This is a genomic window from Pseudotabrizicola alkalilacus (assembly GCF_003443995.1).
GTDB lineage: Bacteria > Pseudomonadota > Alphaproteobacteria > Rhodobacterales > Rhodobacteraceae > Pseudotabrizicola > Pseudotabrizicola alkalilacus.
Genome location: NZ_QWEY01000009.1, coordinates 1 through 57,671 on the forward strand (window position 1 = coordinate 1; position 57,671 = coordinate 57,671).

Here is a 57,671-nt window from a genome sequence, read left to right on the forward strand (position 1 = left end):
GATCCTGCGCATCATGCAGACCGAAGGTCAGGCGCTGTTGAAAGAAGGCATCGCAGAAAGCGCAGGTGATATTGATGTTGTCATGGTCACCGGCTTTGGGTTTCCACGTCACAAAGGTGGGCCGATGCACATGGCGGCAAAGGGTCAGACCGACCGGCAGGCCTGACCTGATACACGCGGCGATATCCCGTCATGACACCCTTTCGTGGTCATATCCGGCATCTTGTCAGATGCCCGTATCTGGCATGGTGTTGTCTCAGAACGGACATTTGAGCGTCGCCGCGCTTGGTATTGAATCGCATGGACCGGCGAACGGACATTCTGCCTGCGGAACATGGCCGCCGCGCTCAGCGCTGCGCGGATCGACCATCCCGTTCGGTCAGATGTCGTTGCGGGTCGCGAGCCGGATCGGCGTGCCGTTCAACCAGCTATCCAGATTTTCCACGGTTTCGCGGTAAAAGGTTTCAAAGGTCTCGGCGACCGCATAGCCAAGATGCGGCGTCAGCAGCGCATTGGGCAGACCACGCAAGGGATGGTCGCCCGGCAAAGGCTCGTGGTCATAAACGTCGATCCCTGCGCCGCGCAGGCGCCCCGTGCGCAGGGCGTCGATTAGAGCTGCCTCGTCGACCAGAGGGCCACGGGCGGTATTGATCAGAACCGCATCCTGCCGCATCAGCGACAAGGCGTGGCCGTCGATCACTCCGCGTGTTGTCGGCCCCAGTACCAGATGCAGGCTCACCACATCCGATTGGCGCAACAGTGTTTCTTTGTCTGCAAACACGGCTCCGCCCGCCGCCGCCCGCTCAGGGGTCAGGTTCGGGCTCCAGGCGATCACCTTCATCCCAAAGGCTTGCGCCACCGTTGCCATCCGGCTGCCCAGCCTGCCCAGACCGACCAGACCCAGTGTCCGGCCGTAAAGGGCGGTTCCCAGCCGGGTCTGCCATAGCCCTTGCCGCATCGCGGCGGATTCCTCGGGGAGATGTCGCATCAGCGACACGATCAGTCCCCAGGCCAGTTCGACCGTGGCATAGAGTCCATTGCCGCCGCCCGAGGTGGTCATTACCGCAATACCCAGATCAGCTGCGGCACGGTCATCCAGAGTCCGGTTCACCCTTCCGGTGGCGACAATCGCCGCCAGATCGGGTAGCGCAGACAGCAAGGTGGCAGATATCGGGGTGCGCTCACGCAGCAGGCAGATCGCGTCATAGCCTGCGAGTCGTTTGGCCAGATCTGCTTCGGGTATGGCTTCGGACAGAAATGTCACCTCGGCCCGATCCGCCAGACGATCCCAGTCGGCAAGACCATGGGCCACGCCCATGTAATCATCCAGTACCGCGATGCGGGCCCGTCGGGTCTTTGGCAGCGGTCGGTAGTCCGTCGTCATCGTGGCCCTCTCTTCGTGTCGGTACAGCGTTCATAGCGCACAAGAGGGGCGACGATCCACGGAATGTTGGGCATGAACAAAGATCCGGACAAGGGGAGAGGCGATGACGATCGCCGCAGTGAACGTGAAGGGGTAGTGAATACGCTACTTCTCAGAATCATTTTTTTCACGGAAAGTTGCGTGAATAGGAAAGACCAAGGGGCTTTGGCCCTGACTTTTTGAAGATTGATTGGAAGAAGCGCTTTGATTGGCAAGGTATCCCTCTTTGTGTTGGGCGTCCTGATGCCCGTGATGTTGGCTTATGCGGCAGCAGGCCACCTTCCGGGTAAGACATGGCCCGTGATCGCCTTGGGCGCGGTGGCCTTCACCCTGATGGGGATGAATCTGGTTCTGGCGGCGCGACTGCCCGGCCTTGACGCGGTTTTTGGCGGACTGGACCAGATCTATTGGGTTCACAAATGGACCGGCATGATCATCCTGACCGCCGCCTTTCTGCACCAGCAGATCAAGATTTCCAACGACGGGCTGGAGGTGACTGCGGCATTGAGCCAGCTGGCGGTGGAGGTGGCCGAGGTGGCGTTCATCGGGCTGGTCGTGCTGATCCTGATCAGTTTCTTCAAGCGCGTGCCGAAGATGCCAAAGATTACCTGGGAAATTCCCTATGGGCTGTGGCGCTGGTCGCATCGTTTGCTGGGCGTGGTTTTCATCGCGCTGGCCTTTCACCAGTCCTTTGTCAAAGCGCCGTTTGATGGCAATGCCTTGCTGTCGGTCTGGCTGAACATCGTGGCGCTGGCGGGGACAGCGGCGTTCCTGTGGTCGCAGTTCGGGTTCCTGTTGCGCCGCCGCAGCTATCGCGTGGTGGCGGTCGACAAGCACGCCGCTGCAACGATCGTCGATCTGGAGCCGGTGGGCAGAGCCGTGAACGTGCGGCCCGGCAGTTTTGCCTTCGTGCATTTTTCGTCAAAGGGATTGCGCGAGCCGCATCCCTTTACCGTGTCGCAGGTGCGGCCCGGTGGCGGTATCCAGTTCTCGATCCGGGGGTTGGGGGATTACACCCGCCGTCTGCGCGATGTTATTGCGGTGGGCGATACCGCACGGGTGGAGGGGGGCTATGGCCGGTTTCATCATCATCGTGGCGGGGCAAAACAGGTCTGGGTCGCAGCTGGCATCGGCATCACCCCGTTTCTGGCCTGGGCCGATCATCTGAAACCCGGCGATGCCGAACAGATCGTGCTGATCTACTGCGTCAGGAACGAGGCCGAAGGTGTCGCGCTGGACCGCCTGCGCGCGGCGGCGGACCGGGTGCCCGGTTTTACGCTGAAACTGCACATGTCGGATACGGATGGCCGCTTTGATGCGGCCAAACTGGTCAGTTACCTGCCGTTCGAAATCGGGCAGGCCAGCCTGTGGTTCTGCGGACCGGCCCCGATGCGCGACGGGTTGATCAAGGATCTGAAGGCCGCCGGGAAAGCGCCCCGGTCGGTGCACTTTGAACGCTTCGAATTCCGGTGAATTTCTCAGGGAGGCAATCATGGCCCGCATGACGACCCAGACCACTGCCCTTGCCGCGATGACACTGATTTTGCTGACGACAGGGGGGGCGCTGGCCGGTCTGCCTGAGTTCAAGGACGGCGACTTTGCCAGTCACACCCCCGATGCCACGCGCGGGAAAGAGCTGTATAATGCTGCCGGTTGCGCCACGTGTCATTCAATCGAGGGCGATATGATGACCCTTGCCGGGGGCCGCGCGTTTGAAAACCGGCTGGGTACGGTTTACGCGCCCAACATCACCCATGACCCGACTGCAGGCATCGGCAGCTGGACGGATGCGCAATTCCTGAATGCCTTGCTGCGCGGTGTCGCGCCCGATGGGCGGCAGTATTACGGCGTGTTTTTTCCCTATGCCGCCTATGCGCGGATGAAGCCCGAGGATGCGCTGGATATCCGTGCCTATCTGGGCACGATGGAGGCCAGTGATCTGCCCTCGAAACCGCATGCGGTGAACCTGCTGTCAGACAAGGCGCTGCAACTGATGAACAGCGACCGAGCGCCCCTGAGCGCTCCCGCCGATCCGCAGCTGGCACGCGGCGAGTATCTGGTCGAGGCATTGGGCCATTGCGGCGAATGCCACAGCCCGCGCGATGGATTTTCGGTTGATACGACCAAAGCGTATAGCGGTTTCCTTGGGTTCTTTGGCGATTACTCCCCCGATATCACTGGCGCACGTTTGGAAAAGACCGGGCCAGAGGCGTTTGTAAACGGTGTGCTGGCCGAGGGCAAAAAGCTCAACGGGAGGCCGTTGGCGGCGGGGTCGATGCGGCGGGTGGCGGAACAGACTGCCAAGCTGAGTCTTGAGGACCGCGCCGCGATCTATGCTTTTTTGACCGGCAAGCCGCTGGATGTCTCGACCCTGCCGCAAGCCGCACCCGAGTTGGTGCAAGTGGCAGAGGTGGCGGGCATGGGCAGCGCGACGGTAACCGACGCCACAGCCGCAGCCCCGCCAATGGATATGACGGCTTTGGCGAATGAAACCGGATCGCAGGGGCTGATGCAGGTGGTGCAGGCGGCCTGTGAGATGCCGGTCGACGCGCCAGTGCTGGAGGCGACTCCGGTTGCAGCAATCACCCCGGTTGCAGTCGTGGCCGGGGTGCCGGTGGAGATTGAACAGGCGGCAGACAGAGTGGTGGATCAGCATTGCCGCACCTGCCACGGTCCGGGGCAGCGCAACGACCGTACGTTCCCGATGCACGATATTGCCGATATGGCGATGGACACTGCGGCGGTGACGCCGGGCGATCCCGATAAATCGCCGGTCTATGCCTCGATCGCGCTGAACCGGATGCCGCTGGGTACCAAGCTGACCCCGGCGGAGCTGGACGCGATCAAGGCGTGGATCGTGGCCCTGGGCGAGGTCACGCCTGCGGCGCCTGCTCCGGTGGCACAGGCCCCGGTGGCATCAGCGGAACCGGCAGCGGTGAATCCGGCGCGGCCCAACCCTGATGTTGTCGTGCCACGCTTTGTCGGCGGGGATTTCACCCAGCTGATGATGGCCGGGGTCGCCGATCTGCAAAAGATGAACGACCGCGACCGGCAATTTGCCCGGTACTTCAGCTTTGCCGATACCGAACTGCCGGAACTGGATTGCACCGCCGATGGGATGAAGCGTAACCCGATGGCGTTTCTGCATGCCGGTCTGAACAAGTTCATCAACTCGATCAGCCGTGCGGCCCGTCTGGCCAAGGTGACGCCGGTGGAGGGCACCGATGGTGCGCTGGTACGGATTGATATCCGCGATTATGGCTGGACCGAAGACGACTGGGCCGCGATTTCCACCGGGGCCTTTACCCAAGGCGCGGTCGAGGCGGGGTTCAGCGCGGAAAGCTGGGCCGATCTGGCGCGGGTCTACCCCTATGCGATGGACCCGACCTCGGACAGCCTTTTGCGCGTGCTGGCCGATGGCACCGGCGCGCCGGTGCCGCTGCTCGGCGCCAGCTGGTTCACCCATGTCGCGTCAGAGGCGCCCTATTACGACATGTTCCTGCGCCTGCCCGAAGACATCCGCATTCTGGAACAGCGGATGGGCGTGGACGTGGACCGCAACATCCAGTCAGGTGAGGTGATCCGCGCGGGTATGCTGGAGGGGGCTTCGGGCGTGTCCGATCACAACCGCATGCTGGAACGCCATGATCTGCCGCGCGGCGGGTATTACTGGAAATCCTATGACTTCGCGGGCAGCTCGGGCGAGCAATCCTTGCTCCAGCATCCTGATGGCCCGCGTGAGATGTCACATACGCCCTCTGGCACGGCCGCATTCGAGCATGATGGCGGCGAGATGATCTTCAGCCTCGCCAACGGGTTGCAGGGGTACTACCTGTCCACCAACCTGGGCCAGCGGCTGCTTGTCGGGCCCACCTCGATCGTTTCGTTCCGCAACAAGCCGATCGGCAAGGGGGTAGAGATTGAAAACGCACGCTCCTGCTTTGACTGCCACGAAAACGGGATGATCCGCAAAGCCGATCAGGTGCGCCAGTTCATCGAATCCAGTAACAGCTATACCCGCGACCAGCGCGAGATCTTGTTGGAAATGTATGTGCCGAATGGCGAGTTGGACCAATGGTATCAGCAGGACACAAAGGCGTTTCTGGCCGCGCTGGAAGAGTTGGGCGTGACCGAGAAATCGGCAGCCGGGATCAATGTGTCGATGCGCGCACCGGAGCGGGCGGGCGGTGGCGAGATTGTCACCTATCTGTCGGACATTCAGTTCAACAACCTTGATCTGGCGCAGGTGGCGCGGGCTTTCTTCCTGACCGAGGAGGAATTCCGCGCCCGTATCCGCGAGGTGGGCGACCCCAATATCATGCAGATCGTGCAGCAATGGGTGCAGCGGGTGGATGACGGGCTGCACGTGCGCCGCGCTGAGCTGGAGGCGGTCTATGCCGACCTGTTGCCACGCCTGACAGACCTGCGCCCCTATGACTATGGCGGCGCGGTTGCCTACACGCCGCAGCCGGTGGCAGATTATGTTGCCGTGGCCAGCACCGCCTATGAGGTGGCGGCGCAAAAGGAACAGGCCCCGTATCAGCCGCAGGCAGAAAGCACGCTGCAACCCTATGTGCCTGTGGTGGCCCCCGACGATCCGCTGATCCTGCAACTGTCGGTGCCCTATGTCGAGGTCAAGGTGAATGACCTGCTGGAATTCGACGTGACGGCAAACCGGCGCTGCGAATTGCAGATCCTCTATGTCGAAGAGACCAAGACCGTCGAGGAGCTGCCGCCCGAAGTGCTTGGCCCGGCCTTCCTTGAGGCGGGAGAGACACGCCGCATTCCCTATCCGGGGTCAGGCATGCAGCTGCGCTTTGACACACCGGGCAAGGGCGAAACCATGGTGGCGTTCTGCCGTGAGGGCGGCTTGGGCGACAAGCGGATCACCGGGCAGGGCGCGGTGGCCTATGCCAACGAACGGTTCCAGCCCCTGTCACGCGGTCTGGTGATCGAACGGACCGAGACGGTGGCGCGCGACAATGGCCAGAGCGCGACCAATGTTGTCACCTTTAACGTGCGGCCCTGAGCGGAGGATGATGATCATGACCCAGACACAGACCCATCGCACCCCGTGGCGGAACAGCCTTACAGGGGTGGTCTTTGCCCTTGCCCTGCCGGGCGCCGCACATGCTGCGGCTTGTGAGGACGCGCTGACGGCCTTGCAGGTGGCCGCATCGGCCCCCGATGTCGCGCAGGTGATTGCGGCATGGAACGCTGTGCAACCCGCCGGCTGTGACGACGCGCGCTTCCGCGCAGCGCGTTCGCAGACCTCGGCTCTTGTGGCGCGGGCGGCGCAGAGCGCGCTTGCGGCTGGCAGTACGGATGATGCCGAAGAGATCGTGTTGCAGGCCCCCGGTGTGCATTGGGCGGTACAGGCCGTGCGGGGTGACATCGCCGCCAAACGCGGCAACCGGGCCGAGGCGGCGCGGATGTACAACGCCGCGCTGGATACCTTGGGCGACCCCGGCCAGACGACGCAGAGCGAACAGCTGGTGCCGGTGGCCGAACGGCTGGTGGCGCTGGCGCAGGAAAACATGATGCTGGCAGGCAGCATGGAAAGCACGGTCACCCGTGGCGGCGGTGCGTCGGGGGTCATGACCGTGATGCAGCGCGGGCTGGCGGTGGAGGCGGTGGCGGCAAAGCCCGAAGCCGCGCCTGCGGCTGCGGCAGAGTACGTTGCCCCCCCTCCAGTCGCCCCTGTGGCGGACTATGTGGCCCCTCCCGCAGAGTATGTTGCCCCCCCGGCCGACTACGTCGCTCCATCAGCCGAGTATGTCGCCCCGGCGCAGGACTACGCGGCAGCCGCCCCCGCCTATACGCCGCCACCGGGCCAGCTGAACGTGCTGACCGAAGCGGCGAAAAAGGTGGAATCGGTGTTCCTGCCGATCCGCTTTGGCTTTGACAGTGACCGGCTGGATGCCTCGGGCGTCAAAGAAGCACTGCGGCTGTCCGAATTCCTCAAGGCGCAAAAGGTGCCGCGCCTGTTCATCACCGGCCACACCGATGATGTGGGCGACGCCGCTTACAACCTTGATCTGTCCCTGCGGCGCGCTGCTGGCCTGCGTGACTTTTTGCTCAGCGATGGCGTCTATGCGGCCATCGAGATCATCGGCAAGGGCGAGAGCCAGCCACCGCTTTATACCGATGCGGCGATCTATTCTGTGGAAGAGCTGCGCACCATCGCCCGTCGGGTGGAGATCGCCTTTGGCCATTAAGCGCATCATCGCGTTGGTGCTGGCCGGTCTGGCTCTGGCAGGACCGGCTGTTGCCCGCGACTGGGCGATTGTCGTCGGCATTGACGACTACATCAACTTTGAGCCGTTCGATCCCGACCGGCCAGGTGGCGGGCATTTCGATCTGCAAGGGGCGACCAATGATGCCAGGGTCGTCGCTGCCGCGTTGCGCAAGGTGGGGGTGGATCTGCCCGACAACCGGCTGTTGCTGGATCAGGCGGCAACCGTGGCCGCGTTCGAGGCGGCATGGCGCGAGGTGACGACACAGGCCGCAGCCGGGGACCGGGTATTTGTGACCTTTGCCGGGCATGGCGGGCAGGAGCGCGAGGTGTCAGAACCCTTCGACGAGGCGGATGGTCTGGACGAGACGCTGATGTTTGCCGATTTCGATCCGGCCAACCCGCGCATTGGCCGTCTGACCGATGACCAGCTTCACACCATGCTGCAATCGGTGCCGCATCTGCAGGTGGTCTGGGTGATGGACAGTTGCCACTCGGGCGGGCTGGAGCGCAGCGTCAATCCGCGCGCCGGTGGGCTGACCCGGTCGGGCGGGATCTGGGATATCCCGGTCGAGCCGCTTCCCAATGAACTGCCGGGTGGGCAGGGCGAAAGCGGCGCGCCGGATCTGGCGCATGTGACGCAGATCCTTGCGACCGCAACCGATGACCGTCTGGTGCAGGAAACCGCCTTTGACGGGGTGCCGCATGGGGCGCTGTCGTGGTTCTTTGCCAAGGCGATCGAGGGCGAGGCCGATATGAACGGCGACGGGGTGATCACCCGGCTGGAAATGGCGGCCTATGTCGGCGACCGGGTGTTCACCCATATGGACCAGAACCAGCAGCCAAGGTTTCTGCCGCGCGGCGATCCGTCGGTGATGCTGAGCCTGCAGGCAGAGGTGCCGCCGCCACCCGCGCCTGTGCCGCCCGGCCTGCCGGTCCGGGTGGTTGGCGCGCCACCGCCGGGGCTGGAGGGCGGGCAATGCCCCGGCTGCCGTCTGGTCGATGTCGGCCATGCCGTGATGTTCGAACAGGTGCCGGGCGGCTGGGCTGTCTACAACGGGCAGGGCGATCAGGTGACGGTGATCACCGGCGATGCCCGCGCCCAGATCGAACGCGCCCGCTTTTTGCTCGATCTGAACGAGGCCAAGCAACCCAACCTGCCACCCGTGGCGCTGCGCCCGCATCAGTCGGCAGCGCGGCAACCGATCGGGGCGGTCGTGGGCTTTGATTTTCCGCCCCCGGCATCGGATCTGAACTTTCTGACGCTGTTCAATGTCGCCTCGGATGGCACGGTGCAATACGGTCTTTATCCCCCCGGTTTCCGCGAGGATGCGCCTGCGGATGCCGGGTTGCAGTTGCGGTTTTCGGTCTCGCCTCCCACGGGCGAGGATCAGCTGGTGGTGATCTGGTGCCGTCGCCCGCCCTTGAGCTTGCATGCGCTGTTGCGGGCGGTGAATGGTGGCCCGGTGCCGCCGATGGCGGAGGTACAAGCCGCCAGTGCCGATACCGCCTGCCAGTTCGGGCGCATCGGGTTGTTTACCGAAGGTTAGGCTGTGGCTTGCGCGATTGGGCACTGACGGGCAGGATGATGCAAATACTGGGGCGGAGAGGGTCGGATATGCGCAGTCTTGTTGCACTCAGGCATTTCTGCGCTGCCTTTGCGCTGCTGCTGTTTGGCCTGTCCCCGGCCCTTGCCGAAAAGCGCATCGCGCTGGTGATCGGAAACTCGGCCTATAGCAACGCCACTGCGCTGGCCAATCCGCGCAATGATGCCCGTGCGCTGGCCGACAAGCTGACCTCGATGCAGTTTACCGTGATGCTGCACGAGGATCTGGATGGCCAGTCGTTCCGCATCGCCTTGGGGGAATTTTCCGAAGCCGCCTTGAATGCCGATATCGCAATGGTGTTCTATGCGGGGCATGGCATCGAGATGGCGGGGCAGAACTATCTGATCCCGGTTGATGCCAGAATGCGGTCGGAATCGACGGCGCAGTTTGAAACCATCCCGTTGGAGCAGGTACTGGAATCGGTCCGGGGTGCGAAAAAGCTGGGCATGGTGCTGCTGGATGCCTGCCGCGACAATCCCTTTGCCAATACGATGCAGCGCAAGGATGGCACCCGCGCGGTCAAGCGCGGCCTCAGCCCGGTGCCGGTGGATGGTGAACGCGGGCTGATCATTTCCTTTGCCGCCGAGGCGGGGCGCACAGCGGACGATGGCGACACAAGGCACAGCCCCTATACCGAGGCATTGCTGGAAACCATCGACCAGCCGGGGATCGAGGTGAATCGCCTGTTCCGTGCGGTGCGGGCCAAGGTGCGGGAAAAGTCGGGTGGCAAACAGGTGCCGATCGAATATGCGCAACTGCCGGATGAAGATATCTATCTGGTCTCAGGCGCGGCCCCCGCACCCGACCCGGTGCCGCCGCCGGCCCCGGTCGTGCAGCCTGCCCCCCCGGTCGAAGACCCGTTGCTGATCTATATTCAGGCCTCATCCCGACGCGATCTGGCGAAGCTGGAAGATTTCCTGCGCCGCTATCCCGACCATATCCGCGCACCCGATGCGCAGCGGCTGGTGAGCCAATTACAGGAAGACAAGATCTGGGCCGCCGCTCAAACCGCGGACACGGCGGATGGGTATGAGGCCTTTCTGTCTGCCTATCCAGAGGGGGCCAATGCCGATCGTGCAAAGGAAAGGCTGGCCGCCCTGCGCCCGCCGCCCGCGCCGCAATACACCGGCAGTTGCTCGCCGTTGAACGGCGCGCTTGCGGTGTCGGGCATCCCGCCCGATGACACTCTGTTCCTGCGGCAGGGACCGGGCACCAGTTTCAGCGAGGTGGGCGAGCTGGCCTTTAACACGGTAGGCGTGCATGAGGTTGGCTGCAACAATGGCTGGTGCGAGGTGGTCCATGGCTGCACCCGGGGCTATGGGTCGCAGAAATATCTGCGCGCGGGTGTCGCCAGTCCGGCGTTTTCCACCGATCAGGGCAATTACAGCGCCACCGGCCTTGCTGCGGGCGGGCGTATTCCGGTGCTGTCGGGGCCGGGCGCGCAATATGCCACTGTGTCGGAATTGACTGCCGATGCAACCGGCATCTGGGTCAATGCCTGTGATACCAACCCCGGCGATCCCTATGCCTGGTGCAGCGTCAGCTGGCGCAATGTGGCAGGCTGGGTCTATGGGGCCTATCTGCTGGATGGCATGGGTCGCCAACCCTTTGCCGCGTCTCAACCAGCACCGCCGCCGCAACCCGCCCCTGTGGCGACCACCGGGCAAAGCTGCTTTGATCTGTGGTACGCACGTAATGCGATCTTTGCCGCGCGCGGCTATTGCTTCAGCTCGGCTGAGGGCAAGAAGTGGTTCGACAATTCGCAATGCACAACCTCTTCCCCCAGCCTGAGCGCGGCCGAGAAATCCACCGTCGATGCGATCAAGGCGCGGGAAAAGGCGCAAGGGTGCTGAGGCGTCTGCGCCACGCGTTGTTTCTGGCCAGCATGATGGCCGCCCCGGTCTGGGCCGCAGACTGCGCGCCGGTCGATTTTCTGACGCTGCCGCTGCCGCAGGGCGATGATCCGGTCGTCACGGCCCTGCGCGGGGCCTATCCGGGGCTGAGCGTCGATGCGGCAGGAGTGCGGCTGGCGGACGGCAGCCTGATTCCGCTGGGCGAAGACCCGGGCCGTCCTCCCGGCGCCCGGCTGGCAGAGCCGTCGCTGCGCGAACAATTTCACGATATCTACCCGCTGGCGTTTGATCTGACCGCGCGTGAAGCGCGCTGGCATGATCCGGGCCGCGCGCGGGTCGAGGCTTTGTTTGCCGCGCTTTATGGCGGCAGCGAACAGGCGGTGCGCGCGGGTCTGAAAAAGGTTGCGATCAGTGGTAAGGCCAGTTTTCTGATCTCGGAGCGGCAGGGCGCGGCTTGTCAGATGCGCGCGGCGCTGGCGGAGGTGGCGGCTTTGCCGACAGACTGGGCCCCGGCGTTCCGCAATGTGGGCGGCAGTTTCAACTGGCGCAAGATCGCGGGCACCGCGCGCATGTCGACGCACAGCTACGGCATCGCCTTTGACCTCAACGCCGATCTGGGCGGCTATTGGCGCTGGTCCAACCGGCCCGAAGGGGACGCCGGGCCCTATGACAACCGCATCCCGGCCGATGTGGTGCAGGTGTTTGAGCGGTTCGGTTTTATCTGGGGCGGCAAGTGGCATCATTTCGACGGGATGCACTTTGAATACCGGCCCGAGATCATTCTGTATGCGCGGCTGATGGGCCAATCCGCTCCGCTGCGCTGAGCCGCGACTCGTCAAAGCAAAACTCCCGCCGTTTCGGGCGGGAGCATTGATGGTGCTCAGAATTCCAGCAGCCGGTCGCCCGCGGCCTCCTTGATCCGCGTCGGCAGGCCGATGTCGTTCAGCAGGTTGATGAACGGGGCCGGGTCCATGTCTTCGACATTGGCCATCGTGCCCACATCCCAGATGCCATCGGCGATCAGCAGCGCGGCAGCGACCGGCGGCACGCCAGCGGTATAGCTGATGCCCTGCGCGCCCACTTCGGTATAGGCGTCCTTGTGGTCGGCGACGTTGTAGATCAGCACTTCCACCGGCTTGCCGTCCTTGGTGCCTTTGACAAAATCACCGATGCAGGTCTTGCCAGTATAATCCGGCGCAAGGCTGGCCGGGTCGGGCAGCACCGCCTTGACCACCTTCAGCGGAATGACCTCCAGCCCTTCGGCGGTGGTCACCGGCTGTTCGGACAGCAATCCAAGGTTTTTCAGCACGGTAAAGACGTTGATGTAATGGTCGCCAAAACCCATCCAGAACCGCACATCGGCCTGCGGATAGCGCGCTGACAGTGAATGCACTTCGTCATGGCCGGTGAGGTAGGCCTTTTGTGCGCCGACAACCGGCATGTCAAAGGTCTGACCGACCTCGAACATGGTGTTCGACTGCCAGGCCCCGTTCTGCCAGGAATAGACCGTGCCGGTGAATTCGCGAAAGTTGATCTCGGGGTCAAAGTTGGTGGAGAACCATTTGCCATGCGAGCCAGCGTTGATGTCAACAATGTCGATCGACTCGATGCTGTCCATCAGGCCTTCGGCGACGCGGGCATAGGCGTTGACCACACCGGGGTCGAAGCCGACGCCCAGAATGGCGGTCACGCCCGCCGCTTTGCAAGCCTCGCGCCGTTTCCATTCGTAATTGCCATACCATGGCGGCGCTTCGCAGATCTTGCCTGCGTCTTCGTGAATGGCGGTGTCCATATAGGCCACACCGGTCTGAATGCAGGCATCGAGCACGGTCATGTTCACAAAGGGCGAGCCGACGTTGATCACGATCTGACAGCCCGTCGCCTTGATCAGCGCAACCACCGCAGCCGTATCCATCGCATCCAGCGCATGGGCCTGAAACACGCCCGGCACCTTCATCGCGTCTTTGGCGTGCACGCTTTCGATGATCGCTTCGGCCTTGGCCACGGTGCGGCTTGCGATGTGCAGATCGCCCAGCCGGTCATTATGCTGCGCCGCCTTATGCGCCACCACCTGAGCGACGCCACCAGCGCCAATGATCAGAACATTCCGTTTCACTTCGAACCGTCTCCTTTAAGGACAGAGGGAAGGGGCAACCCGGATTACCCGAGGTTGCCTTCAAAATCGGCATAGCCGAATTCACGCGCAACGGTCATCGAGCCGTCCAACTCCTTGATGACGATGCCCGGCATCTTCACCCCGTTGAACCAGTTCTTCTTGACCATCGTGTAGCCCGCCGCATCGGCGATGCTCAGCCGGTCGCCGACCTGCAACGGCGCGGGGAAATTGAATTCACCGAAGACATCACCCGCAAGGCAGGACTTGCCGCAGATCTGGAACGGGTGGTCGCCATCGGTCTCGATCTTGGCACCGATGCGGTAGATCAGCAGATCCAGCATATGCGCTTCGACCGAGGAGTCGACCACGGCCAGATCCTTGCCGTTGTTCAGCACGTCCAGCACCGTCACCTCAAGACTGGCCGCCCCGGTGATCGCGGCCTCACCCGGCTCAAGGTAAACCTGCACGCCAAAGCGTTCGGAAAACGCTTTCAGCCGCGCGGCCAGCTTTGCCACCGGATAGCCTTCACCCGTGAAATGGATGCCGCCGCCAAGGCTGACCCATTTCAGCCGCGACAGAAGCGGGCCGAATTCATCCTCAATCCGGGTCAACTGGCTGTCGAACAGGTCAAAATCGTCATTCTCGCAGTTGTAATGGATCATGAAGCCGGAAATCCGGTCCATCACCCGCTCAACCTTGCCTGCATCCCATTCGCCCAACCGGCTGAACGGGCGGGCCGGGTCGGCCAGATCGAACCCGCTGGTCGAAAAGCGCGGGTTCAGGCGCAGGCCACGGCTGATGCTGGCCGACTGGTTGTCGAACCGTTCCAGCTGACCGATGGAGTTGAAGATGATCTTGTCGGCATAACCGACCGCTTCGGCAATCTCATGGTCCGCCCATGCCACCGAATAGGCGTGCGTCTCTTTGCCAAACCGCTCGCGGCCCAGCTTCAGCTCATAAAGGCTGGAGGAGGTGGTGCCGTCCATATGCTGCCGCATCTGGTCAAACACGCCCCATGTGGCAAAGCATTTCAGCGCCAGCAGGGTCTTTGCCCCTGACTCTTTACGTAGCTCATCCATGATGGCCATGTTGCGCGCCAGTTTGGTGCGGTCGATCAGGTAAAACGGCGTCTGGATCATCGCATCCCCCATTCGGACAGCATAACGACAAGAGGGGCGCTATGTATGACCCCCCACCCCCCTATGCAAGCCCTGTGACGGGCGGATGACACTCAGACCATGCGGATCACGTCTTTTCCCACCGCCAGAACATAGCCGCGCCGGGCGATGGTCTTGACCAGCAGCTCGCTGACCAGCTGGTTGCCGAGCGTGTCGCGCAGACGTTTCACCCGCGTTGCCCCGGCAGCCTCGTCGCAATCCACCTCGTTGCGGCCCGAGATCACCGATTCGATCTGCGCGCCGGTCAGCACCTCGTCATCCATCCGGGCCTCGGCCAGCACGGCCAGCGTTTCCAGCGCGGCCTCGGTCAGCGCGAATTCCATGTCGTTGATATAGACCGCCCGACCCTCACGGCTGATCATCAGGCTGGCCACCTGAATGCCCGAGCGCTGGATCGCCGAAATTCGCCGGTTCAGCGCGATGATCATCACCAGAAACACCAGCGCCGCCACCAGCAGCGCGGTGGAAAACACCAGCAGCACAAAGATCACCATGCGATAGCTTTGCAGCACCTCGGAAAACGAGGTGCCGCTTTGCGCCAGAATCTCCAGCAGCTTGATCTGGGCCCCGGTGGTCAGGTTGTCGTTTTCGACAAACAACCGTTCGACCCGCGCGTTGAAGGCGTTGGCGTCAGGCAGGCTGAGGAACAGAAACAGCGCCGCCCCGAACAGGATCAGCACAATACCTGCGATGCCAAAGCTGACAACCCGGTTGCCAGCCTTCAGACTCTCAGTAACGGAGGTAGAATTCTCCTGCACTCGCTTGCCTTTCGCCAAGGCCCTCGGGGCCGAATGTTGCCAACACGTTCAACAACGTCCAGCCCGCCGAGGCAAGCCGTGGTTTCAGCTCGCGTTGGGCGGCGCCCGGCGAGCAGTTGCCGTCACTGACTTGCGCGACACCATAGTGCAGACGCAAGGGGCCATCCTGCTTGGCCTTGTAATCTGCGTAGCATTCCGCCGACGCAGGCGCTGCCAGCGCCATGGCCAGGACGGACGCGATGATCAGCAATGGGGTTTTCATATCTGGCTCCTGCCCGGGGCGTTGTTCTGTGGCCCAGAGTTGCGCGCGATTGCCGCGATAATCAATATCAACCGGCGCAGACAGCGGCTGTTATCGCATATCAACCCGCCGATATTGCCTGTCCGGGGCAGAGGCGCGCACCGTCAGGGCATCGGATCTGGTGCGATGGTCGCGCCGGGCAGATTGCATTTCACCTGACAGGAGGCCCAGATGTTTTCCGCATACAAAGCCATTTCCCCGACCGCCATTTCCTCTTGCATGCCCCGCGCCACCTCGCAGCCGCTGCGCCGGGCGGCGGGCGCGCTGATTGCCGCCGTCACCGTTCTGACGCTGATGGCCGCCAGTGCCGTGCCCGCCCGCGCAGAACGCGCCGGGGAAAATCTGGCCACGGCGGTCGTTGCCGCAATCGCCATTGGGGCCATCGCCCATTCTATCGACCAGGGCCGTGCCAAGCCCGCTCCGCTGCCGCACCAGCCGGTTCAGGTGCGCAGCCCGCGTGTTCCCGCTGTCTGCGCCATCGAGATTTCCGGCGCGCGCCGCGATGTCACTGTCTACCCCGAGCGCTGCCTGCGCCGTCAGGGCTTTGACTACCGCCTGCCGCGCCAATGCGCGCATGAGGCGCGGGTCTTTGGCCGCAGCGACCGGGTCTATTCCGAAGACTGCCTGCGCAACGCAGGATTCCGCGTTGACGGAGGCCGGGGTGAGAAAGGCTGGGGCCGTGACCATGGCTACCGCGATCATGGACGTGGCCATGGCCGTGACCACGGGCGCGGAGGCCCGCGCCGTTATTACTGAGCTTGCGTTCGCGGATGCGGCAAGGCCCCGCGGTGGTGCCGCATCCGCCGGGGGTGGGAGGGTGAGCAGCTCCCACCCCTTTTTTCTGCTTTGCCGTCGCGCTATGCCGGGGCATGACAATTCTTTACGTTCCCGATTTCAGCCACGAGCACACTGCCCAGTCCGAGGGGGCGGCCTTTGTCGTTGGCGTGGACGAGGTGGGCCGGGGCCCGCTTTGCGGCCCGGTCACCGCTGCCGCCGTCCGGCTTGACCCCAGCCGTATTCCGGCAGGGCTTGGCGATTCCAAAACCCTGACCGCCGCCCGCCGCGAAAGCCTGTTTGCCGAACTGCAACAGGTGGCGCTGATCGCGGTTGCCCATGCGAGTGTCGAAGAGATCGACACGCTGAACATCCTGCGCGCCAGCCATCTGGCAATGGAGCGGGCAGTGGCCGCTTTGGGCGCCGATTTTGCGCTGATTGACGGCAATCTGCTGCCGCGTGGCCTGCCGTGTCGGGGGCTGGCGATTATCAAGGGCGATGCCAGATGCCTGTCGATTGCTGCCGCCTCGATCTGTGCCAAAGTCACGCGGGATCGCCTCATGGTGGATTTGGCGCAACAATACCCCGGTTATGGCTGGGAGATGAACGCAGGTTATCCGACAAAAGCGCATCTTGCAGCGCTTCTAAATCTTGGGGTGACCCCTGTTCATAGACGTTCGTTCAAACCTGTCCACAATATCTTGTATCAAGAGAAATAGATAACCCCTTGATTCAATAAAGAATTTGACGTCGAATCATCTCTGACTCATTCTTATCCACAGATACGGCGCGCCAAATGACGCCGGGGACAGAGGCAGAAAATGACGTCAAAGACCAAAGCACCGGGGGCAGATCTGCCCCTGAACCAGATCCTTGCAGGCGACTGCATTGACCTTATGAACAGCCTGCCAGCGGGTTCTGTTGACCTGATCTTCGCTGATCCTCCGTACAATCTGCAACTCAAGGGCGACCTGCTCCGGCCTGACAATTCCAAGGTTGACGCGGTCGATGACCATTGGGACCAGTTCAGCAGCTTTGCCGTCTATGACGAATTCACCAAAGCCTGGTTGAAGGCGGCCAAGCGGTTGCTGAAGCCGAATGGCGCGATCTGGGTGATCGGCAGCTATCACAACGTCTTCCGCCTTGGGGCAGAGCTGCAAAATCAGGGCTATTGGCTGCTGAATGATGTGGTCTGGCGCAAGTCGAACCCGATGCCGAACTTCAAGGGCAAGCGCCTGACCAACGCGCATGAAACGTTGATCTGGGCCTCACGCGATGAGAGCGCAAAGTACACCTTCAACTACGAGGCGCTCAAAGCGCTGAACGACGGCATTCAGATGCGGTCAGACTGGGTGCTGCCGATCTGCACCGGGCATGAGCGGCTGAAGGATGCCAATGGCGACAAGGCGCATCCGACGCAAAAGCCGGAAAGCCTGCTGCACCGGATTCTGATTGCCACCACCAACCCCGGCGATGTGGTGCTGGACCCGTTCTTTGGCACGGGCACCACCGGCGCTGTGGCCAAGATGCTGGGCCGTGATTTCATCGGGATCGAGCGCGAAGAAGCCTACCGCACAGTGGCCGAAGCCCGGCTTGCCCGCGTGCGCAAATTCGACGCCTCGGCGCTGGAAATCACCGGATCGAAACGCTCTGAACCGCGCGTGCCGTTCGGGCAGGTCGTGGAGCGTGGCATGTTGCGGCCGGGCGAAGAGCTGTATTCGATCGGCAACCGTTTCATGGCCAAGGTCCGCGCCGATGGCACGCTGATTGGCAATGATGTCAAAGGCTCCATCCATCAGGTCGGTGCCGCCTATGAGCGCGCGCCATCCTGCAACGGCTGGACCTACTGGCACTTCAAGCGCGATGGCAAGATGATCCCCATTGACATCCTGCGCCAGCAGATCCGCGCCGAGATGGAGGCCGATCACGCCCGCCCGAACTGAGGGCAGTCTGAGCTGACGCGGCCTGAACGGGCGGCGGGGTGAACCCCGCCCTACGCCCCTTGTCATAACATTTTTCATACCGGGTACGCCTGCACCGTAGTCCGCCTGCGGTGCCACTTGCCCCGCCATGTCTCATGGCGGGGTTTTTTACATGTTTGAGCGCAGTCTGGCGGAAGCCTTGTGGGCTCTGCCCCAGACCCCTGAATACATGGGGCAGAAAAATGAACATGGCGTGCGCTTTGCCCGACTGCGGTGGACAGACTTGTCATCGGGCATGTTCCGCGCCAAAGGAAGGCAGGGCAGTCTCTGATTTCAAGGGCAGGCAATGGATACGCAATCCGAGGTGATCACGCAGGCGCTGGACTGGCTGGATCAGGCCGGACATATTGCCCTTGGCTGGCTGGTCTCCCCCGCCGCATGGTCCCAGTTTGCGCTGCTCGCCCTCGCCTATCTGTTGGCGCGGGTGATGGCCGGGCGCTTGTCGGCAGCCCTGACCAAACTGCTGACACCAAAAGCCGATGCGCAGGGCCTGTTCGCCACCGCCCGCCGCTTTGCCCTGCCGTTCCTTGCGCTGTTGTTGCCGCTGATCGCCTATGCGTTGACTGCGACCGGTGAAAGCCTGACCCGGACGATGTTCGGCTCGGGGGAGGTGATCGCCTTTGGCAAACGGGTGTTTTTGTTCCTCGCCGCACGCGCGCTGGTCAGCCATGTCATCACCGACCCTTTCCTGCACCTGCTGGGCAAGTATGTGCTGATCCCGGTCGCAGCACTTTATGCGCTGGGCCTGCTGGATCAGATCACGCTGGCACTGGCGGAAACGAGGGTGGAACTGGGCAATATCCAGTTTTCCGCACTGTCGCTGATCCGGGGGGTGATTGCCGGATCGCTGCTGTTCTGGCTGGGGTCGTGGTCAAACCGGCAATCTGCCAGCTACATCAAGGCCAAGCAAGAGCTGCGCCCCGCCACCCGCGAACTCGCCGTCAAGGCGACCGAGATCGTGATTTTCGGCGTGGCCTTCCTCTTGCTCATGAGCATCATGGGCATCGACCTGACCGCGATTGCCCTTCTGGGTGGCGCGCTGGGTGTCGGCATCGGGCTTGGCCTGCAACAGATCGCCGCCAACTTCATCTCGGGCATCATCCTGCTGGTAGAGGGTCAGACCACGGTGGGCGATTACGTCGAACTCGATGGCGGCGAAAAGGGCACCATCGTCAAGATGACCGCCCGCGCCTGCGTGCTGGAGACGTTTGACGGCAAATGGATCGTGGTCCCGAACGAGCATTTCATCACCAGCCGGGTGATCAACTACTCTGATCAGGGCAGCGCAAACCGCTATCAGGCAGAGTTTTCGGTCAGCTATGACACCGACATCAACCGTGTGCCCGCCCTCATCGAAGCCGCCGTCGCCGCTTTGCCCTTTGTGCTGCAACACCCGGATGGTCCGGATTGCGAGTTGGACGGCTTCGGCGAGTCTTCGGTGGATTTCGTGCTGGAGTATTGGGTGAACGGCATCGACGATGGGCTGAACAAGTATAGATCCCATGTCCTGTTTGCCATCTGGAACGCGCTGAAAGCCGAAGGCATCGAGATGCCATTCCCGCAGCGGGTGGTGCATCTCAGACCGGCCCCCGCCGCATGACCGATGCGCTGGTCATAGGCGCTGGCCCTGCCGGGCTGATGGCGGCAGAGGAACTGGCCCGCGCCGGCCGCAGGGTTGTGGTCGCCGAAGCTAAGCCAACCCCCGCCCGCAAGTTTCTGATGGCAGGCAAATCCGGGCTGAACGTGACCAAGGATGAGCCACCAGAGGTGTTCGCTGCGGCGTATGACAGTGATTTTCTTGCACCGATGCTGGCCGCCTTCGGCCCGGAGCAGGTGGCGCAGTGGTGTCGCGATCTGGGGCAGGAGGTGTTTACCGGCACCTCGGGCCGGGTGTTTCCAACGGCGATGAAAGCCTCGCCGCTGTTGCGCGCATGGTTGCACCGGCTGGCCGGGCAGGGCGTCGATCTGCGCACCCGTTGGTTGTGGCAGGGGTGGGAGGGCGAGGCCTTGCGCTTTGTCACGCCGGATGGCGTGCAGCTGTTGCGCCCGCGCGTCACCGTTCTGGCACTGGGCGGTGCCAGCTGGGCGCGGTTGGGGTCTGATGCGGCATGGGTGCCGTGGCTGACCGCGCGCGGGGTCAGCGTCGCGCCGTTCCGCCCGGCCAACATGGGCTTTGGCGTCAGCTGGTCGGCCCATATGGCCCCGCATTTCGGCCAACCGGTCAAGGCCGCCCTGCTGATGGCAGGCCCCCAGACTGTGCGCGGCGAATTTGTGCTGTCGTCGCGCGGGGTGGAGGGGAGCGCCATCTATGCGCTCAGCCGCGTGTTGCGCGATGGCGCGGCGCTGACCGTCAACCTCATCCCCGATCTTGCGCCCCTTGTCCTCGCCGCGCGCATCGCCCGGCTGAAACGCTCTGACAGTCAGGCCAACCGCCTGCGCAAGCTGGGTCTTTCACCCGCGGCGGCGGCGCTGGTGATGGAGTTTGGTCGCCATCTGCCGCTGGAACAGGCGCTCACCGCGCTGCCGCTGCCACTCACCGGCCCACGCCCGATGGACGAAGCGATTTCCACGGCAGGCGGTATCACCCGCGACAGCCTGACTGAAGGGCTGGAACTGCGCGCGCTGCCCTGCGTCTTTGCCTGTGGCGAGATGCTGGACTGGGAGGCACCGACCGGCGGTTATCTGCTGACCGGAAGCTGGGCAACCGGCCGATGGGCGGGCTACCACGCGGCGCAAAAGCAAGACACTTGATATTGCGTGGGGAACCGGATCTTAACCACTGCGTTGAATATTCATCCAGAAATAGATTCATCCCAGAGGTTTCCTGATGCGCCATCTTCTTGCGGCCACCCTGCTTGCCCTGACGCTGCCAGCGTCTGCGATGGCCTGTTCAAAGCCATCTGGCGCGGCAGCGCTGGAACAGGGGGTGATCCAGTGGGCCAATCAGGAACGCCGGGCCAAGGGGCTGAACCCGCTCCGGCCGTCTTCTGCGCTCATGGCGTCGGCGCAGCAGCACGGGTGCGATATGGCCAACCGTGGCTTTTTCGCGCATCAGCGCGCCGGCGGGCCGACCATTGGCCAGCGGGCCAAGGCGAACGGCTACCAATTCCGACGTGTGACCGAAAATCTCGCCTATTCCCGTACCGCAAAAGTTGACACTGCCGCAGGCATCTGGCGAAATTCGCCAGTCCATTGGGCCAATGTGCTGGACCCGAAGGTGAATGATATCGGTGTTTCAGTTACCACCAGCAATGGCCGGATCTACTGGGTCATGAACGCGGGCCGCCACAAATAGCGGCCACTAAGCCGCACTGGTGCCGCCCGTCAACCGGGTGGCCCCAGAGGGCAGGTCGGGCAGCGCGGGTCTGTCGCCCTGCCAGAAACACAACCGGATGTGATCGCCAAGGCCGGGGTCTGACACATGATCCCAGGCCAGCTGGAACCCCTCCATCAGCAGCCCCTCGGCGTAAAACACGATTTCTTCGGTTTCCAGCGACTCGCCTGCCGCATCCGACCACGCCCCATCGCGGAGCCAGTAGGCATAGGCCTCAATCGTCTTTTGCTTGCGCGTGACGCGCGCCAGCGGCTCCAGCACGGTTTCAAACTCGGTCATTCTTATGCTCCTGCACAGTCATTCCGCTGGTTTTCCGCTTCATCTTGGCAAAAAATACTTAGGCGGGGCCGCAGGTGGGGGCAGCGCCCCCTATCCGCTTACCGCCGCGTCATTGCCAGCCGGATCAGCGCCCGCTCCATCAGCGCCATCCCCGGCGCGCGTGAGGCAGAGCGCAGGGTGAGGTCGGTTTCCAGCAGATCCGAAACTGCCTTTTCCAGATTGCGCTGGCCCAAAGCCTGCGCCTGCCGCTGCATCTGGTCCCTTCTGGGGCCAAACACCCGTGCCCTTTGCAGCCCGTTTACGATGCCGGACGGGTCCGATGCCGCCATATGCAGCGCCCGGAAATGCCGCAGCGCCTGAATGCAGATCGTCACCGGCAGCACGCCCTGACCCTCCAGCCGCCGCATCAACAGCCCGATGGCAGGGGCGCGGCCATCGGCCACCGCATGCAGCAGGTCATCCACCTCGGCCTCCAGCGTTGCCGGGGCCATGGCGGCCACATCGGCGGGGGTTAGTGGTGTGGGGTCGTCAAACTTGTAGAGCGCGATCTTTTCAAGGGTCTGGCGGAAATCGCCCGGGTCCAGCGCCCGCGCCAGTGTGGTCAGATCGGCCATCGCCTCGCGGTCGATGCTGGTCAGGCCCGCTTTTTTCAACGCGTCCTCGATCTCTTCGCGCGTCGGCGGGTCGTCGTAGAGAATGGCGCAAAACGCCTGCGTGTGCTTTTCAAACAGCATCTTCAGCGCGGATTTTGCTGTCAGATTGCCCCCCGTGACCACAATCGTCGCATCGCCCGGCTTCCAGTCCTTCAGCGCGGCGCCGATGGTCGGGGCCAGCGCATCGGTGACATCCTCGACAAAGGCGACGCGCGGGCCGGGGAAAAAGCCGACGGCCTTGATCGAATCCAGCAGCGCCGCGCCATCCTTGCGCAACTCCGCCGCCTGTATCCGGGTCAGGCGCATTTCGCCTTCGCCTTCGGGACCGATCAACGCGGCAATCACCTCCTGCCGCTTCAGCGCCACCCGCATCGGGTCAGCTCCGGCGATCAGCAGCCCGGCCTTGGTCGGGTCCGGCTTGGCAAAATACCGGCTGGCCTCGACCCCGCGCAGGATCATGTCCGACGGCCCCGCACGGCCCTGCGCTGGGTGTTAGTCCTGCCAGCAGCCCACAGGGCCTGTGGCAGAAAAGGCACGATTCTGCGGTCAGGCAACGACATTTATGATACGCCCCGGCACGACGATGATTTTCTTCACCGGCTGACCGGCAAGGAATCGGATCACATCCTCATTCGCCAGCGCGATCTTTTCAATCTCCGGCCCTGGCATATCCTTTGGCACCGCGATTTCCGCACGCCGTTTGCCGTTGATCTGGATCGGCAGGATCACAATGTCGACTTCCAGCTTTTCGGGATTGGCCTTTGGCCAAGGGGCCTGACAGCACAGACCCTGCCCGCCCTGATAACTCCAGATTGATTCCGCGATATGCGGCACCATCGGTTGCATCAGTTGGGCGAGGGTACGGATTGCTTCCTTCATAACATTAGTTGAAGCGTTCGCTTTCGCGATTGCGTTTGTAAAGGCGTAGAGATGGGCAATCGCTTTGTTGAACGCGAAGCTCTCGATTGAGCGTGTCACTCTGTCTATCGCGATTGCAGTTTCACGCGCCATGATATCATCATCAGCGAAATCGCCCACGTGACCCTCTGGCATATCGCCGATCCGCGAACACAGGGTCCAGACCCGGCTCAGATGCTTAAACGCGGCTTCGGCGCCCGAAGATGTCCATTCCACATCCCGCTCCGGCGGGCTGTCCGACATGACGAACCAGCGCGCGGTGTCGGCGCCAAAGCTGGCGATGATGTTCATCGGATCGACGACATTCTTCTTTGATTTTGACATCTTGGCCGAAGGGATCACCTCCACCGCCGTACCATCGGCCAGCGTTACCCCGGTATCACCGTGCACCACATCTTCGGGCAGGTGATAGACCGGGCGGCCATTGGCATCGGTGGTCTTGTAAATCTCATGCGTGACCATGCCCTGCGTGAACAGCGCGTTGAACGGCTCGATCGCCGACTCGGGCAGATGCCCGGTTTTCGCCATCGCGCGGGCAAAGAAGCGCGAATACAGCAGGTGCAGAATCGCATGCTCGATGCCGCCGATGTACTGGTCGACGTTCATCCAGTAGTCAGCATCGGGCAGCGAGGTCGGCGTCGCCGCGCGGGGCGCGGTGAAACGGGCGTAATACCAGGACGAATCGACGAAGGTATCCATCGTATCGGTCTCGCGCCGTGCGTCTGCGCCGCATTTCGGGCAGGAGCAATTGCGCCAGGTCGGATGGCGGTCCAGTGGGTTACCCGGCACGTCAAAGCTGACATCATCAGGCAGACGGACCGGCAGGTTTTCCTTGGCCTCGGGCACCACGCCGCACGCCTCACAATGCACGACAGGAATCGGGCAGCCCCAATAGCGCTGACGTGACACGCCCCAGTCCCGCAGGCGGAACTTGGTGACGCCGGTGCCATAGCCATTTGTTTCGGCATGAGAAATCGCGGCAGCGACCGCGTCGTCACCGGTCTGCACCTCACTTCCGGCAAAGCCGCGCACATAGCGGACCCGTTCGGATTTCATCGGCACAAACGCCTCGGTCAGCGCGGCGTCGCCGCCCGCTTCTGGCAAAAACACCGGGTTGATCGGCAGGCCGTATTTCGTCGCGAACTCGAAATCGCGCTGGTCATGCGCCGGGCAACCGAAAATCGCGCCGGTGCCGTAATCCATCAGGATGAAATTCGCGATCCAGACCGGCAGCTCCCAGTCGGGGTTCAGCGGGTGCTTCACCCGGATGCCGGTGTCGTAACCGATCTTTTCCGCCGTCTCGACCTCTTCGGCACTGGTGCCGCCCCGGCGACATTCGGCCACAAAAGCCGCCACCTTTGGATTAGACTCCAGCGCCCGTGCCAGCGGATGATCCGCCGAAATCGCGGCAAAGGACGCGCCCATCAGCGTATCGGGCCGGGTGGTATAGACCTCCAGCGTACCGAATCCCTCCGGCGCGCCCACGGTTTCAAACCCGAACTGCAGCCCGCGCGACCGGCCGATCCAGTTGGCCTGCATCAGCCGCACCTTTTCGGGCCAGTGCGTCAGCCCGTCCAGCGCCGTCAGCAGCTCTTCGGAATAGTCCGAGATCCGGAAAAACCACTGCGTCAGCTCGCGCCGTTCCACTGCCGCGCCCGAGCGCCAGCCCTTGCCGTCAATCACCTGCTCGTTGGCGAGCACGGTCATGTCAACCGGGTCCCAGTTCACCACCGCATTCTTGCGATAGACCAGCCCGGCCTCCAGCATGTCGATGAACATGGCCTGTTGCTGGCCATAGTATTCCGGGTCGCAGGTGGCAAATTCGCGGGTCCAGTCAATCGACAGACCCAGCGGCTTCATCTGTCCGCGCATGTCGGCGATGTTGCCATAGGTCCAGTCTTTCGGATGGCCGCCGCGTTCCATTGCCGCATTCTCGGCGGGCATGCCAAACGCATCCCAACCCATTGGATGCAAAACCGAAAACCCCTGCGCTGATTTGTACCGCGCCACCACATCGCCCATGGTGTAATTGCGCACATGGCCCATGTGGATGCGCCCTGACGGATAGGGGAACATCTCCAGCACATAGTACTTCGGCTTTGCCGGATCACGCCGGGCCAGAAAGGCCTGGGCCTGATCCCAGGCGGCTTGCCATTTCGGTTCGATCTGGGCGGGTTCGTAGCGCGACATGTCTGGACCTCCGGGTATGGGGCGGAGTTACACCGATGCGGGGCAAAAGGTCCAGTGGGCAGGCGGTTTGTGTGGGTTTACTTGGCACACAGGTCTGTGCAGAGGCCCCCCACACATCAGAACGGGGCGCCAAAGCGCCCCGTCAATGCCTTGCAGTGCTGTACCGCGCTTACAGATTGCTGTCGCGAATACGCAGCTGACGCGCGCGGGTCAGGATCGCATCTTCGATGGATCGCGCGGTTTCCGCCGCCACCGCACCGCCACCCCGCGTTTGCAGCGCCACGCGCAGCGACCGGGCATCAAGTGCCGGGTCTTGCACATAAACCGTGGCGCGATAGGCGCGACCGCCGCCGGGAGGCGTCCCATACCCGGTTGAAATCACGCCGGTAAACGGGTCCACCGATTCGATTGGCAAAAAGTTCAGAATCTCAAGGCTGGCCTGCCAGAGATACTTGTTCACCTCGACCGTGGTGTTCGGGTCATCGCTGTTGCTGAACAGATCCCAGATGGTCGAGCCACGCTCTTCCTGACCCGAGGCGCGGGCCAATGCTTCACGCTGGGCATCGGCGCGGGCTTTCTGCTCCAGCTGGCGTTCGCTGGGAATGCCGGGGGACCGGCGGAACAACCCGCTGTCGCCACTGGCAAACCCGCCGCCACAGGCCGCAAGCCCGCCGACCACCCCGGTCAAAATGACAACCCGTGCCAGACGGTGAAAGAACATCCGCACCCCCGCAATCTCTTTAGATGGTTGTCTAGCCTAGCCCTTGGGGCGTGCCAAGGCTTTTCACAGCCAGCAGGTGCACGCGGGCACGCCTTATACATGGGCGTGCCCCGGCTATCCCGGTCATATGTGGCATTGCTGCACCACGCCTTCCCGGTTTTTCTGTGGCAGTGGTGGTCTTCGTTGCAATCATCCGGGTCTGGGTAGAAAACACCATCATTCCGACTGCGGATTCCCCTGCGGCGGGCTTACCTTGAGGAAAGAGGGAATAACATGAAAAAGGTTCTTCTCGCGACGACCGTTCTGGCAATGACCGCCACCGTCGCCGCTGCTGAAGTCACTCTGTCGGGCAACGGCCGTATGGGTGTTGTGTATAACGGCAACGCCGCTTCCGACAAACTGCAGTTCTCCAGCCGTATCCGCGCTGTGTTCACCATGTCCGGTGAAACCGATGGCGGCCTGGCATTCGGCGGTACCTTCCGTGCTGACAATGCTGGCGGCGCTGCAAACGGTTCGGCTGGCAACATCTTCATCTCGGGTGCCTTCGGCAAACTGGCGATGGGCGACGTGGTTGGCGCTGCTGAAGAAGTCATCGGCGATCTGCCAGAAATCGGTTTCACCGATCTGTCCGGTGGCCTGGTTCTGAACGCGAACGACAACGACGTTCTGTTCCTGACCGGCGACGGCAACATCTACGCTTCGGCAGGTAACCCTGGCGCTCTGTACACCTACTCGACCGGCGGCCTGACCTTTGCTTTGGGCATGAACGACGGCAACAACAACCTGTCCGGCGCTGCGTTCGACGACACGCAAGCTTACTCGGTTGGTGTGAAGTACGCTGTTGACGCCTACTCGGTGTCGCTCGGCTACGAAGTTGCTGATCCGTCGGTTGGCACCTCCGCCAAGCACCTGATCATCGGCGGTGAGGCCACCTTCGGCACCACCACCGTGAAAGCTTACTACGGTGACGGTTCGGGCGCTATCGCTGGTCTGAAGCACTACGGCCTGGGCGTGACCCACAAGATGGACGCTCTGACCCTGAAAGCCTATGTCAAGCGCACCGAAGTTGGCGCTGCTGACGCAACCGGCTACGGCCTGGGCGCTGCTTACAGCCTCGGTGGCGGTGCTACCGTCGAAGGCGGCATCGTTGACAACAACGTTGCTGGCTCCAAGCCGCGCGCTGACCTCGGCATCAAATTCACGTTCTGATCTTAACCGATCAACGTGATGGAAAGAGCGGGCCTTGTGCCCGCTCTTTTCTTTTGTGCTATGGGGAATGCAACCGCACCTCCGGAGGTTTCCCATGTCCCTTGCTGCCATCCAGTCCCGCCTGATCACCGCCTGCGCCGCCGCTGGCCGCGCGCCCGCATCGGTACAGCTGATTGCCGTGTCAAAGGTGCAGCCGCTGGAGCGGGTGGTCGATGTGCTGGAACAGGGCCACCGGCTGTTTGGCGAAAACTATGTGCAAGAGGCGGTCGCCAAATGGCCCGACCTGCGCGTCCGTTTTGGCCCGGTGCAGGTGCATATGATCGGCCCGTTGCAGACCAACAAGGCCAAGGTCGCGGCAGAGCTGTTTGACGCCATCCACACCCTCGACCGCCCGTCGCTGGCGGACAAGCTGGCGAAACTGGCGCAAGCGCGCGGGGCCAGCCCGCAGCTGTTCGTACAGGTCAACACCGGGGCCGAGCCGCAAAAGGCGGGCATCCTGCCGGAGGCTACGGATGCTTTCATCACCCAATGCCGCGCGATGGATCTGCCGGTTCAGGGGCTGATGTGCATCCCGCCCGAAGGCGAGGAGTCTGCGCCGCATTTTGCCATGTTGGCGCAAATGGCTGCGCGCAACGGGCTGACCGGTCTGTCGATGGGGATGAGCAGCGATTTCGAGGCCGCCATCGCCCATGGCGCGACCCATATCCGCGTCGGCAGCGCCATTTTCGGCGCCCGTGATTACGGCGCGCCATCTCCGGCGTAACCGCCGCAAGGCAGGATCAGCACCCGTTCAGGTCAGCCAGACCCGCGCATAGGGTGGCAACGCCACTGCGCCGTGATGCGTCTCGACCCCGTGATCCGACAGCGCGTCATGCATCAGGCTGACCCCCTGCGCGCGGACCCAAGGCTCGGGAACATGCTGCCAGTCTTCGGTAAAGTTGAACAGACACAGCACCACGCCTGTCGGGGCCAGCCGCTGAAACGCGAACACGCCTTGTGCGTCGGGAAACACGATCCGCGTGCCGTTGCACGCATGCAGCGCGGCCATTGCCCGCCTGCGCGCCAGAATATGCCGCGTGCCCCAGAACACCTGCGCCGCCGGGGTGTTTTCGTCGTCCCGCCGCGCCACCGCCTGCCAATCCATCTGGGGCCGGTGCACCCACCGGCTGTCATGCGCATGTTCGGGCACTTGCAGATAGCCGTAATCATTCGGCTGCGCCAGCTCGTCGCCCATATAGATCAACGGGATACCGCCAAAGCTGGCAATCAGCGCATGCCCCATCAGCATCCGCTGCACCGCCATCTCTACCCCCGCCGCATCGCCCGCCGCCTGCGCCCGCTCCAGCCCCGCCAGCGCGGCAAAGCTGCCGGAAATGCGCTTGTCGCCGGTTTCCTCATTCACCTGAAACAGCGCGCCCTGGGCAAATGAGCCCGGAAAGCTACCTTCATAGAAATCCGACAGAAACCCCCGGTGCGCCGGACCTGACATGCCCACGGCATGCGCATCTTCATCCGTCACCGCCCACCCGATATCATCATGGCAGCGGATATAGGTGGCATAGGTCGCATTGCGCAGCACTTCGGGGAAATGCGTGGCCAGCACATGCCGCATCAGCCTTGTGTCACGCGTGGCCAAGGCACTCCAGAACTGGACCATCAGGCTGTTGTGATAGGCCAGATTGCCTTCTTTGCCGTCATGCTGGCCGCGCCCCAGATAGGGCAGCATCTCGGCGGGCGAGACGATCGCCTCCTCCAGATGAATCACCGCCGGGGCGGCAATGCGCGAACAGGCCCGCAGCGCCTGCAGCAGCATATGCACCTCGGGTTCCGACTGGCAGCGGGTGCCGAGCCGTTTCCACATAAAGGCCACCGCATCCAGCCGCAGCACATCTACGCCACGATTGGCCAGATGCAGCATGATCCCGACGATTTCCAGAAACACCTGCGGATTGGCCCAGTTCAGATCCCATTGATGTTCGTTGAACGTGGTCCAGACCCATTTGCCGAACTCCGGGTAGTGGGTGAAATTCCCCGGTGCATGGTCGGGAAACACCTCGACCAGCGTTTCCGAATAGCGCTCCGGCATCTCGGGGGAGTCGAACATCAGGTAATAATCCTGATAGCGCGCATCGCCTTTGGCCGCCTTTTTCGCCCAGGCATGTTCCTTGGCGGTGTGGTTCAGCACCAGATCAATGCACAGCGACATGCCCCGCGCCCGCAGCGCCGCACTGACCTCTTCAAAATCGGCCATCGTGCCATAGGCCGGGTTGATCTGGCGGTAATCCATCACCGAATAGCCGCCGTCACTGTCGCCGGGGCGTGGCTTCAGGCAGGGCATGAAATGGACGTAGGTGATGCCCAGATCAGTCAGATAATCCAGCTTGTCCAACACCCCCCGCAGGTTGCCCGCGAAACGGTCGATGTAGAACACATAGCCCGCCATATCCGGGCGCTGAAACCAGTCGGGTTCCAGATCGCGTTTCAGATCAAGGCGCTTGAGGTCGGCAGGACGCTCTGCCCATGCTTTTTTCAGCGCTTTCAGAAGGTTGGCGCGAAAGGCGTCAAAGGCCGGGTGACGGCCATACAGCGCCTCCAGCATCGGCCAAAGATCGGGGGCAGAGCGGTCCAGCCGCAGCGCGAAAATCTCGTCATCCGCCGATGCCGGTGCCTTGGCCATGCTGTGCTCCCCCTGTTTGCAGCGGCAGATTAAGCAAGCCAAAGCGGTTTGGAAAGGGGCTAGCCGCGGATGATCAGCCGGGTCCTGTGGCGGATGCGCGCGGCGATCCACAGCAGATCCGCCCGCGCAAAGGCAACGCAGCCTGCCGTGGGAAACCGGGGCCTGCGCCATGTGTGAATGAAGATCGCCGATCCGCGCCCCGGCTCTGCCTGCGGCCAGTTCCAGTCTGTGATCAGGATCAGATCATACAGCGGGTCCGGCCGTTGCAGTCGCTCATGGCTGAACCGGTGCGGCAGGCGCACCATCAGGTTGTAATCGGGATCTGCACTGTCATCTGACCAGCGGTCGGCAGGCGCAGTGGGCAGTGCCCAATCGGCTGGCGGGGTCAGGCGGGCCGGATGATAGAGCATTCCCACAATCCGGTGTGTGCCAGAAGGCGTGGCCCCGTCGCCCTCACGTTTGTCGCGCGCGGGCACGATGCCGCCACGCCCGACCGAACAGGGAAAATGCCGCCCCAGAAACCACGCGCCGTTGCGCGTGACCACCAGATCAAGCGGTGTCACAACAGATGCCCCGATTTCGCCGCCTTGGTCGCCAGATAGCCCGCGTTCTGCGCGGTCTGGCCCACCTTCAACGGCACCCGTTCCACCACCTGCAAGCCGCACGATTCCATCATCGCCAGCTTCTTCGGGTTGTTGGTCAACAGCCGTACCGCCGAAAACCCCATCCGCCGCAGAATATCGGCCCCGATGCGGAAATCGCGTTCGTCGTCCTCGAACCCCAGCCGGTGATTGGCCTCTACCGTGTCAAACCCCTGATCCTGCAACGAATAGGCGCGCATCTTGTTGGCAAGACCGATTCCGCGCCCCTCTTGATTCAGATACAGCAGCACCCCCGCCCCCTCGGCCCCCATCTGTGCCAAAGCGGCGCGCAGTTGTGGGCCGCAATCGCATTTCAGCGACCCCAGCACGTCGCCGGTGAAACAGGCCGAATGCAGCCGTGCCAGCACCGGGGCCTTGCGGTCGGGTTGGCCGATCTCGATGGCATAGTGTTCATCCCCGCCGTCTTCGGGGCGGAAAATATGCACCCGTCCGGCGTCAGAGGCGACCATCGGCAACCGGGCCGAAGTCACCTCATGCAGCGGCGACAGTCGCAACAGGGCAGGAGCCACCGCATCCAGCGGCAGAAAGGTCAGGCCCAGCTCCGCCGCCAGCGCCAGCCCCTTGCTGACCGGAACCACCAGCGCGGCAGGCAACAGATGCGCCGACTTTGCCAGGGCCACAGCCGCGCGGTGAAGATCCGCCGCGCCTTCCCGCAGCGAGCGCAGCGGCCCTTTCATCGGCATCCGCAGATCATCCGCTGGATCGGCCAGCGCGCGCAGCCACTCCACCCCGGCATCGGCGGGCACCATGATCCGCGCCAGATCGCCGTCATAGGCGCGCGCCTTCAGCGTCTCGGCCCGCCGCGCCGTCAGCGCCAGTTCGGCCGTGCCAAGATCGCGCAAGGCCGCCAGCCGATCTGCCGTCAGCGCTTCTACCGCCACCACCAGCGCCGCGCGCCCGTCTGCCGCCAGCACCACGGGCACGCCCATGCGCAGATCGCCCCGCGCGCGGGTCAGCCGTTCGATGATCGTCGGTGCCAGGGTCATTGGTGTTCTCCTGACGCTCTCTCTAGCCGGGGAATTACGGAATTGAAACATATCCACCGCAGCCGACACGTCCGCGTGAGCCAAAGGTTACAATTCTTGTGAGCCGGGTCACGCACGCTCATGTGATAGGCAAGACGAACAAAGGAGGCCCCCATGGCGCAACTGCGCAAGATCCTGCTGGTGGATGACGACGACGATCTGCGCGAAGCGCTGAGCGAGCAACTGGTCATGACCGAAGATTTCGACGTGTTCGAGGCCAGCACAGGCGCCGAAGGCATGGAAAAGGCCAAGGCCGCGCTGTACGATCTGGTGATCCTTGATGTCGGCCTGCCAGACACCGATGGCCGCGAGCTGTGCCGCCGGATGCGCAAACAGGGCGTCAAATGCCCGGTCCTCATGCTGACCGGCCATGACAGTGATTCGGATACCATATTGGGGCTGGACGCTGGCGCGAATGATTATGTGACCAAACCATTCAAATTTCCCGTACTTCTGGCCCGTATCCGCGCCCAGCTGCGTCAACACGAACAATCCGAAGACGCGATCTTTCAGCTTGGGCCATACACCTTCAAACCGGCGCAGAAAATGCTGCTGGATGACAAGGAAAAGAAAATCCGCCTGACGGAAAAAGAGACCAATATCCTGAAGTTCCTGTACAGGGCACAATCAGGGGTTGTGGCGCGCGATGTGTTGCTGCACGAGGTCTGGGGCTACAATGCCGGGGTCACGACCCATACGTTGGAGACACATATCTACCGTCTGCGGCAGAAAATCGAACCCGATCCTTCAAATGCGCGCATTTTGGTCACAGAAAGCGGCGGATATCGGCTTGTGTCCTAACGTCCTATTGTCGCCGCATTCACGCTTATTATACCTTTAGGGTTGAGTATGATGAAATGAGTTCCCCTTGTCGTGTCGGGGTTATGGCACGGCACCTCCCTGTTGGACCTGGCCGGGCCTTGTGCCCGGCCTTTTTTTGCCCAAACACCAAAGCATTCAACCTTCAGGGAACCAGACGCGGCATTCGGGGTTCTCCTGACACCTCCCCTTTGAAACTTTGGCCCGGACCGGATGGTCCGGGCTTTTTTACACCGGTCACACCCGCCGGGGAATCCGCAGCACCGCCACCACCGCCACCAGCGCCATTCCCACCGCCGCCAGCACAAACGGCAGCCGCAACGCAACGTCTCGACCCAGATCCGGCTGAGCCATCGTCACGATCATCCCGCCCGCCAGTGCGCCAAACGGCATCGAGCCCCAGCCGAAAAAGCGATAAATGCTGTTCACCCGGCCCAAAATGCCCGCCGGAATGATCCGCTGCCGGTAAGACACCGTGACCACATTCCACAGCATCGACGCGGCCGCCTCGACAAACAGCGCCGCCCCGGCGGTAGCGGCATTTGATGACATGGCCATCACCAGATAGCCTGCCCCAAATCCCGCCACAGCCAGCAGCAGGCTCGCCTTCATTCCCAGACGCTTTGCAATCGCGGGCGCGATCAGCCCGCCGATCACACCGCCCGCTGCCCCCACGGTCAACAGCAGCCCGTGACCCGCCGCCCCCAGCCCCAGCACCTCCTGCGAATAGAGCACTAGCATGGTGAAGGCCCCCATATGCAGAAAGTTCACCGCCCCCAGCATCAGCGCCAGCGTCAGAATCACCGGCTGCGCCTTTATCCACACCACCCCCTCGCGCAGCGCAGGCCAGAAGGCCTGCGGCACCGGCAAGGACCGTGGTGGCATCGCGATCAGCCAGATCAGCACCGCCGACAGCGCGAATGTCAGCACATCAAAGCCGAACGGCACCGCCAGCCCCACCCCGATCAGCACCCCGGCCAGTGGCGGCCCGACAAACTCCCCCGTGACCTTTTCCGCGCTCCACATCTGGCCATTCGCCCGCTCCAGATCGGCGCTGTCCACCACGGAGGGCAGGATGGTCTGCGCCGCATTGTCCCGGATCACCTCGACCGCGCCCAGCAGGAACGCCAGCAGCGCCAGCGGCCAGATCAGCAGCGCCTGATCCGGGGTGGCCGACAGCGCCAGCATCAGGATGCCCGCCGCCATCACCGCCCGCAGCGCATCCGCGCGCCAGATCAGGCCGCGATGGTCGGCCCGGTCGGTCCACACCCCGGCAGGCAGCGCAAACAGCAGCCACGGCAACCGCTGTGCCATGGCGACCAGTGCCACCAGCATCGGGTCGCGGGTCAGCACCGTCGCCAGCCAGGGCAACGCCAGTGCCAGCACCCCGTCACCCAGGTTCGACACAACCGAGGCTGAAAACACCAGCCGGTAATTGCGGTTCTTTGCCAGCAGCATGCGCGCACCCATGTTTTGCGCAGCTTTGCGCACAGATGCAGCCAAGACAAGGGTTGAGAAGCCCCCGGCCGCACCCTAATCTGCGCGCAACAAAAGGAGACGCGCTATGACCTTCACCCTCGCCACCTGGAACATCAATTCCGTCCGCCTGCGCGAAGGTCTGGTGGCCCGCCTGATGGCCGAAGAGTCGCCTGATATCATCTGCCTGCAGGAATGCAAAAGCCCGGTCGAGAAAATCCCGGTGGAGCAGTTTCAGGCGCTTGGCTACCGCTACATGGTCGCGCGCGGTGAAAAGGGCTACAACGGCGTGGCGATCCTGTCCAAACTGCCGCTCATGGATGCGGGCGAGCGTGACTTTGCCGCCATGGGCCACGCCCGCCACGTTGCTGCCCGGCTCGAAAACGGCGTCACCATCCACAACTGCTATGTCCCCGCAGGCGGTGACATTCCCGACCGCGAGCTGAACCCGAAATTCGGCCAGAAGCTCGATTTCCTGACCGACATGCGCGAATGGTGCCGCTGGGACAAGCCGGATCGGTCGATCCTCGTCGGCGATCTGAACATCGCCCCGCGCGAAGATGATGTCTGGAGCCACAAGGCGCTGCTGAAAATCGTCAGCCACACGCCGGTGGAAGTCGAGCATCTCAATCAGGTGATGGAGGCGGGCAGCTGGCAGGACATCACCCGCAAGGATATTCCCGAAGGCCTGCTTTACAGCTGGTGGTCCTACCGCGCCGCCGACTGGGATGCGGCAGACAAGGGGCGCAGGCTCGATCACATTTGGGCCTCACCCGATATTGCCAATGCAGCCCACTCCAGCCGCATCCTGCGCCCGGTGCGCGGCTGGTTGCAGCCGTCCGATCACGTGCCGGTGTTTGCCACCTTTGATCTGTAAGCCGGGGCTTTACCTGCCACGGTTCCTCGCGTTATCCTGATCGCCGGGTCAGCAGTTCACCCAGACGTCACCGGGCCATCAGGCCAGCTAAACCTGCGCCTTTTACCCGATCCTTGTCCCCATGGGGCCCGATCGCAAGCCGGTGACTCCGATGCGCAAGGGCCTGACCATGAGGATGCCATGACGCGAACCGTCACCCCCTTGCCCGTGGCCGATCTGTCGGCCTTTACCAGATCGCTGCGCCAGCATCTGCAGGCCCAGCCAACCGCCCCCGGCCACCTGGCCCTGATGAACATCGTTGCCCGTGCTGCAGGGTTTCGCAACGTGCAGCACCTGCGCGCCACGCAAACACCGGCGCAGCAGACGCCCGCACCTGTCCTTGATCAGGCCCAGATCACCGCCGTCCTGCGCCATTTTGATGCGCAGGGCAGGCTGGCCACCTGGCCCGCCCGCACCGGCCTGCAGCGGCTTGCGGTCCGTGCGCTGTGGGCACGGCTTCCTGCACGGGTCGTCCTGACCGAGCGCCAGATCAGCGACACGCTGAACCGCTGGCACAGCTTTGGCGATGCCGCCATCCTGCGCCGCACCATGGTAGAGCTGAAGCTGGTGACCCGCAGCCCTGATTGCCGCGACTACACAAGGGTCGAGGCCGCGCCCACGCCAGAGGCGCGGGCGCTGATCACGGTTCTGGAAAGCCGGACCTGATCAACGCCCCCACAAGCGGTGAGCGATGGCGCGCAGCCGAACACACCCAACAAGCGGCCCCCTCCCCCTTGTGGGGAGGGATGGGGTGGGGGCTGCGCAATGTTTACCGCCCGCGTGTAAACCCTGCTCCGCCGCGTTTCATCCGCACGGCCAGCGAAACCGCTGCATAGCAGCCAAACCCCACCGGATCTGTCGCCACCAGCCGCAGCAGCGCGGCTTTGGTCAGCGCCGGTTTGCCCTCGCGCGTCAGCAGCGCCGGATACTGCGTCTCCAGCTCCCGCACCCCGGCATCCTGTCGCCTGCGCACCCACACCAGCGCCGCAAACCCCTCGATCATTGGCCAGAGATAGGGGTCTGCAACCTGCACCCGCTCATCCGGCAGAAACTGCAACCGCACAAAGGTATCATCCGAAATGATCGCCGGGAACGCATTCCACCGCGCCCGCCCCGCCCCATTCACCGCAAACAGCCCGTAGCCGGGCGCTGTCGTCTGGTTGAACGGCAACCGCTGCCAGAACCGCGCATAGGCCCGCGTCAACGCACTGCGCGCGCGCGGAATAACCGGCGTGCCGCTGGCATAGCGCGGGGCCTCAGTCGCCAACGCCGCCACAAGCGCCGACAGCAACCCCGGCGACACCAACACATCGGCATCCAGATAAACCCGCACCGGATGCTCCGCCACCGCATCGCCCGCATTCAGCGCGCCGGGCTTTGAGCCCTGTGCCAGATCCAGCACCGTGCTGGTCCACCCCTCTGGCAGATGCGTGGCCAGCGTCTCGCGCGTCACGTCGGCGGTGGCGTCGCGGCAACCATTTGCCACCACGATCACCTGCACCGCCGCCGCATCTGATGCGCACAGATGGCGCAGACACGCGCCAATATAGCCCGCCTCGTTCGAGGCCGGGATGATGACGCTCAGCACCCAAGGCACCCTTTGGCCAGAACCTGCCAGCGCGGATTGTCATCGCCCAGATGCCGCAGCGCGCCCCAGCTGCCCCATTTGCCGGGGCTGGCCAGATCGACAAAGGCGTTGAACGGCTCCGGCGTCACTGCCGCCCAGCCTTGCAACACCCGGTCATACAGCTGCGCCATCTCGGGCGTATAGCTCAGATGCACAAAGAACGCGGTCAGCAGATCGTCATCGACCTGCGCGCCATGCCCCACCACATGGCTGCCGCCTTCATACATCATCAGCCGCAACCCATGCGCCGCCGCCGCCTGCGCCTGATGCGGCAAGGTGCGGGTCAGGTAATCGTCCACACTGTCCTCCGGCTTGCCGGTCACTGCGCCGCTTTCCAGCTCGGGCACCGCCCTTGCCACCGCCAGATCAAAGCGATGTGCCGTCACAAAGGCTTCCGCCTCTGCGCCTTGCAAGCCCTGTGCCTGCGCCACTGCGCGGGCTGCGGCCTCTGACTCCGTGATCCAGTCCCGCACCATGGCCGCCTTTTCATCGCTGCCCAGCAGAGCACTGAAATAGCCGGTGATGGCCCAGGCATCGAACAGCGTGGCGGGGGCCACCCCGCCCTCGGCAATCACATCCGGGGCGGTCAGGATCTGGTCTTCCAGCCCCAGCCAGCCGGTCTGGGTCGCCAGAATCCGCACCAGCCGGGTCTCGGCCTCATCGCCATAAACATCGGCCCAGATCGTTGCCACCTCGCCCGCACGCTGCGCATAATACTGCACCCATTTCGAGTCGCCACCCCAGCGCGCGCGGCCCTGCTCCTCGGCCCAGGCCGCCTGATCGAACTGCCAGTTCCAGACCTCGTTGGAAAACTCGACATGCGCCACCAGCCCCGGTTCCAGCCCGTCGCGCGCGGCCTCTGCGTAGAACCGCACCAAAGCATCGCTCGCCAGATGCGGCATCGTAAACCATGGGTTCGCATCCAGCGCATTGGCCAGCGCCACCATCACCTCGATCGGCGCGCCGATCCGGGTCCAGGTGTAATCTTCCGGCTGCGGTCGATCTTCCAGCTGCGCAAGCTTGCTGTCATTGGTTCGCATCCAGTCCATCAGCCGGATGGTTTTCACCCCGCGCAAGCGGCTCAGCCAGTCGGGGTTGAACACCGCCCCCCCGGCCAGCAGCGCCGCCCGGTCCTCGCGCACGATGACGATATCGCGGATCGGGTCAACGGCGTCGATGCTGTCCAGTGTCAGCACCACCCCGCCCTCGCCGGGCGTGAAGTCAAACTGCGCCATCCCGTCGCCGATGACCACATTCTGCGCCCGCCCCTCGATCCGCAACCCGCCCTTACCCGCAAAGTGGACCAGATAGCGCCCGGCCACGCCACCCGCATCTGCGGGCAGGTCCACCAGAACCAATGTTGAAATCCCGGTGATCTCGGGTGGAATGGCGACGGGCCAGCCGTTTAACCCCAACGCCCCCGCCGCCGCCAGCCGGTCATGGTCCCAGCCGCCATACTGTCCTGGCAGATGCCCGGTCCATTCGCGGGCGGTTTTCATCACATCAAGGAAAGGCTGCTGCACCGACCAGTCGGTGATGCCATGCAGCCCCAGCGCAAGGTTCGGGTTGGTGATCGGCGTCAGCGCCGTCGGGTCGATCACGGTCTGCGCGATGGGTGGGGCAGGGGCGGGCACAGGCGCCACCACCTCGGCCTCCGGCGCATCCGCTGCCGTCTGCACCTGAACAGGGGCAGGCTCGGTCTCAGCTGTCACCGCCGCGGGGGAATAACCACTCACCGCCTCCCAGGCCAGCCGCTGCAAGACAGCCGCCAGATCATCGGCAATCACCGCCTCGCGGCTTCGCCACGCGCGCGTCATCTGCGCGGGCAACCCCTCGGGCGAGGTTCCGGTGATCGCCGCAAGATGCACAAGTGCCACGAAATACCTGCCCTTGTCCGACAGATGAATGTCGTCGGAAAAGAAGTCGTCCATCGACGCAACACCCGGCACCGTGCCTGCCGCCACAGCATCCGACAGCCGCGCCATCGCCTGCCCAGCTGGAACCAGCGCCACCTCCGCCCCCGACTCGCGCAACGCCCCCTCCCACAGCGGCAGATCCGCCGTCAGCCGCTCGCGCCAAGGCAGGGCAGAGTTCGGATCGCCCTCCACCACCGCGCCGTTGCGGCTGTGCCAGGTCTCATAGACAAACACCCGCACCTCCGGATTGCCCGCCTTTGCCAGCTCCGCGAAAGCCGCAATCGCCCCCGGCGTGTCGTTCCAGCGCAGGTGTTCGGCCAGCGGGATCGCCTCGGTCAGGATCAGCACCTCGGTCTGGCCTTTGGCCAGTTCCGCCCGCGCATCCACGCCCTCGGCATTGGCCGAGTTCTGCAGATTGAACCGCAATGGCGCGCCGTTGATGATCTGCGCCGAAACACTCGCGGGCCGCTCCATCAACCGCAAGCCACCCTCGACCAACGGTGGCAGATCCGGCCCGATCAGGCTGTGACCCACAAACAGAACATCCGTCAACAGCGCAAGAAATCCCACCGTGTCACCTTAACCGTTTGACATGCCTGTCAGACCATAGCGAAAAACCGTGTCCCAGACTATCCGTTGCAGGGCGAGTGCGGTGTCTTCCGACAGCCCCGTGATCTGGCTGCCATCGGCGCGGGTCAAAGCCGGGGCCATTCCCTCGGGGCTGCGCTGATAGATCACCGCATAATGGGTCAGCGCCATCAGATAGGCCCCGACATCATTGAAGTGGATCGTATCCACCGCGCCACTGTCATCGCGGGCAAACAGATCGTCGCGGCTGGTCAGGCCGGGCACCTCCCCCGTCTCGATCGCGCGCACCGCCGCTGCCATCACCGGACCACCGGGGATCACGTAAATATCGCCCACCCCGTCCTGCGCCATCGCGCCCGCCAGCAGATCGCCCTGCCAATAGCGCGCGCCATCGCGGTCAATCCGCTCCAGCCAGCCTTCGGCGTCATCGGTGCGGTGCCAGGTCTCATACAGATACAACCGCACATCGGGCCGCGCCATGCGCGCGCGCGCCGCCCACAGCGCCAGATGCCGGGCGCTGTCGTGATAGCGGATCGCATCGCGGATCTCGACCATCTCGGTCAGCACCACCACCGGGTAATCGCCACTGTCCACCGCTTCCCCCGCCGGGCGGTGCTTGGCATGGGCATTCTCGGTGTCAAACCCTGCGACAGTGCCGGTCCAGTGATCTTTCAGACTGCTGCCCCAGCCCAGCTGGCTGGCATGATCGTGACCCGCCATCTGTGCCAGCAGGGCGGGCATATCGCGCCCGACCAGCGAATGCCCGAGGTGATACACCGCCACGGGCCCCGTCGGTGCCGCTACCGGCACCGCCAGCCGTGCGGTGACCGCCTCCGGCGGCAGCGGCTTGGCCAAGCGCCCCTGCCACCACCACCACAGACCCCCGGCCAGCGCGAGGCCCAACACTGCAAGCATCCCTTTGCGCATCGCTTTCCCCCTGTTTCCCGCTGCCATATCTGATAACTCTGAACCCGAAAGACCAGATGGAGGCCGCCTTTTGCTGACCTTTCTCATGACCCGCACCGCCGAATCCCGCGCCCGCTTTTATCGGGTCGAGGTCGCTTATAACCTGTTTGGCGAATATTCCGTGGTCCGCGAATGGGGGCCAAAGGGGCGCGGCGGTCAGCATCTGCTGGTCTGGTTCTCGAACCTGCGCGATGCCTGCATGGCCGCCGAGCGGTGGCGCAAACGGGCGATGCGGCGCGGCTATGTTACCGAAGGAACAACCGTATGACACATCTCTGGGTCCGGGCCGAACAGCGCCCGAATGAGGAACGCGTGGGCCTGACGCCCGAAGGGGCCGCCGCATTGGTGCAGGCGGGCCTGCGGGTGACGGTCGAGAAATCTTCTGTCCGCGCAATCCCGATGGAGGGTTATGTGCAGGCCGGGGTGGAGATTGCCGAAGAAAACACCTGGCCGCAGGCCCCCGCCGATGCCATCATTTTCGGGCTGAAAGAACTGCCCGAAGACGGCACCCCGCTGCCGCACCGCCACATCATGTTCGGTCACGCCTACAAGGGCCAGCCCGCGGGTCAGGAGCTGCTGCGGCGGTTCAAGGCCGGGGGCGGCACGCTGTATGATCTGGAATATCTGGTCAACGAAGATGGCCGCCGTGTTGCCGCCTTTGGTTATTGGGCGGGCTACGCCGGGGCTGCCGTCGCACTGAAAACCTGGGCCGCGCAACAGCGCGGCGCGCTGATCGGCCCAGTCGCGAAATATGTGGGGCGTGAGGCGCTGCTGGATGATCTGGCAGCCGAAATGCACTCCATGCTGCGCCCGCGCGCCATCGTCATCGGCGCGCTGGGCCGTGTTGGCACCGGGGCCAGTGACCTGTGCGAAGCCTTGGGCGTGACCGTCACCAAATGGGATATGGCAGAGACCGCAAGTGGCGGCCCGTTCCCTGAGGTTCTGCAGCACGAGATCTTCCTCAACTGCATCCTCGCCCGCCCCGGCTGCCCGGTGTTCGTACCTGCGTCGGCCAAAACCGACTCCCGCGCGCTGACCGTGATCGGCGACATTGCCTGCGATCCCACATCCGATTTCTCGCCGATCAAGGTCTATGACCGCGCCACCGACTGGTCGGCCCCCGCGCTGCGCGTGGCCGACCACCCGCCGTTGGACGTGACCGCCATCGACAACCTGCCCTCGCTGCTGCCGGTGGAAAGCAGTGAGGATTACGCAGCCCAGCTCCTGCCCAGCCTGCTGACACTGACCGCTTTGGATGCGGGCGTCTGGGGCCGGGCAAAGCCAGAATACGACCGCCACATCGCAACAATCTGAGGGGATACAGAAATGACGATTCATTGGTGCGGCACCGGCCTGTCCTCGATCCCCGGTCTGCGACGGCTGATTGACGGCGGGCATGACGTGGTGGTGTGGAACCGCACGGTCGACAAGGCGCGCGAGGCGGTGGGTGATATTGCCACCGACATCCGCGCCTTCACGCTGCAGGCGCTGTCCGATGCGCTGCACCCCGGCGACATCGCCATTTCCATGCTGCCCGCCGATCAGCATGTGCCGATTGCGCAGCTTTGCTTGCAGAAAGATGCAAACTTTGTCTCCTCCAGCTACATCGCGCCCGACATGCGCGCGCTGGATGGGCAGTTCCGCGAAAAGGGTCTGGTGTCGCTGAACGAGATCGGCCTCGATCCCGGCATTGACCACCTGATGGCGCATGATCTGGTCGCGCGCTACCGCGCCAGCCCCGCCTATCACGCCGACAACATCCTCAGCTTTACCAGCTATTGCGGCGGTGTCCCGAAACAGCCCAATGCGTTCCGCTACAAATTCTCGTGGGCCCCCGCTGGCGTGCTCAAAGCCCTGCGCTCGCCGTCGCGCTCCTTGCGCAACTTCTCCGAGCTGCGGGTCAACCGCCCGTGGGATGCGATCACCGCCTATGACGCGCCGCTGCCCCAGCCCGAATCGTTCGAGGTCTATCCGAACCGCGACAGCCTGCCGTTTGTCACCGATTACCGCTTTGATCCGGCCTGGAAACTGCGTGATTTTGTGCGCGGCACCATCCGGCTGAACGGCTGGGCCGAGGCATGGGGCCCGATCTTTGCCGAGATCGAGGCGCTGGAGGGGGCATCCCCTGCCGAGATCGACACCGCGTTGACGGCGCGGGCCAATGCGCTGCTGAAAGACAATTCTTACGCCCCGGATGAGCCGGACCGCGTGGTTCTGTTCGTGTCGCTGAAGGCCGAGCGCGACGGCAAGCCGGTGTTCCATGAGACATGGGCGATGGATGCCGCAGGCGATGCGCGCGGCACCGCCATGGCCCGTCTGGTCTCGGTCCCGGTGTCGCTGGGAGTCGAGGCCGTGGTCCGGCGCGAAATCCCCGCCGGGGTACACCCCGCCCCGCATGACCCCAGACTGATCGCAGCGTGGATGGATCAGGTGCAGGGTCTGGTCCAGTACCTTAACCGCGTCGATCATCTGGCCTGAGCCGCGCCGCGCGGGGTTTCCGTTCTACTTGCGTGACACAGACCCCGCGCATCGGCTATGCTCGAACCTGACAAGCACCGGGAACGCGGGCGGGCAGGGCGGGCGGAACTTTATGGCGGCACATCGCGCATCTCAGGGCAGCTTTGGCGCGGGCGGCTGGCGCGCGCGCCTTGCCGTCTGGCGCGCTGCGCGTGGCCCTGTGGCGCAGGGCTTTTCCTCCTCTCCCGAGCCGCGCTCCATCGGTCTGGTGGCCAAGGGGCGGCAGCTGGTTGCGGGCAATTTCCTGTTCGCGGGCCATCTGATCGAATCCCCCGGCGCCGGGCTGTGGGATATCGATCCGCCCGATGCCGATTACGCCGCCGAATTGCAGGGCTTTGTCTGGCTGGATGATCTGGCCGCGCTGGGCGACGCTCAGGCCCGTGCCCGTGCCCAAGGCTGGACGCAGGACTGGATCGCCCGGTTCGGCGCGGGTCGTGGCCCCGGCTGGACGCCCGATCTGACCGGGCGGCGGGTGATCCGCTGGATTCACCATGCGCTGTTCCTGCTGAATGGCGCGGACCGCACCGCCACCGAAGCCTATTACCGCGCGCTGACCGTGCAGACCCGCTATCTGTCGCGCCATTGGGCCCGTGCAGCCCCCGGTCTGCCCCGGTTCGAAGCGCTGACCGGGCTTGTCTACGCCGGTCTGTCGCTGATCGGGATGGAGCCGCTGGTCGGCCCTGCCGTTGCTGCGCTTGCCACCGAGGCGCGGGCCGAGGTGGATGCAGGCGGCGGCATCACCACCCGCAATCCCGAAGAACTGCTGGAGGTGTTCACCCTGCTGAACTGGGCCGCGCAGGCCCTGACCGAAGCAGGCCATCCGGTCCCGAATGATCACCTTGACGCGATCGAGCGTATCGCCCCCACCCTGCGCGCGCTGCGCCACGCCGATGGCGGGCTGGCGCGGTTTCACGGTGGCGGCAAAGGCGCCGAGGGGCGGTTGGATCAGGCCCTCGCCAGCGCCGGCATCCGCCCGCAAAGGCCACTGGGTCACGGCAATGCCCCGGCCATGGGTTTTGTGCGGCTGTCATCCGGGCGCACCTCGATCATTCTCGATGCTGCCGCCCCGCCCGGCGGGCGCGCAGGTGGGTCGGCCCATGCCTCCACCCTCGCGATGGAGGTGACATCGGGCCGCAGACCGCTGGTGGTCAATTGCGGCTCTGGCGCGCCCTTTGGCATCGAATGGCGCAGGGCAGGGCGGGCCACGCCGTCGCATTCCACGCTGGGCATTGACGGCGTATCCTCCTCCCGCTTCGGCACCGGGTCGGGTGATGTGCTGGAAGAGCGCGCCGCCGTGCTGACCCTGCGCCAGCAAGCCACGCCCGAGGGCGCGGCCCTGCACGCGGCCCATGACGGTTGGGCACTGACTCACGGGCTGACCCACGCCCGCGATCTGGCCTTGTCATCCGATGGCCGCCACATCGTCGGGGCCGAGACGCTCATTTCCCTGAACCCGCAAGGCAAGGCCCGGTTCGAGCAGGTGCTGACCGGCACCGGCCTGCAAGGCATCGCGTTTTCGATCCGGTTCCACCTTCATCCCGACACTGATTCGACCCTCGACATGGGCGGAAACGCCGTTTCAATCGCCCTGAAATCGGGCGAAATCTGGGTTTTCCGCCATGACAGCCGCGCGAAACTGGCGCTGGAGCCGTCAGTTTATCTGGAACGGGGCCGGTTAAAGCCGCGCGCGAGCAAACAGATCGTGCTTTCGGGCTTTGCGGCCGAGATTGAAACCCGTATCGGCTGGACCTTGGCCAAAGCACAGGATACTCCGCTGGCCATCCGCGATCTGGACCGCGATGACACCCCGGTCCCCCTCTGACCAAAGGGCTGCTCCATGACCAACCTCGTCCCCATCGGCCGCGCGCTGATTTCTGTTTCCGACAAATCCGGCCTGCTCGATCTGGCCCGCGCGCTGCACGCCATGGGGGTAGAGCTGATCTCGACCGGCGGCACAGCCGGCATGCTGCGCACCGCCGGTCTGCCGGTCCGTGATGTGTCCGAGGTGACGGGCTTTCCCGAGATGATGGATGGCCGGGTCAAGACCCTGCACCCGGCGGTGCATGGCGGGTTGCTGGCGCTGCGCGATGATGACGAACATCTGGTCGCCATGGCCGCCCACGGGATCGAGCCGATTGATCTGCTGATCGTCAACCTCTACCCGTTCGAGGAAACCGTGGCCAAGGGCGCCGATCACCCCACCTGTATCGAGAATATCGACATCGGCGGCCCTGCGATGATCCGCGCGGCGGCCAAGAACCACAAATTCGTCGCTGTGGTCACCGACCCTGCCGATTACACCCCGCTGCTGGATCAGCTCAAGGCGCAGGATGGCGCGACCAGCCTTGCCTTCCGCCAGAAGCTGGCGCTGTCGGCCTATGCCAAGACCGCCGCCTATGACACCGCCGTCAGCACCTGGCTGGCGGGGCAGATCAAGGAAAAGGCCCCGCGCAACCGGTCTTTTGCCGGGAAACTGGCGCAAACCCTGCGCTATGGCGAAAACCCGCATCAGTCGGCGGCGTTCTACACCGACGGGTCAAAGCGCGAAGGCGTTGCGACCGCCCGCCAGTGGCAGGGCAAGGAACTGTCCTACAACAACATCAACGACACCGACGCCGCCTTTGAGCTGGTCGCCGAATTTGCCCCCGATCAGGGCCCGGCCTGCGCCATCATCAAACACGCCAACCCTTGCGGCGTGGGTCGTGCCAGCAGCCTGAAAGACGCCTATATCCGCGCCTATCAGTGTGACCAGACCTCTGCTTTCGGCGGCATTGTCGCGCTGAACCAGCCACTTGATGCCGAAACCGCTGAAGAGATCGTCAAGATTTTCACCGAGGTCGTCATCGCCCCCGGTGCCAGCGACGAGGCAAAGGCGATCTTTGCCAGCAAGAAAAACCTGCGCCTGCTGACCACTGCCGGTCTGCCCGACCCGCGCAGCCAGGGGCTGGCGTTCAAACAGGTTTCCGGCGGTATGCTGGTGCAGGACCGTGACAACGGCTGGCTGAACCATGCCGACCTGAAAGTGGTGACCAAACGCGCGCCGACCGAAGCTGAACTCGCCGACCTCTTGTTCGCGTGGAAAGTCGCCAAACACGTCAAATCCAACGCCATCGTCTACGTCAAGGACGGCGCGACCGTCGGCGTCGGTGCCGGTCAGATGAGCCGCGTCGACAGCACCCGCATCGCCGCCCGCAAAAGTCAGGACATGGCCGAGGCGCTGGGTCTGCCACAGCCGCTCACCATCGGCTCTGCCGTGGCATCGGATGCGTTCTTCCCCTTTCCCGATGGCCTGCTGACAGTGGCCGAGGCCGGGGCCACGGCAGTGATCCAGCCCGGCGGCAGCATGAATGACGCGCAAGTGATTGCCGCAGCGGATGAAGCCGGGCTTGCCATGGTCTTCACCGGCATGCGCCATTTCCGGCACTGACCCATGCGCACAGCCACTCTCACCGCGCTTGTCACCTTTGCCCTCGACCAGACCTCCAAGGTCGCCGTGGTGCAGGGCCTGAACCTGATCGAGCGCGGTGTGATCGAGGTGGTGCCGCCATACCTCGTGTTCCGCATGGCGTGGAACCGGGGGATCAACTTTGGCCTCTTGGCCAATGATGCCGATCTGGTGCGCTGGGGTCTGATCCTGATTTCGCTGGCAATTTCGGCTTGGGTCTGGGTCTGGGTCCGGCGCGAAAATCCGGGCCGCTGGACGCAGATTTCTGCCGGTCTGCTGGTGGGCGGCGCGCTGGGCAATGTGATCGACCGCATCCTTTACGGCGCGGTGGCCGATTTCCTGAACATGTCCTGCTGCGGGTTTGAAAACCCCTATGCCTTTAACGTGGCCGATATTGCCATCTTTGCCGGGGCGGCGGGGCTTGTGCTGTTCACCGGCGGCGGCAAAGATAAGACACCGCGCAAACCCCGCCGAAAGACCCCGTGACGCGGGCGGATGATTGCGCTAAGACGGGGGCGTTAGGCTTGGTGGAGGCAATGATGCAGACAGCACGGACAATCCTCGCGATGACCTGCGCGGCGATTCTGGCTGGCTGCGCTGCTGGCGACAAGCCGCCGCAGCTGATGAATATCCGCTCCACCACGGCCGGACCGGACGAATTCGGCATCCTGCCCCCCAAAGCACTGGAAATGCCGACCGATCTGGCGCAGCTGCCCGAACCAACCTTGGGCGGCACCAACCGCACCGACCCCACGCCAGAGGCGGATGCGATCATCGCCCTTGGCGGTCGCCCTGGCGCCGGAGCCGGGCTCGATGCCGGTCTGGTCAGCCATGTCTCACGCTATGGTGTGGCGGCAGGCATCCGGCAGACCGTCGCATCAGAAGATCTGCAATGGCGGCGCGACAACAAGGGTCGCGTGCTGGAACGTCTGTTCAACGTGAACGTCTATTACCGCGCCTATGAAGACCAGTCGCTGGATCAGCACGCCGAATTGTGGCGCTGGCGTCAGCGCGGCGTGCGCACGCCGTCTGCCCCGCCGCCACAAGACGGCGAATAGCCGCGCCGCGACCTCTGGTCACTTTGCCGTAGGCAGGGCTTGCGCATCGCGCCCCGCAGCGTAGCTTTGCCGGGCAACGATCAAGGATACTCCCGCAATGCTGCGTCGCACACTTGCGCTATGCCTACTGGCCACTTCCCCTGCCTTTGCCGATGATGTCACCACCTTTCGCCTGAACAACGGACTTGAGGTGGTGGTGATCGAAGACCACCGTGCCCCCGTTGTCACCCAGATGGTCTGGTATCGCACCGGCGCTGCCGATGAAGCCCCCGGCAAGTCCGGCATCGCGCATTTTCTGGAACACCTGATGTTCAAGGGCACTGAAACCCTTGCCCCCGGTGAATTTTCTGCCACGGTCGAGGCGCAGGGCGGCAATGACAACGCCTTTACCAGTTGGGATTACACCGCCTATTTTCAGCGCGTTGCGGCTGACCGGCTGGACCTGATGATGCAGATCGAATCCGACCGGATGCGCAATCTGCAAATCTCGGACGAGGACATCACCACCGAACGCGCCGTGATCATCGAGGAACGCAAACAACGCACCGACAGCAGCCCCGCCGCTCTGTTGCAGGAACAGATGCGCGCTGCCCAGTTCCTGAACCACCCCTACCGCATTCCCATCATCGGCTGGAAACACGAGATGGAGGGGTTGGACCGTCAGGCCGCGCTTGACCACTACACGCGGTTTTATGCGCCCAACAACGCCATTCTGGTCGTTGCAGGCGATGTGACGCCCGATGCGGTGCGCGACATGGCGCAGACCCATTACGGCCCGCTCACCCCGTCGGATGCCATCACCGACCGTATCCGCCCGTCCGAGCCGCCGCAGATTGCCGAACGCCGCATCACCCTGACCGATGAGCGTGTGTCAGAACCCTATGTCCTGCGCACCTACCTCGCCCCAGAACGCAATCCGGGCGACCAGCAGCAGGCCGCCGCTCTGACCATTCTGGCCGAATTGCTGGGCGGCTCCGGCCAGACCTCGCTTTTTGCCCAGGGCTTGCAGTTCGGCCCTGATCCGGTCGCGGTCTATGCCTCGGCCTATTACGATGGCACCGCACTGGACAACTCCACCTTTGGTCTGGTCGTCGTGCCGATGCCCGGTGTCGATCTGGCAACAGCCGAGGCCGCGATGGATGAGGTGATCGCCGAATTCATCGAAACCGGCCCCGACCCCGAGGATTTCGCGCGCATCAAGACCCAGATCCGCGCCTCTCAGATCTATTCCCGTGACAATGTCGACGGTCTCGCCCGCCGCTATGGCGAGGCGCTGGCGGTTGGCCTGACCGTGCAGGATGTGCAGGATTGGCCCGACGTTCTGGATGCTGTCACCGCGGAACAGGTGCAGCAGGCCGCGCGTGACGTGCTCAACCGCAATGCCGCCGTGACCGGCTGGCTGATGCCGACAGAGTTGCCCGCTGATGCCCCGGCACAAGCGCCCGAGCTGGTGCCCGCAGAAACACCCGCAGAGGCCCCGGCACAAATGCCGACAGAAGAGGCTACAGAATGAAACTCCTCAAACTCGCCGCCCTTCTGCTCACCTTCGCCCTCCCGGCCCATGCCGAGATCGAGATCCAGACGGTCACCTCGCCGGGCGGCATCACCGCCTGGCTGGCCCCCGAGCCGGGCATCCCGTTCACCGCGCTGGAAATCCGCTTTCGCGGCGGCACCTCACTGGATGCGCCGGGCAAGCGTGGGGCCATCAACCTGATGACCGCGCTGATCGAAGAAGGCACCGGCGATCTCGACTCTGTGGGCTTTGCCCGCGCCCGCGACTCCCTTGCCGCCAGCTACAGCTTTTCAGCGGATCAGGACTCCATCGGCGTCTCTGCCCGGTTCCTGACCGAAAACCGGGATCAGGCGGTTGACCTGTTGCGCCGCGCCCTGACCGAGCCGCGCTTTGACCCCGAGGCGATAGACCGCGTACGCGGTCAGGTGCTGGCCGGGCTGCGCGCCGATGCCAAAGACCCCGGCACGCTTGCCAGCCAGCGCCTGCGCGCGATGGCTTTTGCCGACCATCCCTATGCGACAACCGGCGATGGCACCATCGACTCCGTCACCACCCTGACACGTGATGACATGCTGGCCGCACACCGCGCCACCATCGCCCGCGACCGCATCTATGTTGCTGCGGCGGGTGACATCACCGCCGCCGAACTGGGGCCGCTGCTCGACACCCTGCTGGGTGGTCTGCCCGAAACCGGCGCCCCGTTGCCGGACCGCGCGCCAATGAACCTGACCGGCGGCATCACCGTGCAGGATTTCCCCGGCCCGCAAGCCACCGTGCTTTTCGCGCATGAAGGCATCAAGCGCGACGATCCCGACTTCTTCGCCGCCTCGATCCTCAACGAGATCCTTGGCGGCGGCCGCTTTTCCGCGCGGCTGATGACCGAGGTGCGCGACCGGCGTGGTCTGACCTATGGCATCGGCAGCTATCTGATCGGCTATGATCAGGCCGAAATGCTGATGGGTCAGTTTTCTTCGGCCAATGGCACCGTGGGGCAGGCGATCGAGGTGATCCGCGACGAATGGCGCAAGATCGCGACCGAAGGCGTGACCGAGGCAGAGCTGGACCGGACCAAGACCTATCTCACCGGCAATTACCCGCTGCGGTTTGATGGCAATGGCCCGATTGCCGCGATGCTGGTCGGCATGCAGATGATCGGCCTTAGCCCCGATTATCCGCAAACACGCAATGCCAAGGTGGAGGCGGTGACGATGGGCGATGTCAAACGCGTGGCCGCCACCCTGTTCCGCGAGGGCGATCTGCGGTTCGTGGTCGTCGGCCAGCCCGAAGGCATCACCACGACGGATTGACCTAAGCGATAAACAGAATCTGTGGCCCTTCGCACGGGGCGGTGCTAGACTTGGGGGTATGAACATCGTCACCCCCAACATATCCACAGACCGCCCAGAGTCCCGCCCCGTGATCCGCCCGTTGGATGAGGCTGCGATCAACCGCATCGCGGCGGGCGAGGTGGTCGAGCGTCCGGCGTCGGCGGTCAAGGAGCTGGTGGAAAACGCGCTCGACGCGGGGGCCACCCGCATCGCGGTGGATTTCGCCGACGGCGGTAAGACCCTGATCCGGGTGACGGATGACGGCTGCGGCATGACCGCAGCCGATCTGCCGCTGGCCATCGCCCGCCATGCCACGTCAAAAATCGACGGCTCTGATCTTTTGAACATCCACAGCTTCGGGTTCCGGGGCGAGGCGCTGGCCTCGCTCGGTTCCGTCGGGCGGCTGACGCTGACCTCGCGAGCGCAGGGGCATGACGCCGCGCAGATCAGCGTCGCCGGTGGCCGCATCGGCGATCTGCGCCCCGCCGCGCTGACCCGTGGCACCGTGGTCGAATTGCGCGATCTGTTCTATGCCACCCCGGCGCGGCTGAAATTCCTGCGCACCGACCGGGCCGAAGCGCAGGCGATTGCCGAGGTGATCCGCCGTTTGGCGATGGCCGAGCCGCATGTCGGCTTTACCCTGACCGAAACCTCGAATGGCGACAGCCGCGTGATCTTCCGCGCCGATCCGCAATCGGGCGATTTCTTTGATGCGCTTCATGGGCGTCTGACCGGCATCCTTGGCGCGGATTTCACCCAGAACGCCCTGCGCATCGACATTCCCCGCGACGGGCTGCACCTGACCGGCTATGCCGCATTGCCGACCTATTCGCGCGGGTCCGGCGCGCAGCAATTCGTCTTCGTCAATGGCCGCCCGGTGCTCGACAAGCTGCTCTTGGGCGCGTTGCGTGTCGCCTATTTCGACTTCCTGTCACGCGATCGCCACCCGGCGGCGGTGCTCAATCTGAATTGCGACCCGGAACGGGTGGACGTCAACGTCCACCCCGCCAAGGCTGAGGTGCGCTTTCGCGAACCCGATGCCGCCCGCAGCCTGATCATCACCGGCCTGCGCACGGCACTTTCGGGCGCAGGCCATCGCGCCTCGACCACCGTCGCCAGTGAAACCCTCGCCGCGATGCGCCCGGAGCGTCCCGTCTATCAGATGGACCGCCCGTCACAGGCCACATTCGCCCGCGCTTTCGCCTTTCAGGCCCCCGAGTCTCCTCCCGCCGAACCGGCCACAGGCTTCGCCGAAGCGCCGACCGCCCGGCTTGAAGAGCGCAGCGAAGCACGCGATGAAAGCCACCTCAGCCACCCCCTCGGGGCAGCCCGCGCGCAGGTGCATGAAAACTACATCATCGCCCAGACTGCGACCGGCATTGTCATCGTCGACCAGCACGCCGCGCATGAGCGGCTGGTTTACGAGCGCCTCAAGCGCCAGATGGCCGACACCGGCATCACCGCACAGGCCTTGCTGATCCCGGAAATCATCGAGCTTTCCGCGACCGACGCTGCCCGCATCCTTGATGCCGCGCCCACGCTTGCCGAAATCGGCCTGCGCGTTGAGCCTTTCGGCGGCAATGCCGTCGCCGTGCGCGAAACCCCGGCGATCCTTGGCGCGGTCAACGCCGCCGCATTGATCCGTGATGTGCTGGACGAGCTGGCCGATGCCGGCCAGTCTCATTTGATCCGCGCCAAAATTGACGCGGTGCTGTCGCGCATGGCCTGCCACGGCTCCATCCGCTCCGGCCGCCAGATGCGCGCCGAAGAGATGAACGCGCTGTTGCGCGAGATGGAGGCGACGCCGCATTCCGGCCAGTGCAATCACGGCCGCCCCACCTATGTGGAGCTGAAACTCCACGATATTGAACGGTTGTTCGGACGCAGATGATGACGCTGTTTGGCCAGACTTTTGCGATCACCGACCCCGAGGTGCTGATCCTTGGCGGTGCCGCGCTGTTCCTCGTGCTCTTCCTCGCCCTGATCCTGCGTGCCGCAGGCCGCTCTGCCACCATGGCCGCGCCATTGATGCGCGAAATGGGCTGGTTGTCGCAAAGGGTGCAGCAGCTGGGCGACGGGCAGGAACGGCTGGCCGGGGGCCTGCATCATGTGTCCGAGGCGCAGGCGGTCAGCCAGACTGCCATGCTGCAGGTGATGGAACAGCGCCTTGCCGAAGTCTCGCGCCAGATGGGGGAGTCGCTGCACGGCACCTCCACCCGCACCGCGCGCAGTCTGGGGGAACTCCAGCAGCGGCTGGAAACCATCGACAAGGCGCAGGCCAATATCGAGAAACTATCGGGCAATGTGCTGTCCTTGCAGGATATTCTGTCTAACAAACAGACCCGTGGCGCGTTTGGTGAAATCCAGCTGCATGACATTGTACAAAAGGCCCTGCCGAAAGATGCCTATACCATGCAGGCCACGCTGTCGAACAACCGCCGCGCCGATTGCCTGATCCACCTGCCCAACCCACCGGGACCGATCGTGATCGACGCCAAATTCCCGCTGGAGGCTTACGAGGCGATCCGCCGCGCCGAAAACCCGCGACAGGCGCAAGAGGCGGCGACGCTGATGCGCGGCGCGGTGCGCCAGCACATACGCGCGATTGCCGAGAAATACATCATCGAAGGCGAAACCGCCGACGGCGCGCTGATGTTCCTGCCGTCCGAGGCGGTCTATGCCGAGTTGCACTCCAACTTCCCCGAAATCGTGCGCGAAGGTTTCGCAGTCAAGGTCTGGATCGTGTCTCCGACCACGTGCATGGCCACGCTCAACACCATGCGTGCGGTTCTGAAAGACGCCCGCATGCGCGAACAGGCGGGGGCCATCCGCAAGGAGTTGGCGCTGCTCTATGCCGATGTCGACCGTCTGGGCACCCGTGTCGAAAACCTCGACCGGCATTTCGGGCAGGCCTCAAAAGATCTTGAAGAGATCAAGATCAGCTCGGAAAAGGCCACCAAACGCGCCCGTCGTCTGGATAATTTCGATTTCGAGGAAATCGCCAATACGCCGCCCACGCCGGTCATCGCCCCCAGCGCCGCCGAATAATCAGATCCGGAAAAACGGCTGTGCCAGTCGCGGCAACAGCGCGTTGAACTTCAGCGCGCCTTGGGTCGCCACCAGACAAATGCAGGCCTCACCCGCTTCTGCGACCGGGGTGTGTTCAACCGTGTCATCCGCGATCTCTATATCGCCCCGGCCAAAGCGATCCGCCTCGTCGCGGAACGCGCCCTGCAACACCAGCGTCAGCTCCAGCCCGCGGTGGCCGTGGTCGGGCATGGCTGCCCCGGCAGGAATATACAGCAACCGGGCCGAAGCCCCCTTGTCGCCGGTTCGCAGAATGGCCTGACGCACCCCCATGCCCAAGGACCGCCACTTGACTGCCTCCAGCCCGCCGCCGACATAATCCTGCACCGGCGCGGGCAACACTGCCCCCGCAGGCTGCGCCACCGGCACTTCGGTCTGTTCCAGCCCGTCGATCCGCGACAGACAGGCCTCCAGACTGCCCGCGGCCATCTCGCAGGTGCTGTCCTCGATCACAGCGCCACCCAGCGCGTCAAAGGCCATCGACCGGGCGCGGCATTCGTCACACAAGGACAGATGCGCCGCGATCACCAGATTGAACGCCTCGGGCAGTTCCGCCGCCGCATAGGCCATCAACAATTCATCCGACAAGTGGTGCTTTATCTTCATCGTTCTGTTGCCTTCACGTCCATCTGATGGCGCAGCCGCTCCAGCGCCAGGCGTATCCGCGATTTGATCGTGCCCAGCGGCAGCCCGGTTTCAGCCGCAATCTCGCTGTGTGACAGGTCGCCGAAATAGGCCCGTTCGATCAACACGCGCTGTTTCAGGGGCAACCGCGACAGCGCCGCCCCCAGCCGTTCGGTTTCTTGCTGCGCCTCGAACACCTCGGCCTGATCCGGTTCAGGCTCCGGCCCCCAGGGCAGGTCTTCCGGCTCGGGGCGGCGCGATTTGCGCAGTGCGTCGATCCGGCGGTTGCGGGCGATGGTGAACACCCAGGTCGCCACCGAGGCCCGCTCGGCATCAAACAAACGCGCTTTTTGCCACAGCGTCGCCATGACATCCTGCGCACATTCCTCGGCCAGCGCTTCCGTGGCGCCGGACTTCATCAGAAACGCCTTCACCCGCGGTGCGAAATGCCGGAACAGCGCGGCAAATGCCACCTTGTCCTGATGATCGCGCACCCGGAACACCAGTGCCGACCAGTCTGTTTGCTCTGCATCCGCTACCAAGCGCAGGTTCCCTTTCCGCCGCAGACCAATGGTCTGGACCGCAGCATAAAGCTGTGGGCCGACAGGTGCATCCGGTTTCTCGGGGCTCATGGCATCTAACATCATGAACCGTCTACGCGGCAAAAGCCCTGCCGGATCACTTTTCGGCGAAGAGAGTGTGCCGCCGCATCGTAAAGTCAGGAGTGTCAACATAACTGGACAAGTGATCCGTTAAGCTGCATCTGCGTATAACCAGTATAGCGCTCAACGAAAGCCTGCTCATGCCGTTCGAAGCCCTCGCCTCTGCCCCCCGCCGTATCGCAGTCATCGGGGGTGGAATTTCCGGCATGTCAGCCGCGCATATGCTTGCCGATACCAATGCCGTGGTGCTGTATGAGGCAGAGGCGCGGCTTGGCGGACATGCCCGTACCGTCATGGCCGGCAAACACGGCGATCAGCCGGTGGACACCGGCTTTATCGTGTTCAACCACGTCAACTACCCGCATCTGGTGCGGCTGTTTGAAAAGCTTGACGTGCCCACCGCCAAAAGCACCATGAGCTTTGGTGCCAGCATAGACGGTGGCCGCATCGAATATGCGCTGGCCAGTCTGGACACGCTGTTCGCGCAGCGCAAAAATCTGGTCAATCCGAAGTTTATCGGCATGATCCGCGATATCCTGCGCTTCAACAAGCATGCGGTGCGGGTGGCACAGCCCGGCATGGTGATCCGCGATCTGCTGGCCGCCCTTGGCACCGGCGATTACTTCCGTGATTACTACATCACCCCGTTTTCCGGCGCGATCTGGTCCACGCCGACCAAGGGCATTCTGGATTTCCCGGCCGAGGCGATGATCCGGTTCTTTGACAATCACCGCCTGCTGCATACCGAAGGGCAGCACCAATGGTACACTGTCAGGGGTGGCTCTGTGCAATATGTCCAGCGGCTGCAGTCTGCGCTGACCCGTCAGGGCGTTGACCTGCGCCTTGGCACCGCCATCGCCGGGGTGCGGCGTGAAAACGGAATGGTCCATATCCGCGCCCATGGTGCCGAATGGGAGGCGTTTGATGATGTGATCTTCGCCACCCATTCCGATGACACCTTGTCGCTGCTGTCCGACGCCACAGCGGCAGAGCGTGCAACCCTAGGCGCAATCCGCTATCAAGAGAACGAGGCGGTGCTGCATTGCGACCAAAGCCTGATGCCCCGCCTGCGCAAGACATGGTCCAGCTGGGCCTATGTCGAACCAAAGGGCGGGCCGGGGGAGCGGATCGACCTGACCTACTGGATGAACAGCCTGCAACCGATCCCGCAGGATGACCTGCATTTCGTCACGCTCAACAGCAACCGCACGATCCGGGAGGAGTGTATTTATGACACCAACACCTTCCGCCATCCGGTCTATGACGCGGCCGCGCTCGCGGCGCAGGGGGCAATCCGCATGATGAACGGCACCGCCAACACATGGTTCTGCGGCGCATGGATGAAGAACGGCTTCCACGAAGACGGCATCGGCAGCGCCGTTGATGTGGTGCAGGCAATGGGCCACCGCAGCGCCTCTGGCGTGGCTGCATGACAGTTGACCTGATCCACGGCGAAACCTTTCATGGCCGCAAAGGCGCGGTTCGCAACAGCTTTCGCTACACCGTGGATTATGTGGCCCTTGATGCCGAAGCGCCTGTGCGCGGCCCCTCGCTGTTCAGCCGCAACCGCCGCAACCTGACCGCGCTGTGGGACACAGACCACGGCGGCCCGCCGGGGCAGGGCAGGGGGGCGGTCTGGGTGCGCGAGGTGCTGGCCGCACATGATCTGCCCGCGCCTGCCCGCATCATCCTGATGGCACAGCCGCGCATTCTGGGCCATGTGTTCAACCCGGTGTCATTCTGGCTGTGCTATGACGCGGCGGGCGATCTGCGCACCGCGATTGCCGAGGTGTCGAACACCTATGGCGACCGCCACGCCTACCTCGCCCATCACGACACCCACGCCCCGATCACCCGTGAAGACACTCTGTCCGCCCGCAAGATCTTTCACGTCTCACCGTTCCAACCCGTCGAGGGCAGCTACGCCTTCCGGTTCGACGTGACCGAGGCGCGCATCGGCATCTGGATCGACTACACTGCACCCGGTGGCGGGCTCTACACCAACCTGACCGGTCCGCGTGTGCCCCTGACCAACAGGGCCATCCTGCGCGCCTGCCTGCGCCGCCCCTTCGGCTCGCGCCGGGTGCTGGCGCTGATCCACTGGCAGGCGCTGAAACTGGCGCTCAAGGGTGCCAGGTTCCGCAGCCGTCCGCAGCCCCCGGCCAAAGACGTCACCCGATGATTGCAGCGCCTCTCTGGCCGTGGTCGCTTTTTGCCGCGATGATCGCCGCCGCAGGTCTGCCGATCTATATTCACGCGCCGAAATTCTACGTTGATACCTACGGCACCAGTCTTGCCGCCCTCGGGTTCACTCTCGCGGCCCTGCGCCTGATTGACGTGGTGCAAGACCCAGTTCTGGGCTGGCTGGCCGAAGCCGGGCGCAAACACCGCGCCACCCTCGTCTGGATCGCCGCCCTGATCATGGCGCTTGCGATGATCGGCCTGTTTGCCGTCACCCCGCCCATCGCACCGCTGGCATGGTTCGCGCTGACCCTGACCCTGCTGTTCAGCGGATTTTCCTTTCTTACCATCACCTTTTACGCCCAGGGCGTCGAGAAAGCCGCCCAACTCGGCCCAAAAGGCCACTTCCGCCTCGCCGGCTGGCGCGAGACCGGATCGCTGCTTGGCGTCTCTGCCGCTGCCGTAGCACCCGTGGCGCTGGGCAGCCTGACCGCGACCCCCTTCACCGGCTTTGCCATCGGCTTTGCCCTGCTCGCGCTGATCGCTGCCACCGCGATGCGCCGCGAATGGGTCAGCACGTCACCTGCACCCGCGACATCCCCCGGCGCAGACCTCGCCCTGTTCCGCCCCATCCTCGCCGATCCGTTCGCCCGCCGCCTGTTGCTGATCGCGCTTTTGAACGCCGCCCCGGTTGCCGTTACCTCCACCCTGTTTCTGTTCTTCGTTGAAAGCCGCCTGAACGCCCCCGGTCTTGAGGGCGCGCTTCTCCTGCTGTTCTTCCTCTCCGCCGCCGCCTCCGCGCCCTTGTGGAGCCGCTCTGCCGCGCGCTTTGGGGCAAAACGCAGCCTGCTCGCCGCCATGGCCCTCGCCATTGCCGCCTTTCTCTGGGCCGTGGCCTTGCGCGAGGGCGATATCCTGCCCTTCGCCCTGATCTGCGCCGCCTCTGGTGCAGCCCTCGGGGCTGACCTCACCCTGCTGCCTGCGCTCTTCGCCCGCCGCCTCGCCAGTCTTGGCCGGGGCGAGGGCGCGGGGTTTGGCCTGTGGTCCTTTGTC

49 protein-coding genes (1 of these 49 running past the window's edge) are annotated in these 57,671 nt (G+C 63.8%); 31 read left to right on the top strand and 18 right to left on the bottom strand.

The window, feature by feature from the left end; genetic code table 11:
- Window positions 1-379 precede the first annotated feature (379 nt).
- Window positions 380-1,384: a D-2-hydroxyacid dehydrogenase family protein gene (locus D1012_RS15285; RefSeq protein ID WP_118154114.1), complete on the bottom strand. Its 1,005-nt coding sequence runs from the start codon at window positions 1,382-1,384 to the stop codon at window positions 380-382.
- A 282-nt stretch (window positions 1,385-1,666) separates the two neighbouring features.
- On the opposite strand from D1012_RS15285, the gene D1012_RS15290 reads away from it, so the two are divergent.
- The 6 genes from D1012_RS15290 to D1012_RS15315 all read left to right on the top strand — a co-directional run bounded on the left by D1012_RS15290 (window position 1,667) and on the right by D1012_RS15315 (window position 11,942).
- The gene (locus D1012_RS15290) at window positions 1,667-2,896 is read left to right on the top strand and encodes a ferredoxin reductase family protein (RefSeq protein ID WP_147335711.1); all 1,230 of its coding nucleotides are present in this window, start codon (window positions 1,667-1,669) and stop codon (window positions 2,894-2,896) included.
- 19 nt (window positions 2,897-2,915) lie between these two features.
- Complete coding sequence (locus D1012_RS15295; protein ID WP_118154120.1) at window positions 2,916-6,452, top strand: c-type cytochrome; 3,537 nt, start codon at window positions 2,916-2,918, stop codon at window positions 6,450-6,452.
- Window positions 6,453-6,468: 16 nt separating this feature from the next.
- The gene (locus tag D1012_RS15300) at window positions 6,469-7,641 is read left to right on the top strand and encodes an OmpA family protein (RefSeq protein ID WP_158569368.1); all 1,173 of its coding nucleotides are present in this window, start codon (window positions 6,469-6,471) and stop codon (window positions 7,639-7,641) included.
- Window positions 7,631-9,208: a caspase family protein gene (locus D1012_RS15305; protein ID WP_158569369.1), complete on the top strand. Its 1,578-nt coding sequence runs from the start codon at window positions 7,631-7,633 to the stop codon at window positions 9,206-9,208. The genes D1012_RS15300 and D1012_RS15305 overlap by 11 nt, the downstream gene beginning before the upstream one ends.
- A 68-nt stretch (window positions 9,209-9,276) precedes the next feature.
- A complete protein-coding gene (locus tag D1012_RS15310) occupies window positions 9,277-11,118 on the top strand; it encodes a caspase family protein (protein WP_158569370.1) in 1,842 nt (613 codons plus the stop codon).
- Window positions 11,112-11,942, top strand: coding sequence for a M15 family metallopeptidase (locus tag D1012_RS15315; RefSeq protein WP_147335712.1), 831 nt, complete (start codon window positions 11,112-11,114; stop codon window positions 11,940-11,942). Before D1012_RS15310 ends, D1012_RS15315 begins: the two co-directional genes overlap by 7 nt.
- Before the next feature lie 56 nt (window positions 11,943-11,998).
- Here D1012_RS15315 and D1012_RS15320 read toward each other — a convergent pair whose 3' ends face one another.
- The 4 genes from D1012_RS15320 to D1012_RS15335 all read right to left on the bottom strand — a co-directional run bounded on the left by D1012_RS15320 (window position 11,999) and on the right by D1012_RS15335 (window position 15,432).
- Window positions 11,999-13,234: a saccharopine dehydrogenase family protein gene (locus tag D1012_RS15320; RefSeq protein ID WP_118154136.1), complete on the bottom strand. Its 1,236-nt coding sequence runs from the start codon at window positions 13,232-13,234 to the stop codon at window positions 11,999-12,001.
- Window positions 13,235-13,278: 44 nt separating this feature from the next.
- Window positions 13,279-14,373 carry a carboxynorspermidine decarboxylase gene (locus tag D1012_RS15325; protein ID WP_118154604.1) on the bottom strand — a complete coding sequence of 365 codons (1,095 nt, stop codon included), beginning with the start codon at window positions 14,371-14,373 and terminating at the stop codon, window positions 13,279-13,281.
- 92 nt (window positions 14,374-14,465) lie between these two features.
- Window positions 14,466-15,170 carry a response regulator transcription factor gene (locus D1012_RS15330; protein WP_118154139.1) on the bottom strand — a complete coding sequence of 235 codons (705 nt, stop codon included), beginning with the start codon at window positions 15,168-15,170 and terminating at the stop codon, window positions 14,466-14,468.
- Entirely contained in the window at window positions 15,142-15,432 is a 291-nt protein-coding gene (locus tag D1012_RS15335) for a hypothetical protein (RefSeq protein ID WP_118154142.1), read from the bottom strand. Before D1012_RS15335 ends, D1012_RS15330 begins: the two co-directional genes overlap by 29 nt.
- Before the next feature lie 210 nt (window positions 15,433-15,642).
- Between D1012_RS15335 and D1012_RS15340 the strand changes: the two genes are divergently transcribed.
- The 6 genes from D1012_RS15340 to D1012_RS15370 all read left to right on the top strand — a co-directional run bounded on the left by D1012_RS15340 (window position 15,643) and on the right by D1012_RS15370 (window position 21,522).
- Window positions 15,643-16,227, top strand: coding sequence for a hypothetical protein (locus D1012_RS15340; RefSeq protein WP_147335713.1), 585 nt, complete (start codon window positions 15,643-15,645; stop codon window positions 16,225-16,227).
- A 113-nt stretch (window positions 16,228-16,340) separates the two neighbouring features.
- Window positions 16,341-16,964, top strand: coding sequence for a ribonuclease HII (rnhB, locus tag D1012_RS15345; RefSeq protein WP_118154148.1), 624 nt, complete (start codon window positions 16,341-16,343; stop codon window positions 16,962-16,964).
- 102 nt (window positions 16,965-17,066) lie between these two features.
- A complete protein-coding gene (locus D1012_RS15350) occupies window positions 17,067-18,188 on the top strand; it encodes a site-specific DNA-methyltransferase (protein ID WP_118154151.1) in 1,122 nt (373 codons plus the stop codon).
- Window positions 18,189-18,513: 325 nt separating this feature from the next.
- Entirely contained in the window at window positions 18,514-19,827 is a 1,314-nt protein-coding gene (locus tag D1012_RS15360; protein WP_118154157.1) for a mechanosensitive ion channel family protein, read from the top strand.
- Window positions 19,824-20,978 carry a TIGR03862 family flavoprotein gene (locus tag D1012_RS15365; protein WP_118154160.1) on the top strand — a complete coding sequence of 385 codons (1,155 nt, stop codon included), beginning with the start codon at window positions 19,824-19,826 and terminating at the stop codon, window positions 20,976-20,978. The genes D1012_RS15360 and D1012_RS15365 overlap by 4 nt, the downstream gene beginning before the upstream one ends.
- Before the next feature lie 76 nt (window positions 20,979-21,054).
- Window positions 21,055-21,522 (top strand): CAP domain-containing protein, encoded by a 468-nt coding sequence (locus tag D1012_RS15370; protein WP_118154163.1) that lies wholly within the window; start codon window positions 21,055-21,057, stop codon window positions 21,520-21,522.
- A 6-nt stretch (window positions 21,523-21,528) separates the two neighbouring features.
- On the opposite strand, the gene D1012_RS15375 is transcribed toward D1012_RS15370, so the two are convergent.
- From D1012_RS15375 to D1012_RS15390, 4 genes are all read right to left on the bottom strand, one after another.
- Window positions 21,529-21,840, bottom strand: coding sequence for a hypothetical protein (locus tag D1012_RS15375; RefSeq protein WP_118154166.1), 312 nt, complete (start codon window positions 21,838-21,840; stop codon window positions 21,529-21,531).
- 98 nt (window positions 21,841-21,938) lie between these two features.
- A complete protein-coding gene (gene holA, locus D1012_RS15380; RefSeq protein WP_118154169.1) occupies window positions 21,939-22,952 on the bottom strand; it encodes a DNA polymerase III subunit delta in 1,014 nt (337 codons plus the stop codon).
- 87 nt (window positions 22,953-23,039) lie between these two features.
- Window positions 23,040-25,601: a leucine--tRNA ligase gene (gene leuS / locus D1012_RS15385; protein ID WP_118154173.1), complete on the bottom strand. Its 2,562-nt coding sequence runs from the start codon at window positions 25,599-25,601 to the stop codon at window positions 23,040-23,042.
- A gap of 169 nt (window positions 25,602-25,770) precedes the next feature.
- Complete coding sequence (locus tag D1012_RS15390; protein WP_118154176.1) at window positions 25,771-26,322, bottom strand: DUF3576 domain-containing protein; 552 nt, start codon at window positions 26,320-26,322, stop codon at window positions 25,771-25,773.
- A gap of 273 nt (window positions 26,323-26,595) precedes the next feature.
- On the opposite strand from D1012_RS15390, the gene D1012_RS15395 reads away from it, so the two are divergent.
- Entirely contained in the window at window positions 26,596-27,531 is a 936-nt protein-coding gene (locus D1012_RS15395; protein WP_118154179.1) for a porin, read from the top strand.
- Between the two features lie 94 nt (window positions 27,532-27,625).
- On the top strand, window positions 27,626-28,294 hold the full coding sequence (locus D1012_RS15400) for a YggS family pyridoxal phosphate-dependent enzyme (protein WP_118154182.1): 669 nt from the start codon (window positions 27,626-27,628) through the stop codon (window positions 28,292-28,294).
- A gap of 27 nt (window positions 28,295-28,321) precedes the next feature.
- Here the strand turns inward: D1012_RS15400 and D1012_RS15405 are convergent, their stop codons facing one another.
- The 3 genes from D1012_RS15405 to ribA are packed head-to-tail and all read right to left on the bottom strand — an operon-like array spanning window position 28,322 to window position 31,856.
- The gene (locus D1012_RS15405; protein ID WP_118154185.1) at window positions 28,322-30,208 is read right to left on the bottom strand and encodes an amylosucrase; all 1,887 of its coding nucleotides are present in this window, start codon (window positions 30,206-30,208) and stop codon (window positions 28,322-28,324) included.
- A gap of 59 nt (window positions 30,209-30,267) precedes the next feature.
- Window positions 30,268-30,771 carry a L,D-transpeptidase family protein gene (locus D1012_RS15410; protein ID WP_118154188.1) on the bottom strand — a complete coding sequence of 168 codons (504 nt, stop codon included), beginning with the start codon at window positions 30,769-30,771 and terminating at the stop codon, window positions 30,268-30,270.
- A complete protein-coding gene (gene ribA, locus D1012_RS15415) occupies window positions 30,768-31,856 on the bottom strand; it encodes a GTP cyclohydrolase II (RefSeq protein ID WP_118154191.1) in 1,089 nt (362 codons plus the stop codon). Before ribA ends, D1012_RS15410 begins: the two co-directional genes overlap by 4 nt.
- Window positions 31,857-32,009: 153 nt before the next feature.
- Between ribA and D1012_RS15420 the strand changes: the two genes are divergently transcribed.
- Window positions 32,010-32,696 (top strand): response regulator transcription factor, encoded by a 687-nt coding sequence (locus D1012_RS15420; protein WP_118154194.1) that lies wholly within the window; start codon window positions 32,010-32,012, stop codon window positions 32,694-32,696.
- Between the two features lie 255 nt (window positions 32,697-32,951).
- Here the strand turns inward: D1012_RS15420 and D1012_RS15425 are convergent, their stop codons facing one another.
- On the bottom strand, window positions 32,952-34,172 hold the full coding sequence (locus D1012_RS15425) for an MFS transporter (RefSeq protein ID WP_233517145.1): 1,221 nt from the start codon (window positions 34,170-34,172) through the stop codon (window positions 32,952-32,954).
- Between the two features lie 106 nt (window positions 34,173-34,278).
- On the opposite strand from D1012_RS15425, the gene D1012_RS15430 reads away from it, so the two are divergent.
- Together D1012_RS15430 and D1012_RS15435 are read left to right on the top strand one after the other, a co-directional pair.
- The gene (locus D1012_RS15430) at window positions 34,279-35,067 is read left to right on the top strand and encodes an exodeoxyribonuclease III (RefSeq protein WP_118154200.1); all 789 of its coding nucleotides are present in this window, start codon (window positions 34,279-34,281) and stop codon (window positions 35,065-35,067) included.
- A gap of 180 nt (window positions 35,068-35,247) precedes the next feature.
- Window positions 35,248-35,772 (top strand): DUF2087 domain-containing protein, encoded by a 525-nt coding sequence (locus D1012_RS15435; RefSeq protein ID WP_118154203.1) that lies wholly within the window; start codon window positions 35,248-35,250, stop codon window positions 35,770-35,772.
- A 103-nt stretch (window positions 35,773-35,875) separates the two neighbouring features.
- Here D1012_RS15435 and D1012_RS15440 read toward each other — a convergent pair whose 3' ends face one another.
- The 3 genes from D1012_RS15440 to D1012_RS15450 are packed head-to-tail and all read right to left on the bottom strand — an operon-like array spanning window position 35,876 to window position 40,164.
- Window positions 35,876-36,694: a glycosyltransferase gene (locus tag D1012_RS15440; protein ID WP_435530926.1), complete on the bottom strand. Its 819-nt coding sequence runs from the start codon at window positions 36,692-36,694 to the stop codon at window positions 35,876-35,878.
- Entirely contained in the window at window positions 36,688-39,219 is a 2,532-nt protein-coding gene (locus tag D1012_RS15445; RefSeq protein WP_118154208.1) for a hypothetical protein, read from the bottom strand. The genes D1012_RS15440 and D1012_RS15445 overlap by 7 nt, the downstream gene beginning before the upstream one ends.
- Before the next feature lie 9 nt (window positions 39,220-39,228).
- Window positions 39,229-40,164, bottom strand: coding sequence for a hypothetical protein (locus D1012_RS15450; RefSeq protein ID WP_233517146.1), 936 nt, complete (start codon window positions 40,162-40,164; stop codon window positions 39,229-39,231).
- Between the two features lie 70 nt (window positions 40,165-40,234).
- Between D1012_RS15450 and D1012_RS15455 the strand changes: the two genes are divergently transcribed.
- The 11 genes from D1012_RS15455 (at window position 40,235) to D1012_RS15505 (ending at window position 53,112) form a co-directional block, all read left to right on the top strand.
- Complete coding sequence (locus D1012_RS15455) at window positions 40,235-40,471, top strand: WGR domain-containing protein (RefSeq protein ID WP_118154211.1); 237 nt, start codon at window positions 40,235-40,237, stop codon at window positions 40,469-40,471.
- Window positions 40,468-41,517 (top strand): saccharopine dehydrogenase, encoded by a 1,050-nt coding sequence (locus tag D1012_RS15460; RefSeq protein ID WP_118154214.1) that lies wholly within the window; start codon window positions 40,468-40,470, stop codon window positions 41,515-41,517. Before D1012_RS15455 ends, D1012_RS15460 begins: the two co-directional genes overlap by 4 nt.
- 12 nt (window positions 41,518-41,529) lie before the next feature.
- Window positions 41,530-42,681 carry a saccharopine dehydrogenase C-terminal domain-containing protein gene (locus D1012_RS15465; RefSeq protein WP_118154217.1) on the top strand — a complete coding sequence of 384 codons (1,152 nt, stop codon included), beginning with the start codon at window positions 41,530-41,532 and terminating at the stop codon, window positions 42,679-42,681.
- A gap of 112 nt (window positions 42,682-42,793) precedes the next feature.
- A complete protein-coding gene (locus D1012_RS15470; RefSeq protein ID WP_118154220.1) occupies window positions 42,794-44,542 on the top strand; it encodes a heparinase II/III family protein in 1,749 nt (582 codons plus the stop codon).
- A gap of 15 nt (window positions 44,543-44,557) precedes the next feature.
- A complete protein-coding gene (gene purH / locus D1012_RS15475) occupies window positions 44,558-46,147 on the top strand; it encodes a bifunctional phosphoribosylaminoimidazolecarboxamide formyltransferase/IMP cyclohydrolase (RefSeq protein ID WP_118154223.1) in 1,590 nt (529 codons plus the stop codon).
- A 3-nt stretch (window positions 46,148-46,150) separates the two neighbouring features.
- A complete protein-coding gene (gene lspA / locus D1012_RS15480) occupies window positions 46,151-46,651 on the top strand; it encodes a signal peptidase II (protein ID WP_118154226.1) in 501 nt (166 codons plus the stop codon).
- Between the two features lie 53 nt (window positions 46,652-46,704).
- Window positions 46,705-47,223 (top strand): DUF3035 domain-containing protein, encoded by a 519-nt coding sequence (locus D1012_RS15485; protein ID WP_118154610.1) that lies wholly within the window; start codon window positions 46,705-46,707, stop codon window positions 47,221-47,223.
- Between the two features lie 97 nt (window positions 47,224-47,320).
- The gene (locus D1012_RS15490) at window positions 47,321-48,736 is read left to right on the top strand and encodes a M16 family metallopeptidase (protein ID WP_118154229.1); all 1,416 of its coding nucleotides are present in this window, start codon (window positions 47,321-47,323) and stop codon (window positions 48,734-48,736) included.
- A complete protein-coding gene (locus tag D1012_RS15495) occupies window positions 48,733-50,043 on the top strand; it encodes a M16 family metallopeptidase (RefSeq protein WP_118154232.1) in 1,311 nt (436 codons plus the stop codon). The genes D1012_RS15490 and D1012_RS15495 overlap by 4 nt, the downstream gene beginning before the upstream one ends.
- A gap of 58 nt (window positions 50,044-50,101) precedes the next feature.
- A complete protein-coding gene (mutL, locus tag D1012_RS15500) occupies window positions 50,102-51,955 on the top strand; it encodes a DNA mismatch repair endonuclease MutL (RefSeq protein WP_118154235.1) in 1,854 nt (617 codons plus the stop codon).
- On the top strand, window positions 51,952-53,112 hold the full coding sequence (locus tag D1012_RS15505; RefSeq protein ID WP_118154238.1) for a DNA recombination protein RmuC: 1,161 nt from the start codon (window positions 51,952-51,954) through the stop codon (window positions 53,110-53,112). Before mutL ends, D1012_RS15505 begins: the two co-directional genes overlap by 4 nt.
- Here D1012_RS15505 and D1012_RS15510 read toward each other — a convergent pair whose 3' ends face one another.
- A complete protein-coding gene (locus tag D1012_RS15510; RefSeq protein ID WP_118154241.1) occupies window positions 53,113-53,757 on the bottom strand; it encodes a ChrR family anti-sigma-E factor in 645 nt (214 codons plus the stop codon). It lies immediately after the preceding gene.
- Entirely contained in the window at window positions 53,754-54,407 is a 654-nt protein-coding gene (locus tag D1012_RS15515) for a sigma-70 family RNA polymerase sigma factor (protein ID WP_290427075.1), read from the bottom strand. Before D1012_RS15515 ends, D1012_RS15510 begins: the two co-directional genes overlap by 4 nt.
- Window positions 54,408-54,577: 170 nt before the next feature.
- On the opposite strand from D1012_RS15515, the gene D1012_RS15520 reads away from it, so the two are divergent.
- The 3 genes in view from D1012_RS15520 to D1012_RS15530 are tightly spaced (each overlapping or abutting the next) and all read left to right on the top strand, a layout consistent with a single transcriptional unit that may run on beyond the window.
- Entirely contained in the window at window positions 54,578-55,870 is a 1,293-nt protein-coding gene (locus tag D1012_RS15520; RefSeq protein ID WP_118154247.1) for an NAD(P)/FAD-dependent oxidoreductase, read from the top strand.
- On the top strand, window positions 55,867-56,619 hold the full coding sequence (locus D1012_RS15525; RefSeq protein WP_118154250.1) for a DUF1365 domain-containing protein: 753 nt from the start codon (window positions 55,867-55,869) through the stop codon (window positions 56,617-56,619). The genes D1012_RS15520 and D1012_RS15525 overlap by 4 nt, the downstream gene beginning before the upstream one ends.
- Window positions 56,619-57,671: the 5' portion of an MFS transporter gene (locus tag D1012_RS15530; protein ID WP_199489533.1), read on the top strand. The gene runs 195 nt beyond the window's last position; only the first 1,053 of its 1,248 coding nucleotides appear in the window; it begins with the start codon at window positions 56,619-56,621; its stop codon lies off the right edge, out of view. The genes D1012_RS15525 and D1012_RS15530 overlap by 1 nt, the downstream gene beginning before the upstream one ends.

Excerpts from the sequence above, each read along its gene's own strand:
- D1012_RS15370 (WP_118154163.1), top strand. The coding sequence starts at position 21,055 with ATGCGCCATCTTCTTGCGGCCACCCTGCTTGCCCTGACGCTGCCAGCG.
- D1012_RS15295 (WP_118154120.1), top strand. The coding sequence starts at position 2,916 with ATGGCCCGCATGACGACCCAGACCACTGCCCTTGCCGCGATGACACTG.
- holA (WP_118154169.1), bottom strand. The coding sequence starts at position 22,952 with ATGATCCTGCGCGGGGTCGAGGCCAGCCGGTATTTTGCCAAGCCGGAC.
- D1012_RS15525 (WP_118154250.1), top strand. The coding sequence starts at position 55,867 with ATGACAGTTGACCTGATCCACGGCGAAACCTTTCATGGCCGCAAAGGC.
- D1012_RS15360 (WP_118154157.1), top strand. The coding sequence starts at position 18,514 with ATGGATACGCAATCCGAGGTGATCACGCAGGCGCTGGACTGGCTGGAT.
- D1012_RS15450 (WP_233517146.1), bottom strand. The coding sequence starts at position 40,164 with ATGCGCAAAGGGATGCTTGCAGTGTTGGGCCTCGCGCTGGCCGGGGGT.
- D1012_RS15290 (WP_147335711.1), top strand. The coding sequence starts at position 1,667 with ATGCCCGTGATGTTGGCTTATGCGGCAGCAGGCCACCTTCCGGGTAAG.
- D1012_RS15460 (WP_118154214.1), top strand. The coding sequence starts at position 40,468 with ATGACACATCTCTGGGTCCGGGCCGAACAGCGCCCGAATGAGGAACGC.
- D1012_RS15470 (WP_118154220.1), top strand. The coding sequence starts at position 42,794 with ATGGCGGCACATCGCGCATCTCAGGGCAGCTTTGGCGCGGGCGGCTGG.
- D1012_RS15365 (WP_118154160.1), top strand. The coding sequence starts at position 19,824 with ATGACCGATGCGCTGGTCATAGGCGCTGGCCCTGCCGGGCTGATGGCG.
- D1012_RS15505 (WP_118154238.1), top strand. The coding sequence starts at position 51,952 with ATGATGACGCTGTTTGGCCAGACTTTTGCGATCACCGACCCCGAGGTG.
- D1012_RS15490 (WP_118154229.1), top strand. The coding sequence starts at position 47,321 with ATGCTGCGTCGCACACTTGCGCTATGCCTACTGGCCACTTCCCCTGCC.
- D1012_RS15300 (WP_158569368.1), top strand. The coding sequence starts at position 6,469 with ATGACCCAGACACAGACCCATCGCACCCCGTGGCGGAACAGCCTTACA.
- D1012_RS15340 (WP_147335713.1), top strand. The coding sequence starts at position 15,643 with ATGTTTTCCGCATACAAAGCCATTTCCCCGACCGCCATTTCCTCTTGC.
- D1012_RS15515 (WP_290427075.1), bottom strand. The coding sequence starts at position 54,407 with ATGAGCCCCGAGAAACCGGATGCACCTGTCGGCCCACAGCTTTATGCT.
- D1012_RS15400 (WP_118154182.1), top strand. The coding sequence starts at position 27,626 with ATGTCCCTTGCTGCCATCCAGTCCCGCCTGATCACCGCCTGCGCCGCC.
- D1012_RS15395 (WP_118154179.1), top strand. The coding sequence starts at position 26,596 with ATGAAAAAGGTTCTTCTCGCGACGACCGTTCTGGCAATGACCGCCACC.
- D1012_RS15325 (WP_118154604.1), bottom strand. The coding sequence starts at position 14,373 with ATGATCCAGACGCCGTTTTACCTGATCGACCGCACCAAACTGGCGCGC.
- D1012_RS15425 (WP_233517145.1), bottom strand. The coding sequence starts at position 34,172 with ATGCTGCTGGCAAAGAACCGCAATTACCGGCTGGTGTTTTCAGCCTCG.
- D1012_RS15390 (WP_118154176.1), bottom strand. The coding sequence starts at position 26,322 with ATGTTCTTTCACCGTCTGGCACGGGTTGTCATTTTGACCGGGGTGGTC.
- D1012_RS15350 (WP_118154151.1), top strand. The coding sequence starts at position 17,067 with ATGACGTCAAAGACCAAAGCACCGGGGGCAGATCTGCCCCTGAACCAG.
- D1012_RS15435 (WP_118154203.1), top strand. The coding sequence starts at position 35,248 with ATGACGCGAACCGTCACCCCCTTGCCCGTGGCCGATCTGTCGGCCTTT.
- rnhB (WP_118154148.1), top strand. The coding sequence starts at position 16,341 with ATGACAATTCTTTACGTTCCCGATTTCAGCCACGAGCACACTGCCCAG.
- lspA (WP_118154226.1), top strand. The coding sequence starts at position 46,151 with ATGCGCACAGCCACTCTCACCGCGCTTGTCACCTTTGCCCTCGACCAG.
- D1012_RS15405 (WP_118154185.1), bottom strand. The coding sequence starts at position 30,208 with ATGGCCAAGGCACCGGCATCGGCGGATGACGAGATTTTCGCGCTGCGG.
- ribA (WP_118154191.1), bottom strand. The coding sequence starts at position 31,856 with ATGACCCTGGCACCGACGATCATCGAACGGCTGACCCGCGCGCGGGGC.
- D1012_RS15375 (WP_118154166.1), bottom strand. The coding sequence starts at position 21,840 with ATGACCGAGTTTGAAACCGTGCTGGAGCCGCTGGCGCGCGTCACGCGC.
- D1012_RS15285 (WP_118154114.1), bottom strand. The coding sequence starts at position 1,384 with ATGACGACGGACTACCGACCGCTGCCAAAGACCCGACGGGCCCGCATC.
- purH (WP_118154223.1), top strand. The coding sequence starts at position 44,558 with ATGACCAACCTCGTCCCCATCGGCCGCGCGCTGATTTCTGTTTCCGAC.
- leuS (WP_118154173.1), bottom strand. The coding sequence starts at position 25,601 with ATGTCGCGCTACGAACCCGCCCAGATCGAACCGAAATGGCAAGCCGCC.
- mutL (WP_118154235.1), top strand. The coding sequence starts at position 50,102 with ATGAACATCGTCACCCCCAACATATCCACAGACCGCCCAGAGTCCCGC.
- D1012_RS15335 (WP_118154142.1), bottom strand. The coding sequence starts at position 15,432 with ATGAAAACCCCATTGCTGATCATCGCGTCCGTCCTGGCCATGGCGCTG.
- D1012_RS15465 (WP_118154217.1), top strand. The coding sequence starts at position 41,530 with ATGACGATTCATTGGTGCGGCACCGGCCTGTCCTCGATCCCCGGTCTG.
- D1012_RS15430 (WP_118154200.1), top strand. The coding sequence starts at position 34,279 with ATGACCTTCACCCTCGCCACCTGGAACATCAATTCCGTCCGCCTGCGC.
- D1012_RS15510 (WP_118154241.1), bottom strand. The coding sequence starts at position 53,757 with ATGAAGATAAAGCACCACTTGTCGGATGAATTGTTGATGGCCTATGCG.
- D1012_RS15520 (WP_118154247.1), top strand. The coding sequence starts at position 54,578 with ATGCCGTTCGAAGCCCTCGCCTCTGCCCCCCGCCGTATCGCAGTCATC.
- D1012_RS15310 (WP_158569370.1), top strand. The coding sequence starts at position 9,277 with ATGCGCAGTCTTGTTGCACTCAGGCATTTCTGCGCTGCCTTTGCGCTG.
- D1012_RS15495 (WP_118154232.1), top strand. The coding sequence starts at position 48,733 with ATGAAACTCCTCAAACTCGCCGCCCTTCTGCTCACCTTCGCCCTCCCG.
- D1012_RS15485 (WP_118154610.1), top strand. The coding sequence starts at position 46,705 with ATGCAGACAGCACGGACAATCCTCGCGATGACCTGCGCGGCGATTCTG.
- D1012_RS15420 (WP_118154194.1), top strand. The coding sequence starts at position 32,010 with ATGGCGCAACTGCGCAAGATCCTGCTGGTGGATGACGACGACGATCTG.